Raw genomic sequence first — 53,354 nt, 5'->3', positions numbered from 1 at the left:
AGGAGCCGCTGAACGGCCTGCAGGAGACGATGGACATGGTGTTCGTCGATGCCCCCTGCACCGGCTCTGGCACCTGGCGACGGCATCCGGACGCCAAGTGGCGGCTGACGCCCGATACGTTACAGCGGCGTCTGAACGAACAGCGCAAGGTGCTTGATCAAGCGAGTGAATTCGTCAAACCCGGCGGGCGGATGGTCTATGTGACCTGCTCCTTCTTCGCCGAGGAGAACGAGCAACAGGTCGAGGCCTTCCTGGCCCGCAACAGCGCCTTCAAGCTGAGCAAGATCGACCTCTTTCCGGATTTCACGACGCCGCAGGGCTACCTGCGGCTGTCGCCCCGCAAGGCCGGCACGGACGGCTTCTTCGCAGCGCTATTGGACCGCAAAAAATGAACCACCAGTCCGTTCTCATCGTCGACTTCGGCAGCCAGGTTACGCAGCTGATCGCGCGGCGGGTCCGGGAGAGCGGGGTCTATTGCGAGATCCATCCCTACGACAAGGCGAAGGCGGCGCTGGAGAGCCTGAAGCCTTCGGCGATCATCCTGTCGGGCGGGCCGGCCAGCACCACAGAGGACGAGAGCCCCGCCGCCGACATGGCCCTGTTCGAGGCCGGCGTGCCGCTGCTGGGGATCTGCTATGGCGAGCAAACCCTGTGCGCCCAGCTGGGCGGCAAGGTCGAGGGCGGGCATCACCGCGAGTTCGGCCGGGCCGAGATCGAGATCCGCAAGGCTAGCCCGCTGTTCGAGGGCATCGGGGAGGTGGGCCACCGCGAGACGGTGTGGATGAGCCACGGCGACCGCGTCACCGCCATCCCGGAAGGGTTCGAGGTCATCGCGGTCAGCGACGGGGCGCCGTTCGCGGCGATCGGCGACGAGGCCCGAAAGATCTATGGCGTGCAGTTCCACCCGGAGGTCGTGCATACCCCCAACGGCAAGGTCCTGCTGGCCAACTTCATCCACCGGATCGCCGGCTTGAGCGGCGACTGGACCATGGCGCGGTTCAAGGACGAGGCCATCGCCCGCATCCGCGAACAGGTCGGCAAGGGCCGGGTGATCTGCGGCCTGTCGGGCGGGGTCGACAGCTCGGTGGCGGCGGTGCTGATCCATGAGGCGATCGGCGACCAGCTGACCTGTGTCTACGTCGATACCGGGCTGATGCGGAAGGGCGAGAGCGACCAGGTCGTCTCACTGTTCAGGAACCACTACAACATTCCGCTGATCCACGTTGATGCATCAAAGGAATTCCTCGGTGGGCTGGCCGGCGTCAGCGATCCGGAGACCAAGCGGAAGATCATCGGCAAGCTGTTCATCGACGTCTTCGACAAGGAGAGCGCCAAGATCGAGGGCGCCGAGTTCCTGGCCCAGGGGACCCTATACCCCGACGTGGTCGAGAGCGTTTCGGCGCGGGGCGGGCCCAGCGCGGTGATCAAGAGCCACCACAACGTCGGCGGCCTGCCCGACTACATGAAGCTGAAGCTGGTCGAGCCGCTGCGGGAGCTGTTCAAGGATGAGGTGCGGGTGCTGGGCGTCGAGCTGGGCCTGCATCCGGATTTCGTAGGCCGCCATCCCTTCCCGGGGCCGGGCTTGGCCATCCGCATTCCAGGCGAGATCACGCCGGAGAAGGTGGCGGTGCTGCAGGACGCCGACGCCATCTACCTCGACGAGATCCGCAAGGCCGGGCTGTACGACCAGATCTGGCAGGCGTTCGCCGTGCTGCTGCCGGTCAAGACGGTCGGGGTGATGGGCGATGCCCGCACCTATGAGAACGTTCTGGCCCTGCGGGCGGTGACCTCGACCGACGGGATGACGGCGGACTTCTTTGAGTTCCCCTGGGAAGTTCTGGGCCGCACCGCGACCCGGATCATCAATGAGGTGCGCGGGGTCAACCGGGTCGTCTACGACGTGACGTCGAAACCGCCCGGCACCATCGAGTGGGAATAGCGCGCCTGGGTTAGAGGCGGCGCTCAAACACCGAGATTTCCTGGCGCAGCCGGTAGAGTTGGGCCTGACGGCCGCCGGTTTCGGCGCGGAGTCCCTCGACCGGTTCGATCAGGGCCAGTTCGTTCAGCTTGCGGCGGAATGAACTCTTGTCGATGCGGGGGACACCGAGGGCGATCTGGTAGGTGGCCTGAAGTTCGGTAAGGGTGAAGACCTCGGGCAACAGCCGGGCGGGCAGGGTGGAATAGGCCCCCTTTGACCGCAGCCGGCCGACCGCTGCGGCCAGGATCTCACCGTGGTCGAAGGGCAAATCCCGCGCCTGATCGACCGGAACCAGCGACACCCGGCTCGCCTCGCCCAGGACATTGGTCAGCCGCTGCAGCGGGGTGAGGGCGAGGTAGGCCACGGAGATCGACCAGCCGCGCGGATCGCGCTTTGGGCCCGAAAAGGTGGCCAACTGTTCGATGAAGAAGCCCTCGAGGCCGGTCTTGTCGCGCAGCACGCGGGCGGCGGTCGCGTCGGTGTCGCGGTCCTTATCGGCATGGACATAGCCGCCGATCAGCGCGCCGCGACCGGCGAACGGTTCGTTTTCCCGGGTCAGCAGCCCGACCGCCAGCCGCCCCTCTACGACGGTGAGCAGCACCACGTCGGCGGTGACGATCTGTTTGTGGTCGGGATGGACGGTCTGAGGCATGCGCCAATCTGACATCTTCTAAGTTAGTTGCAAAATACACTTTACAACAAAGTTTGACGATCCTAGGGTTCGGCTATCGGAGCCACCGTGGTGGCGGACAGAGGAGAGACGAACATGGGCTCGGGACGTTGGAGCCGGTCGGCTTGGGACGATTACGCCAGCCGCAACGTGCACGGCCGCTCGCGCGACCAGATTTTCACGGCGCGCCGGATGGACCCTGAGTTCGATCCGGCCTTGATCGGGGTCCGGGAGTCGCGGGACAGCGAAGACAATCCGATGTCCACGCCGATCATCCTGGCCTCGGATGTGACCGGTTCGATGGGGCTGATCGCCCACGAACTGATGAACAGCGGACTGAACACGCTGGCGACCGAAATCTATGAGCGCAGGCCGGTGCCCGATCCTCATGTGATGGTCATGGCCGTGGGCGATGCGGAGACCGACATAGCCCCGCTTCAGGTCACCCAGTTCGAGGCCGACATCCGCCTTGCCGACCAGGTCCGGCGCCTGTGGCTGGAGGGCGGCGGGGGTGGCAATGGCGGGGAGTCCTACTCGGCCGCCCACGCCTTCGCCGGACTCCGCACGGATGTGGACTGCATGGCTCGGCGGGGCCGGCGGGGCTATCTGTTCACCATCGGCGACGAGCCTATCCTTGACGGGATGACCCGCGACCAGATGATCGACGTCTTCGGCGAGGACATCGAGCGCGGCCTGTCCGCCCGGGAATGCCTGGCGCTGGCGCAGCGCAATTTCGATGTCTTCCACGTGGTGGTGATGGAGGGCTACGCTGGGCACGATCTCGGGCGGGTGCTGCGGAGCTGGAAGCCGTTGTTGCCGGGCCGCCTACTGATCCTCGACGATCACCGCAGGCTGGCGGAGGTGGTGGTGTCGGCCATCCAGGTCGCCGAAGGCGCCGATCTGGGCTCGGTCGCCGGCAGCTGGTCGGGGCCTGCCTCGGCCGTGGTGGCCAAGGCCCTGCAGACCATGCGGCGCCCGCCCGGAGCAGGCGGCATGCTGCGCCGGCTGCTGGGTTAGGGAGGGGGCGATGAGCAGGCGCGTCGCCCAGGCCGTCATCGGGGCAGGGTACGGAGACGAGGGCAAGGGGCACCTCGTCGACGTCCTGGCGGCTGGTGCCCAGGATCGCCCGGTCGTGGTGCGCTCCAACGGCGGGGCGCAGGCCGGCCATACCGTGGCGCTGGCCGATGGCCGGCGTCACGTCTTCCACCACATCGGGTCCGGCGCGTTCGCCGGGGCCGCCACCCACCTGTCGCGGTTCTTCGTGCATCACCCGATGCTGCTGGAGGCCGAGCGGGAGGCGGTGGCAGCGCAGGGCGGTTGCGTGGAGATCAGCGCCGACGCCCGCGGCCTTGTGACGACCCCCTGGGATATGCTGATCAACCAAGCCGTGGAGCGGTCGCGCGGCGACGGTCGGCACGGCAGCTGTGGCCTGGGCTTTGGCGAGACCATCGAACGGGCGTTGGATCCGGCCTTCGCGCTGACAGTGGCCGACCTGGCGGGCGCGGGCCTTGAAGACCGGCTCGGGGCGATCCGCGACCATTGGGTTCCGCGCCGGCTGGCGGCGCTGGGCGTTGTGGACCTGTCGGCGGAGGAGGCGCGGGTGTTGGCGGACGATGGGCTGCTGGCGGTGTTCATCGAGGACTGCCGGCGCTTTGTCGAAACGGTGCGGCAGTCGCCGGACGGCGGCCTCGGCGACAGGGGCCCGATTGTCTTCGAAGGGGCGCAGGGATTGCTGCTGGATCAGGCCATCGGGGTCTTTCCGCACGTGACCCGGTCACACACCGGCCTGGTCAACATGACGGCCATCGCTCGCGAAGCCGGCCTGGACGCCATCGAGGCGACCTACATCACCCGCGCCTATGCGACCCGGCACGGGGCTGGGCCGCTGCCTGGGGCTACTGCACGGCTGGAGGCCTTCGACGTCGTCGATCCGACCAATGCCCCCAACCCCTGGCAGGGCCGCATCCGATATGCGCCGCTCGATCTCGACCGCCTGGCAGGGGCGATCGCCGCCGACCGGCGGCTGGCCGACCCGGGACCGGTCGCGGTCCGGGCCAGTCTGGCGGTGACCTGCCTGGATCAGGCGCGCGGCCCCGCGCCGCTGGTTGAGGCCGGCGGGACGACCCGGCATTCGGCCCACGCGCTTGCCGGAACCGTCAGCACGAGGCTAAGTCTGCCGCTGAAGGCGGAGAGTTGGGGTCCCGATCGCGTCGGGGTTCGTCTGCGCGAACCCGCTGTTGCTTGACGGCGTGACCACCGGAGTTCCGCAACGTGCCGCCCAGACCGCAGATCTCGCCGTCTTTGTCGACCGCTCAGCCGTTCATCCGGGCGATGGTCGCGTTGATCGACCGGGCCTAGCAGGACGCGCCTCATGGACTTCGCCAAGCGGGCTTTCGACCAAAGCTTCCAGATCGATCCCATCGTGCGGTCGCTGCTGGACACGGATTTCTACAAGCTGCTGATGGGACAGTTCATTTACGAGCGGTTCCCGAATGTGGAGGTCACCTTCGGTCTGACCAACCGCACGCGCTCGGTCCGCCTGGCGGACATCATTCCGGAAGAAGAACTGCGCGCGCAGCTGGATCATGTTCGCGGCCTGCGCTTTCGGCCGAACGAGCTGATCTGGCTGTCTGGGGCGACCTTTTACGGCCAGAAGCGCATCTTCCAGCCAGCCTTCATCGATTTCCTGCGCGCCCTGCGCCTGCCGGACTACGACCTGCGCAAGGAGGACGGACAGTACGTCCTTACCTTCACCGGTTCCTGGGCGGCGACGACCTGGTGGGAAATCCACGCCCTGTCGATCGTCAGCGAGTTGAAGAGTCGGGCCGGGCACCGTCAGCGTGGCGAGATGGAGCTGGATTTCCTCTACGCCGGGGCCAAGTCCAAGCTGCTGGCGAAGCTGAAGCAGTTGAAGCGGCTCGAGGGTCTGGCGCTCTCAGACTTCGGGACGCGGCGGCGCCACTCGTTTCTCTGGCACGAGTGGGTGGTGCTGGCGATGGCGCAGGTCCTTGGCGACCGCTTCGTAGGCACCAGCAACGCCTATCTGGCGATGAAGCACGGGTTCGACGCCAAGGGCACCAACGCCCATGAGCTGCCGATGGTGCTGGCCGCGCTGGCCAATACCGACGAGGAGCTGAAGGCCAGCCAATACGAGCTGTGCAAACAGTGGCAGGGCGCCTATTCGGGCAACCTGCTCGTCGCCTTGCCGGACACCTTCGGCACCACCCAGTTCCTGCGCGATGCGCCGACCTGGCTGCCCCTGAACTGGCGAGGGTATCGGCCGGACTCCAAGGCGCCGGTGGAGGCGGGCGAAGAGCTCATCGACTGGCTGCAGGGGCACGGCGTCGATCCGACTAGCCGCTTTGTGCTGTTCTCCGACGGCCTGGATGTCCGCGTTCCCGGCTTCGAGCCGCACGGCGAGGACATCGGCGAAATCCACGCCCATTTCGATGGTCGTGTCGGCAGGGCCTATGGCTGGGGCACCAACGCCAGCAACGATTTTCGGGGGTGCGACCCACGCGGCGAAGGCCTGTTCGATCCGGTTTCCCTGGTCTGCAAGGTGACCACCGCGAACGGCAGGCCGGCGGTCAAGCTATCCGACAATTACAACAAGGCCTCCGGTCCGGCGGAGGAGATCGTCCGCTACCGGCGGGTGTTCGGGGTCGAAGGCGTACACGGCGCCCCGGTCCTGGTCTGATCCGAAGGATATCCACGCATGATCGACCTGAACAATCCCGCGGACGGCGATGTCCTGATCGTCATCGATCCGCAGATCGACTTCTGTCCCGGCGGCGCGCTTGCCGTGCCGGGCGGTGACGAGATCATGCCGCTGGTCAACCGCATCGCCGAGCGGTTCGCCCATGTGGTGCTGACCCAGGACTGGCACCCCCGTAATCAGATCTCGTTCGCCTCGACGCACGGCGCCGAGCCCTTCTCGACGATGACCGCGCCCTATGGCGAGCAGGTTCTGTGGCCTGATCACTGCGTGCAGGGTAGCCCTGGGGCCGACTTCCATCCGCTGATCAAGTCCGGCGGCCTCGTCGACCGGGCGGAGGTCATCCTTCGCAAGGGCTACAACCCCGCCGTCGACTCCTACTCGGCCTTCTTTGAAAACGACAAGACGACCGCGACGGGCCTGGCCGGCTATCTGCGGGACCGGCGCCTGACACGATGCGTCTTCGTGGGCCTGGCCCTCGACTTCTGCGTCCGCTACTCGGCCGAGGACGCCGTCAGTGAGGGCTTTGAGGCAATGGTGGTGACCGACGCGGCGCGCGCCATCGACATGAACGGGTCCCTGGATGCAGCGATGCTGGCGCTTCGCACCCAAGGTGTCGCCCTGGCGACAGCCGCGTAGCGGCCTCGGGCCGCTGATCTCCTCACCGCTGTCGGTTTCGACAAGCCGCGGACTGCGGGCGAGAAAAATCGCCGGGTGTCGTCGGCTGGACCCGCCGTCGGTCCAGTCCGGCGGCTGCCCTGACCTAGAAGCCGAACCTCAGGCCATAGCCGATGCCGACCGTGAACTGGTTCTCGTCGCCGCGCAGGCGCACCAGGGGAGAGTCCGCGGCGTTGTCGGCGAGGCGGTCGTAGGAGGCGAAGGCCAGGATGGCGCTGCGCCGGTTGAGCGGCTGGATTAGTTGGGCGCTGACGCCATAGGAGAGCAGCCCGCCGTCCGCCTGGTAGGTCGGCAGGCCGGACCGCACCGACTGGAGCGGATCGATGCCGAAATAGGTCTGCATGTAGTCTTCGCTGGCCACGGTCAGCTTGGGGCCGACGTTGAGCTGGGTGTAGCCGAAGCGGGCCTGGTAGGTGGCCGAGGCGTCCAGCAGCAGGCCTTCGTGGCCGCCGAAGCCACGGCGGGCCTCGGCCTTAACGCGCCACTGTTCGCGGTCGCCCAAGCGCTTCTCGACGAACCCGCCGACTTCGACGGCCGCGTCGACATCGCCCAGGCCGATCAGGGCGTCGCTGTCGCCGGAGATGCGGAAGGGCGATCCGCCATCCTCCTCATCACGGCCGAAGCGGATCTTGGCGACCGGGCCGGCTTTCCAGCCGTCCGAGTTGATCGCGTTCCAGCCGATGCCGTCCGGCAGGGAGGCGAAGAAGACGTCTTTGTAGCCGACGCGCAGGTCCGGGAAGAGCGAGACGGCGGTGTCGTCAGAGCCCTGCCAGACGGGGCTGGCCACGGCCGCGGCGCCTACGGTGACGGTCCACCCCTCCGGCTGATCCTGGGGCTGATCCCGGGGCTGGGGGTCGGCGGCCAGGGCGAAGCCGGGGGCGGCCACGGCAAGGGCCGCGGCGAGGAGGGCGGTACGCATGGTGAACTCCAGAAAAACGACAACCGACAAGGGCCCCCGGACGGCCACGCTGGCCGCCCGAGGACGTTGTGTCGAGACTTAGTCCCGTATCACGAGCTTTCCAGGGAGGGTCGCTCGGAGACGTTGCGGGTTCGCCACAGCGACCAGCCGATGCCGGCCGCCAGGATGGCGAAGGTGACCCCCAGTGACAGCGCCGGCGGGAATTTCTCCCAGCCCAACAGGTCGGCGAGGAAGATCTTCGAGCCGATGAAGATCAGCAGCACCGCCAGGGCCTGCTTGAGATAGGCGAAGCGATGGAGGACGGCCGCCAGGGCGAAATAGAGGGCGCGCAGCCCCAGGATGGCGAAGATGTTGGAGGTGTAGACGATGTAGGGGTCGGTAGTGATCGCGAAGATGGCCGGGACCGAGTCGACGGCGAAGATCAGGTCGGCGATCTCGATCAGCACCAGCGCCAGGAACATCGGTGTCGCCGTCCAGACCAGGGCGCCGCCGGGTCCATTCGGAAGCTTGGCGAAAAAGCGCGTACCGTGCAGCTGGTCGGAGACCGGCATGACCCGCCGCACCAGCTTGAGCACCGGGTTCTTGGAGAGGTCCACCTCCTTGTCCCCAAGCCACAGCATCTTCACCCCGGTGAGCACCAGGAAGGCGGCGAAGAGGTAGAGGACCCAGGAGAACTCGCTGACCAGTGTGGCGCCCAGACCGATCATGATCGCGCGTAGCACGATCACCCCGAGGATGCCCCAGAACAGCACCCGGTGCTGCAGCGCCGGAGGAATGGCGAAGAAGCCGAAGATCAGGGCGATGACGAAGACGTTGTCGATCGCCAGGCTCTTCTCGACGATGAAGCCGGTGAGGTACTCGATGCCCGCCGTCTGGCCCAGCTGCATCCAGACGAAGCCGCCGAAGGTCAGACCCAGGGCGATGTAGACCAGTGACATCACCAGGCTTTCGCCGACGCGGATTTCGCGGGTCTTGCGATGGAGCACGCCGAGGTCGAAGGCCAGCAGCGCAAGCACCAGCACGATGAAGCCGGCCCACATCCAGGCCGGTTTTCCAAGGAAATCCTGGAACAGGATGTCCATCAGCCGGCCCTCCGTCGCCAGCCTTGGGCGCTCAGTTCGATCTCCAGGGCGATCAGTTCCTCGCGCAGTTCCGCCCGGCGTTGGCGAAGCCGTTCCATCTTCTCAGGATCGCGAAGCCCGGCGAGCGCGGCGCCGATATGGTTGAGTTCGGCCCGCAGGCCATTCAGTCTGGCAGGATGTGTCATTCCGTTGCTCCTCATGAAGGAGCGCGACGCAGTCGGGCCGACGGCATCGGGCGCTCCCGATGCGGTCCGACATCACGACATCAGTCGCCAGAGGGGCCCGGTCCGCGGGCTGGATTTGTAGGCTCGCCCCTCAATCGCAAGGGGGCGCAGGATGATGACTGCTGAACGGCATGATTGGAAAACCTAATCATGGCGTCCGGAAGCTACGGCGCGTCCGAAGTCATGGCATGTCGGCGGTCGAGGGCCGCCAGGACGAATTCCGCCAGGCGATTGGCCGCCGTCGGCACCGCGGTTCTGGCCCGCAGCAGGGCGATCTCGGTGTCCGGCAGCGCTGGCAGGCCCTCTCCCTCGCCCAGGATCGCTAAGTCCGCTGGCGCCATGTCCCGGGGCAGCACGGTGATGCCGAGGCCCGCCCGCAGCGCCGCGTGCTGCCCGGCCAGGGAGGGGCTGGTATAGGCGCAGCGCCAGGGCCGCCCGGCGGTGTCGAGGGCGGCGATGGCGCGCTTGCGGTAGACGCAGGGGGAGGGGGCCAGGATCAGCGGGGCCGCCGCCTTCCCGTCGAGCAGGCTGCGGTCCGCCCCGACCCAGACCAGCGGTTCGCGCCACACACGGATGCCCTGGTCGGGACCCAGGGGCTCGCGCTTGACGAGGGCGACGTCGAGCTGGCCCTCCCGCAGTCGCTCCAGGAGGTGGAGGGTCAGGTCGCAGGTGACGGTCAGCGCCACCTTCGGATGCTGGCGCGCGAACTCGCCGAGGATCTCCGGCAGGTGGACGGTGGCGAAATCCTCCGGCGCGCCCAGCCGCACCTCGCCCTCTATATCGTCACCGCGCACCTCGGAAAGGATCTCGTCATTCAGCCGCAATAGACGGCGCGCCTGGGGGAGAAAGGCCTCTCCCGCCGCGGTCAGCACCACATGGCGGGGATCGCGGGACAGCAGGACCGCCCCGACCTGATCCTCCAGCCGCCGCATCTGCAGGCTGATCGCCGACTGGCTGCGGCCTAGCCGCCGGCCGGCCTTGGTGAAGCTGTGCGCCTCGACGACCGCCACGAAGGTGCGGATGAGGTCGAGGTCAAGATTGACGTTTCGCTTGGTACGTTCAGGCATGATTGAGAAATCTTATTGTTGCCATGGCGCATTTCAACCCCAGCCATCGACCTGACGCCTCTATGGGGCGCGGCGTTCACGGAGCTCCGCATGTCCATAGATCTCGCCTCGACCCTGCTTGCGCCACCCATCCTGTTCTTCCTGCTGGGAATGGGAGCCGGGTTCGTGCGCTCGGACCTCAGTATCCCCGAGGCGGTGTCCAAGACCCTGGCGCTCTATCTGATGCTCTGCATCGGCTTCAAAGGTGGGGTGGCGGCCCGGGCGGAGGGATTTCACGCGGAGATGGCCATGGTCGCCCTGCTCGGGGTGGGGCTGAGCGTGCTGCTGCCGCTCTGCGTCTTTCCGGCCGTCCGCAGGCTGTGCGGCCTGGATCAGGCGACGGCGGCCGGCCTCGCGGCGGCCTATGGTTCGGTGTCCCTGGTGACCTTCGCCGCGGCCGGCGCCTACTTCGCGGAGGCGGGCTCCCCGGCCGGCGGCTACATGGCCGCCGTGCTGGCGCTGATGGAGGCGCCGGCCATCCTGGTCGCCCTGCTGCTGGCGCGGGGGACGACAGAGACAGAGGGGCGGGGCCAGGGGCGCCTGCATGAGGTGTTCACCAACGGGGCGCTGGTGGTTCTCGCGGGCAGCTTCCTGATCGGCCTGGCGACCGGCGCCTCCGGTCTGGCGAAGCTGTCGCCGTTCGTCGTGGACCTGTTCCCGGGCGTGCTCTGTCTCTTCCTGCTGGACATGGGGCTGGTGGCGTCTCGCGCGTTGACCAGCGGTCGGCGGATCGGTGGGCCGCTGTTGGCCAGCGGCGTCCTCATCCCGCTGTCCGGAGGCCTCGTCGCGGGACTGCTGTCGGCCCTGTTCGCGGTGCCGGCGCCGGAAGCGGCCATGCTGATGGTGCTGGCGGCCTCAGCCTCCTACATCGCCGTTCCGGCCGCCATGCGGCTGGCGCTGCCGCAGGCGGACGCTGGCGTCTATGTGACCGTTCCGCTCGCCGTGACCTTCCCGTTCAACCTGCTGATCGGGATCCCGCTCTGCCATGCCATGGCGACCCGCTTTCTCACCGGATAGCCCGCCCCAATCGCGGTGATTGCGGAAACTCATGTGGGGACCTCTTGGCGACGGGAGGGGCGGCCACCATGTCCATAAATGAACCGGGCCCCTCTGGTGACGCAGGCCGCTATGCCGCTCACGATGTCGGTTCCCGTGCGCCTGGCTCTGCCTCCCCCCAGCCCCTGGAGCCAGGCGCACACCCCTTCCAGCTCAGCTTGAGAATTGGCCGGCCGACCCCATCTGCCCTGGATGCAAGATCTCGCCGCCTTCCCGATCACCCGCCGCTGGCCTGCCCGGCATTCCGACCGCATCCAGCTCTATTCGCTGAACACGCCGAACGGGGTGAAGGTCTCCATCATGCTGGAGGAGACGGGCCTGCCCTACGAGGCCCACCTGGTCGACTTCGGCGCGGATGACCAGAAGACGCCGGAGTTCCTGTCGCTGAACCCCAACGGCAAGATTCCGGCGACCCTCGATCCGGACGGCCCAGGCGGCAAGCCGCTGGCGCTGTTCGAGTCCGGGGCGATCCTGATCTATCTGGCGGAGAAGACGGGCCAGTTCCTGCCCGCCGATCCGGCGGCGCGTTACGAGACCATCCAGTGGCTGATGTTCCAGATGGGCGGCGTCGGGCCGATGTTCGGCCAGCTTGGCTTCTTCCACAAGTTCGCGGGCAAGGACTACGAGGACAAGCGCCCGCGCGATCGCTACGTCGCCGAGGCCAAGCGACTGCTGGGGGTGCTGGAGACGCGGCTGACCGGGCGCGACTGGCTGATGGGCGAGGACTACACGATCGCCGATATCGCCACCCTGGGCTGGGTGCGTAACCTGATCGGCTTCTACGAGGCGCGGGAGATCGTCGACTTCGACAGCCTGAAGGCGGTTCCGGCCTGGCTGGAGCGGGGACTCGCGCGACCCGCGGTTCAGCGTGGCCTGCTAATCCCCAGCAAGGGTTAGTCGGAGGCCGCTTGAACGTCCATTGCGCGGAACTTGTCGCGCACCTGGGCCAGGCCAGCCAGAACTTCGCCGAGGCCGGCGACGCCCAGGGCGTCGGGGCGGCGTAGCAGGCGCAGGGCCTGGACATGGACGCGGGCCGCTTCGCGCTCGAAGCGGCCGGCGGCGATCATCCGATCCGTCAGGTCGGCCAGGCTGTAGGCGGCGGTTTCCAGTTCCGAGAGGCCGACGATGCCGGGCAGGCCGATCAGGCCGTTGGCCGCCTTGTAGAGGCCATGGAGGGCCTCGGCGTCGAAGTCGGCGGGCAGGGCGGCGAAGGTCGCCTCAATGCGGCCGATGAAGGCGTCGACCTCGTCCATGCAATCGGCGCTGATGCTTTCCAGCCCGGCATTGGCGTCTCTGACCGCCTCGGCCACGGTCTTGCCGCCCGGCTCGCGGAGCATCTTCGCCAGCTTCATCTTCGGCCGGTAGTAGTGGACTTCACTCATATCGCTACCTTGCGCGGCGCCATCAGGGCGTCGATCTGGTCTTGGGACATGTTGGGTTCGACGGCTTCGCCGACGGTCTCTGGCAGATCGTCGCGTCGCCGCCCGCCCGTGGCCGGCGGCCCTTCGAATTTGAAGCGCCGCTCCGGCCCCACATAGGTGTCGCAGGAAACGAAGGGGCGCTGCGAGCGGGCGACCCAGATGATCCGCTCCAGGATCACCGCGGGCGTAAGCGGCTTGGCGACCAGGAAGTGCGCGCCGCAGTCCCGGGCGCGGGCGACCTTGGACTGCTCGGTGTGCGGCGAAACCATGATGATCGGCGCGAACTTGTTGGGGTCCGGTGCTTCTCTGCGGATCCACTGCACCAGCTCATAGCCGCATTCGTCGGCCAGGAATGGCGAGATCACCATCAGGTCCATCTCGGTGCGGCCGATCGTGGTGCGGGCGTCGACTGCGCTGTCGCAGCGGTGCATCGCCTTGGCCCCGAAGCCCATCAGGATCTGGGACAGGATGTCCATATTCACCCCGGGCGTCTCGACCAGCAAGATCGTGGCGCTCTTGAGGTTGAACCGGGCCCGGGATTCGATGTCGAGGGCCACTAGAACAGGTCCATGTCCCCGGCCGCGACCGGCTCTACCGGCGCTCCGGTCAGCCGGCCGACCAGGCCGGACAGGGAGACGTCCCGCAGCACCGGTTCGGCAGGCACCCGCCATTCGGCCGGAGCCTGGTCGGCGGCGCGCGAGACGATCACGGCCAGTTGGGCCATGTGCTGGAAGACGTGGTCCAGAGCCTGCGCCTGATGCAGCAATTCAGGGTTCTGGCGGGCGCCCAGCAGGACGTCTGACAGCGTTTCCTGCAGCTGCTCGACTTCGCGAGCCAGGTCGTCGAACTCCCGGCCGACCTGGGTGAGCAGGTCGGGCAGGGGGATGGTGGCGTGGGGCTGGCTCATGGTCAGAACAGTTCCAGATCATTGCCTGTTTCACGGGCCGCCGGGCGCCGTCCGGCGCCGAAGTCGTCGAACAGTTCGATGTCCTCCTGCGCCGCCCGGCGCTCGCGGGGACGGCTCTCGGCGGCGAAGGCAGTGGCGTCGCCGACCAGCTTCTGCTGACGCACCCGGCCGCTGACCGGCCAGAACTGGATGCGGCGGGCGTGATCCCCACGCAGACTGCCACCGCCATAGGCGATGCCTTCGTCCTGCAGGAAGCGCTCGGCGAACTCGGCGTTCTGAAGCCCGATGTCGGTCAGGCCCTTGAGCAGTCGGCCGCCGCCGAACAGCTTGGCCTCAAGCCGCTCACGCCGCGCGCCCCGCTGGAGCAGGCCGTTGACCAGCAGTTCCATCGCATAGGCGCCGTAGCGCAGGCCCTCCTGGCCGGCGCCTTCGCCGGGCAGGAGGAAGTGGTTCATGCCCCCGACGCCGGCCACCGGATCGCGCATGCAGGCGGCGACGCAGGACCCGAGAATGGTGGAGACGACCGCGCGCGGATCCTCGCTGACGAAATACTCGCCCTGAACGATATGATGTTTCTCGTCCGCGAGCATGTTCATCCGAGGGGACCGAAGACTTCGCTGATCTTCTGCTTCAGCGTCTGGGTGGTGAACGGCTTGACGAGGTAGTTGTTGACCCCGAACTGGCGCGCGCGGGCCACCAGGTCGATGTCGGCCCGGCCGGTCAGCATGATGAAAGCAGTGTTCTTCAGCGGCGCGTAGGAGCGCACGGCCCGCAGCAGGCCAAGGCCGTCCAGCTTCGGCATGTTGTAGTCGCTGATCACCAGATTGGCCGGACTGGAGACAAGGCTGCGCAAGCCGGCCTCGCCATCGGGCGCCTCGCGGATTTCGGTGATGCCGATCTGATTCAAGGCGGCGCGGACCAGGGCCCGCATGGTCATCTGATCATCGACGATGAGGGTGGAAATGGAAGCGGGAGCAGGCATCTAATTGACCCTCGACAGGGATTCACAGGCGTCCAGGATAAGCCCCCCGATTGCATCCAACGGGGCCTCGCGTTCGACGGCGCCGAGGCCGTAGGCGGCGCGGGGCATGCCGTAGACGACGCAGCTGGCCTCGTCCTGGCCGAAGGTTCGGGCGCCGGCCTGGCGCATGGCCAGCAGCCCGTCGGCGCCGTCCTTGCCCATGCCGGTCAGGATGGCGCCGACGGCCGGGCGGCCGGTCGCGGCGACGGAATGGAACAGGACGTCCACTGAGGGGCGGTGGCCGCTGACAGGATCTTCGGCGACCAGCTGACAGGTCAGGTGGCGATGGCCGGCGACCTTCAGGTGCCGTTCGCCGCCGGGGGCCAGGTAGACCATCCCTTCGGACAGCGGGGCGCCGTCATGGGCCTCCTGCACCTTCGGGGCGCAGATGCGGTCCAGGCGGGCGGCGAAGCTGGTGGTGAAGTTGGCCGGCATATGTTGGGTGATCACCGTCGGCGGGCAGTTGGCCGGGAAGGCGCTCAGCACGGTGATCAGGGCCTCGACCCCGCCGGTTGAGGCGCCCAGCGCCACCAGCATGCCCTCGCCGCCGCGGAAGTCGCGGCGGGTGGCGGTCGGCTGGCGGTCGCCCGTGGTGCGGACGCGGGCGCGGGCGGCGGCCTTGACCTTCTCCGCCAGCCGGTCGAAGCCGTCGCCGGCATGGGCGCCAACCGGCTTGCCGACACAGTCGACGGCGCCGATCTCCAGCGCCTCCAGGGTGATCTCGGCGCCGCGCTGGGTGAGGGTGGAGACCATCACCACCGGCATGGGGCGCAGCCTCATCAGCCGCTCCAGGAAGTCGATGCCGTTCATGTTCGGCATCTCGACGTCCAGGGTAATGACATCCGGGTCGAGGGCCTTGATGGCCGCGCGCGCCTCCAACGGATCGCCGGCCGAGCCGACCACCTCGATCTCCGGATCCCGGCGCAGGCTGGCGGAGATCAGCCCCCGCATGGTGGCGGAATCATCGACGACGAGGACGCGCACCCGGCTCATGCCACACCGTTCGCAAGGCGGTAGGCGGTCAGGCCGGCGGTGACGAACTGGCGATCGTTGACCCGTTCCGAATGGCCCACGTAGAGGCGGCCATCGCTGTTGAGGAGCGGCGCGTAGCGCGCCCACAGCCGCTCCTGGGTCTCTTCCTCGAAGTAGATCGCCACGTTGCGGCAGAAGATGGCGTCGAACCGACCCTTCATCGGCCATTGGGCCATCAGGTTCAGCTCGCGGAAGGCGACCAGCTGGCGCACTTGGTCAGACACGGCGACCTCGTCCTGGCCATGGCGGACCAGGAAGCGGTCGCGCATCGCCGGGGGCACGGACTCGGCGTTCTTGGCGGGATAGACGCCGTTGCGGCCCTTCTGGACGATGATCGGGTCGATGTCGGTGGCCAGGATGCGGACGTCATGCTTGGCCGCGTCCGGAAAGGCCGCAAGCACGGCCATGGCGATGGAGTAGGGCTCTTCGCCAGACGAACAGCCGGCCGACCAGATGCGCAGGCGCCCGCCCGCCTTGACCCGGTCGATCCAACCGCCGCGCAACTGCTGACCCAGGTCGATGAAGTGGTGCATCTCGCGGAAGAAGTGGGTGACGTTGGTGGTCAGCGCCGACAGCATGGTCTGGCGCTCCTGGGCGCCCTCGTCGCTGCTGACCAGGTCACAGTAGTCGCGGAAGTTCTCGAGCCCCAGCGCGCGCAGGCGCTTGGCCAGCCGGGAATAGACCAGGCTGGTCTTCCCGGGCGACAGGTGGATGCCGGAGTCCTCGTGCAGGATGGCCGCGATGCGGCGGAAGTCCTGGTCGCTCAGGTGCGCCGGCGCGTCGAGGCGGGCGCGACCGGCCGGGCTGGCGGGAACCTGGATGGCGGCTGCGCCCGTCATGCGGCTTCAGCTTCCAGTTCGGGCAGGATGCGGTCCAGGGCAACCAGGCTGATCATCCGACCGTCGATGGCCAGGATGCCGCGCACGAAGCTGCGGACGGTGTCGCAGGCGACGTCGGGCGTGGGCTGGATGGAGTCGTTGGTCACCGTCAGGATGTCCGACACCGCATCGACCAGCAGGCCCACGAGCCTGGCGCCGATATGCGTCACGATGATCACATGGCGGGCGGAGGGCTCGACGGGGTCACGGCCCAGGCGGCAGTTGAAGTCGATGATCGGCAGCACCGCCCCGCGCAGATTGATCACTCCGCAGACGTAGGGCGGGCTCTGGGGCAGGGTGGTGGAGGGGGTCCAGCCGCGGATCTCGCGGACGGCCATGATGTCCACGCAGTATTCCTGGTCCCCGGCCCGGAAGGAGACCAGTTCGCGTCGCGGTTCGCTGGCGTTGGTGACGGCTTCGATCATGGTTCAGCTCGCGAGGGCCAGAGTGGAAACGGGGTTGGCGGCCTTGCCGCGCATGGCGATTACGGCATCGACGTCGAGGATCAGGGCGACCCGGCCGTCGCCCAGGATGGTCGCGGCGGCGATGCCGGCGACCTGCTGGTAGTTGGCTTCCAGGCTCTTGATGACCACCTGGCGCTGGCCCTGGATGGCGTCGACCAGCAGGGCGGCGCGGCCGCCTCCCTCGTTCTCGACCAGCAGGCAGACGCCCTCGCAGGGGTCGGGCGCCTCGGTGCGCCAGCCGAGGACGGCGCCGATGTCGATCAGCGGCACATAGGCGTCGCGCACCGCGATGACGCGGCTGGTGGGGCCCAGGGTGCGGACGTCGGCGGCCTTGGGTTGCAGGGTCTCGATGATGGCGGTCAGCGGGGTGACCAGGGTCTGTTCGCCGACGCTGACCACCATGCCATCGAGCACCGCCAGGGTCAGCGGCAGGCTCATGGTGAAGGTCGAGCCCTTGCCGGGCGTCGAGCTGATCGAGATGCGGCCGCCCAGCGCCTGGATCGACCGGCGGACCACGTCCATCCCGACCCCGCGGCCGGAGATGTTGGACACGGTCGCCGCCGTGGAGAAGCCAGGCAGGAAGATCAGGTTGTCGACTTCGTCGTCGGTCAGCGCCGCTTCCGGGTCGATCAGGCCCTTGTCAATGGCGATCTGGCGCACGCGGGAGCGGTTGATGCCGGCGCCGTCGTCCGACACCTCAATGACGATGCGGCCCGACCGGTGCAGGGCGGCCAGCTTGACCACGCCCTCTTCCGGCTTGCCGGCCTCCAGGCGCTTGGCCGTGGATTCCAGTCCGTGGTCGATGGCGTTGCGGATCATATGGGTGATCGGGTCGCTGAGCCGCTCGATGACGGTCTTGTCGACTTCGGTGCCCTCGCCTTCAGTGACCAAGCGGACCTGCTTGCCGGTGCTGGCGGCGATCTCGCGGACCAGGCGCGGGATGCGCTGGAACACGGACTTCACCGGCTGGGCCCGGATGGCCATGACACTGTCCTGGATCTCGCGCGTCAGCTGTTCCAGCTCGTCGAGGCCGACCGAGACGTTGGAGGAGCGGGCGATGCCGGACTCGGCCACCCGCTGGGTCAGCATGGCCTGGTTGATCACCAGCTCGCCGACCAGGTTGATCAGCCGGTCGACCCGCTCCAGGTCGACGCGGATGGTGGCCTGGGCGGTGGAGGCGCCGCTGGCGTCGGCCGTGGCCTGGGCGGCCGGCGAGGCGGCGAGCGGCGAGGCGGCGACGGGGGGCGGGGAGACATTCACCGGAATGGCCGGCACCACCTCGTCGATTACCGCCTGGATCTCGTCCTCCGGGGTGGGCGGAACGGGGGCACGGGCCTCGGCCAGGAGGGCCTCAAGGTCGAGCGGCGCCTCGATCGCCACGGCAGGGGGCGTGTCGAGCGGCTCGATGCTGAGGACGCAATCGCCCTCGACGAATTCGAAGGCCTCGGCGACCTGGTCGCGGGCGACGTCGGCGGCCAGTTCGACCGTCCAGCTGAGGTAGGCGCCTTCGGCGTCGAGCGCGGTGAGGTTCGGAACGCCGGCGGCGTCGAGGCTGGTCAGGCAGGGGCCGAGACGCTCCAGCTCACGCAGGAGCGGGGTGACGTCGTTGGCCTTGGCGTACATGTCCGCCGCAGGGGTCAGCTGGATGCGCCAGCCTCTGCCGGCGGGGGGCGCCGGGGGCTCGTCCAGGATGACGCGCATCGGCGTGAAGCCCAGCTCATCGGCGATGGGCTCGTCGATCGCCGACGCGGCCTCTGCGACGAACGCGGGCAGCGGCGTGAAATCCAGTCCGGGGATGTCGCTCTCCGGCTCCGCGTCGGCCCCGGTGGGGGTATGGCCAAGAGCGGCCAGTTCCTGAGCGATGACTTCAGCCCGCGCCAGGTCGGCCGCGCCGTCACCCTGGGCGGCGGTAACTAGGTCGGCCAGCATGTCGGAGGCTCGCAGCATCACCTTGATGACGTGGTCGTCGGCATCCAGGCGGCCGGCGCGGGTATCGTCCAGGGTGGTCTCAAACACATGGGCGAACTGGACCAGATCCTCCATGCCGAAGGCGCCGGCCCCGCCCTTCACCGAATGCACGGCGCGGAACACCGCGTTGATGGTGTCTTCGTCGGCCTCGCCGGCCTCCAACGCCATCAGCCCGGCCTCCAGGTCGGCCAGCAGCTCCTGGCATTCCTGGAAGAAGGTGATCTTGATCTGTTCGAGCGGATCCACGGGGGCCTCGAGGCTTTGGGTTAGGCGGCGACGCGGCGGATGGCTTCAACCAGCTTGGCGGGGCTGAACGGCTTTACGATCCAGCCCGTGGCCCCGGCCTGGCGGGCGCGGTCCTTCTTGCTGGGGTCGCTCTCGGTGGTCAGCACCAGGATCGGCACACCGCGGTGGCGGTTGTCGCGCCGCACGCCCTCGATGAAGCCGAAGCCGTCCATGCGGGGCATGTTGATGTCGGTGATGATCACCTGCGGGCTGCTCTGGTCGAGCACTTCCAGGCCATGGACGCCGTCGACGGCCTGAACGACGTCGAAGCCGGCGTCCTTCAGGGCGAGCATCAGCATGTCGCGCATGGTTCGGGAGTCATCGACCGTCAGGACGGTGAGGCTCATGAGTTGAACTCCGGCAGCTGGGCCGCGCCGGTAAGGCGCAGCATCTCGATGAGTGAGGGGGAAGGTTGGTTAAGGCTGAGTGTGTGGCCGTCGGCGGCCCAGGTCCGCTGGGCGGAAATCAGCACCTGCAGCCCCAGGCCCCCGATGCGCTGGACCGCGTCGCCCTCGACGATCAGGTCCTCGCCGCGCAGGGCCAGAAGATCGGTGCGCAGGGCGCCGACCGAGGCGGGATCGATGACGGGGGGGAGGGTGTAGCTACGGGCGCTCATGGTCAGAACTCCTCCCAGCTGTCGTCCACCGGGGCGGCGCGAACCTGTTGGGTGGTCTTGAGGGCAGGGGCGGAATAGCGGTTGCGGAAGCTGTTGGCTGCGGTCGGCGCCGGCGTGGCGACGATCGGGGCGGCGACGGGAGCCGCCCTCGCCACCGGAGCAGCGCCGCTGGTGCGGAAGCGGGCGACCAGGCGGACCAGCTCCAGCGCTTCCTGGGACAGGGCGTGGCTGGCGGCGGTGGACTGCTCGACCATGGCCGCGTTCTGCTGGGTGGCCTGGTCCATCTGGTTGACCGCGATGTTGACCTGGGAGAGGCCGGTGGCCTGTTCCTGGGTCGAGGCGGTGATCTCGGAGACCAGACCGGTGATCTCGGCCACCCGCTCGACGATGCGGCGCAGGGCCTCGCCGGTCTGGCCGACCAGCTGCACACCCTGGCCGACCTGCTGGCTGGACGCGGTGATCAGGGCTTTGATCTCCTTGGCCGCCTCGGCGGAGCGCTGGGCCAGGGCCCGCACTTCCTGGGCGACGACCGCGAAGCCCTTGCCGGCGTCGCCGGCGCGGGCCGCCTCCACCCCTGCGTTGAGGGCCAGAAGGTTGGTCTGGAAGGCGATTTCGTCGATCACGCCGATGATCTGGCTGATCTGGTCGGCGGAGCGCTCGATCTCGCCCATGGCGGCGACGGCATTGGAGACGACCACGCCGCTCTGCTCGGCGTCGGCCTTGGCGCCGGTGACCACGCTGTTGGCCTGTTGCGCGCCCTCGGCGGTCTTCTTCACCGTGGCGGTGATCTCTTCCAGGGCGGCGGCGGTCTCTTCAAGAGTCGCGGCCTGCTGTTCGGTGCGGCGGGACAGGTCGTCGGCGGCCTGGCTGATCTCGCCGACGCCGGACTGCATGGCCGTGGCGTTGGCGGTGATCACGCTCATCGCCTCTTCCAGCCGGCCCATGGCCAGGTTGAAGTCGTCCTTCAGGCGGCGGTATTCGCCGGGGAAGTCGGCGTGGATGCGGTGGCTGAGGTCGCCTTCGGAGAGGGCGGAGAGGGCGACGCCGGTCTCCTCGACAACGGCCGCCAGTTCGGCGGCGGCGCGGGCGCGGTCGGCCTCGGTGCGTTCGCGGGACAGTCGCGCGTCGCCTTCCATGCGGTCCTTGTCCGCGGAGGCGGTCTTCAGGGCCACGGCATTGTCTTTGAACACCTGAACCGCGCGGCTCATGGCGCCGATCTCGTCGCCCCGACGAGCGGAGGCGATATCGACCGACAGATCACCCACCGCCAACCGTTCCATGACCGAGGTCAGGCCGCGAACCGGCCGGCTGATGGTCCGCGCCAGCAACAGGCCGGCGAAGGCTGCCAGGGCGGCGGCCAACAGGACCCCGACAATGGCCAGGGCGACGGTCAGGCCGATCAGATCGGCGAACTCCTTGCGCTCGGCGGCGATGCGGCCGTCGGTGGCCTTGGTCAGGACGTCCAGATTGTTCTCGGCCTTCTCCATCAGGCCGTCGGCCTCGCCATCCCGGCCGACCAGGGCGATAGCGTCGGCGACCCCGCCAGACTGAATCATGCCGTCGACGCGCTGGACGACGCCGGTGTGCCAGCCGTCGGCGGCCTGGGCGGTGTCGGCGATACGCTGCAGCTGAGCGGCGTCGCCGCCGGCATTGCTCTCGATGACCGTCAGCTGCTTCTTGAAGTTCGCCCGGTGGGCGTTCAGCCGTTCAAGGTAGTAGGCGTCCTGGCTCAGGATGTAGCCACGCAGGCTGTTTTCCTGGCGGGCGAGGTAGAACTCGGCCCGGCGCAGAGCGATGTCCTCGTTCCAGGCGCCCTCAAGGCTCTTGTTGAGGACGCTGATGTTGTTGACCTGGTAGACGGTGAAGGCGCCGGTCGCGGCGACGATCGCCACCACACCGGTGAACGCCGCACCGACTTTTCGGGCGATGGTCCAGTCCGCGAGGCTCATGGGTCCCCCTCCTTAGAAGCTGTAGGTGAGGGCGGCGACGAGGCGGCCTTCGTACCGCTCGCCGAGCGAATGCGCATCGGTGTCGTACCAGCGCAGGTCGCCGCCGAAGGCCTTGGTGAACTTGTGGCGGTAGCCGATATTCCAGGCGTCGTAGTCCGCGCCGCCCTCGATGCGGCGCACCGCATAGGCTGCGGTGATCTGCCCGGCTTCGCCTGCTTTCAGGCCGCCCTGGGCCTCGACCCACCAGGCCTCGTCGCCGTAGCCGTAGGTGTCAGGCGAGTAGTTAACGCGGAGGCGGGCGCTGAAAATCTTCCCGAACTTGCGGGAGGCGTCGCCTTGCAGTTCGAAGTAGCCACTGTCGACGCCGTTGGTTTCGCCGAGCATTTCCCGGTACATCAACTGGCTGTCGAACTCGAACCCGCCGGCCTCGGCTTCGAAGCCGGTAGCCAGGATCAACTCGGCGTCGGCGCCGCGGCTGGACGCGGCCTGGGAGATGAAGGCGTCCGCATAGAGGCCGCTGTCGGCGGTGTAGCGCACCGAACCCAACAGCGCCGGTTCCTCGTCGCTCTTGCCCAGCCCCTTGCCCAGGTATTGGCTGGCCAGGCCGACCTTGCCGGAAAATTCGCCCGCGACCGAGGGAGATGCGGTGACGCAGCCGGCTGCCAGCACGACTGCGAGATAGCGGTAATTCATGTTTCTAATCGGCCCCAGGTTGAGCCTTGACCTAGACGCCGGTTTGGCTTGCCGCTTAGTTAACTGACGGTGGCGTCAGACGCCGCTTGGGCCGATTTTGGCCCCCTGCGACAATTGGCACAGCCCAGCGTGAGTTGTGTCAAATCTAGAACCGAACCGCGAAGGAGGCCGAAACAGTGTTGCCGTCCTCCCCGGGCGCGTCGATCTCGCGATACCAGCGCAGGGAGATTGTGGCGGGCTTGCCGACCACCGAGGTGTCATAGCCGACGATGGGACCGACCGCGTTGCCCTGCCACTTCATCGGCCCCAGGCGCGGGCCTCGGCCGGCCTTGTCGCCGACCGTGCGCGCCGTGTAGCCGACCGCCCCGACCCGGAAATCTCCGACCCGCCGCACCACCGCGCCTTCGGCCTCGAACAGGCCGGGGGTCTGGAAGTCGATGGCGTTGGCGCGGGTTTCCTCCACGAAGCGGGTGCTGGCCGACAGATCCCATTCAGATCGCTTGTCTGGCGCCTTGATGCGGATCGAAGGGGGCTCGTCGGCGGCCGCCCAGCCGTCCTGGGCGCCAGGGTCGCGCAGACGCGGTTCCAGCCGCCCGTCGATCGGTCGCTGGCGCAGGCTGTCGAGCGAAGGATCGCTTAGTTGCTGCGCCGCCGCCGGCATGGCTGCGGTGGCCGAGACGACAAGCAGGGCGGGAACGAACAGCCTCATGTCCGAAGAACGACGCGAGCCGCTGACCGGTTGCAGCGCCGTAACGAGGATGGAAGGGAATCTTCGAGGCCGCTATCTGCGTGCCTGTTTTGCAAGGCGAGAGGCAGCCCAATGACCCTGACCATGTACGGCATCAAAAACTGCGATACGGTCGCCAAAGCCCGCAAATGGCTGGAGGCGCAGGGGATCGGCTACGACTTCCATGACTACAAGGCGCAGGGGGTGACGGCGGCGAAGCTGAAGGCCTGGGCCGGTCAGGTCGGCTGGAAGGTGCTGCTCAACAAGGCCGGGACCACCTTTCGGGCGCTGCCCGACTCCGACAAGCGGGATATCGATGAGGCCAAGGCGATCGCCCTGATGGCGGCCAGCCCCTCAATGATCAAGCGCCCGGTGGTCGAGGGGGCCGGGCCCCTTCTGGTCGGGTTCAAGCCGGAGCAATACGCCGCTGCTCTGGGCAAGTGACGACGCCGCGCCGGCTGTGCTAGCCATGGCTGGCCGAAGGGGAGGGCGCGCGATGCGGGTTCGGGATCTGGTTCTGGTCGGGGCGCTGTCCCTGTTGGCCGTCGCCTGCGAGAAGGCCGCGCCGCCGCAGCCGGCCAGCCTGGAGGAGGGCAACCGCTGCTTCGGAGAGGGTGACTGGAACTGCGCCGGGGCGAACTACAACGGCTATCTGAAGACCTATCCGAACGACCCGACAGTGAACGCCCGGCTGGCCATCGCCCGCACCCGCGCCGGCCACCACAAGGAATCCATCCACTTCTATCAGAAGGCCGAGGAACTGGGTGTGGTGACCTACGACCTCTACGCCAACTATGCGGTCAGCCTGGACGCGATCGGCGACCTTGACGGGGCGATCCGGGCCAACCTCAAGGCGCTGGAGATCGTGCCGAGGCTGGTCGACGTGCGTGGCAGCCTGGCCAACCAGCTGGTCCGCAAGGGCCAGACCAAGGACGCCATCGAACTGCTCGAGGAATTCGACGCCTACCTCAAGCGCGAGGGCGAGGCCCCCTACTTCACCGCCCAGATCGCCTCCATCAAGGAGAAGGCGGGGGAGAAGCGGCCGGAGACCTATTCGCGGCCGGTGAACAAGGGCGGGCCCGCCGATCGCGTCGGATAGCGGGAAAAAAGTTTCGAGCCCCTGCATCCGGGGACGTCTTCGGTGGCGACTACCTCTCGAAACCGCGCGATGATCGCCGCGGGCTGGAGGGCAAGACCTTGGAAGACCTGTTCCGATCCTACTGGTGGTTGCTGTTTCCCATCGGCTACTTCATCTACGCGGCGTTCGATCAGTACATGCGCTATCGGCGCCACCGCGACACCCTGGACCTGATCAAGACCTACGCAGATCAAGGCCGCGATCCGCCGCCGGAATTGATGGCCAGGCTTAAGAGCCGGTCGCTCGATCCCGACGACTCCGGCGAGGAGGACGAGGATTACGGCGAGGACCGCCGCGCCGCCCGCCGGCGCTACCGGTCCTATCGCCGCCGCGAGGGGCGCTGGTACCAGGTGGTGCTGTTCGGGGTGATGGCGGCCGGGTTCGGCTTTGCCGCCGCCACCGACATCTACGGGGCCGGCGAGGCCTTCGTGATCGTCACCTTCGTCATGGGCGCCCTGTGCCTGGCGTCCCTGGTCACCGCGTTGACGAGCCGGCGTGACTGATGGACGCCGCTCTGGTGAGGGCGGCCCGAGAGGGATCTCAGGCCGCCTTCGCGAGACTGGTCGCGCTGCACGGACCAGCCCTGCGCGGCTTTCTGCGCCGGGCGCACGGTTGGGCGGAGGCCGACGACATCGCCCAGGAGGCGCTGGTTACCGCCTGGTCCAGCCTGGACCGGTTGCGGGACGACGCCAGGTTCCGGTCCTGGCTGTTCGGCATCGCCTGGCGAAAGGCCCAGACCGCGGGCCGATCGGCAGTGCGGTCGGCCCGGCGGGACGGGGAATGGGTGGCGGAAGCGGCGCCGGCCGAAGGGATCGGGGCCGAGGACCGGCTGTCTCTGGAGGCGGCCTTGGCTGGGCTGGCGCCGGACCAGCGGGCGGCGGTGACCCTGTGCCTGGGGGAGGGCTGGACCCATGAGGAGGCGGCCAGCACCCTGGGCCTGCCGCTCGGCACGGTGAAGTCGCATGTGGCGCGCGGACGCGATAGACTGCTGGCCAGCCTGGGAGAGAGCGCATGAGCCCCGACGACCGGATCGCCGCCTTCCTCACCGCCGCCCGCCCGGCGGTCGAGCCGGCCTTCGACGCGGCCGTGATGCAGCGGGTGGCCCGCCAAGCATTCGTGCGCTCGCTGATGACCCTGGGCGGCTTCGCCCTGGTCGGCGCCCTGGCCCTGTGGGCGGCCGCCCCGGTGCTGGCCACCGCGCTGGAGCCGGCGGCGCAGAGCCTGGGGACGGGGGTTGCGGTCCTGGCGGTGACATTCAGCCTGCTGGCCCTCGGCGAAAGAATTTTCCGCCCTGCCTGAGGGTTACGGAGATTTCATGCGTCCGGCCGCATCCGTTCGGGGGCCCCGGCGCCTCTCATGGTCATAGGGCGCACGCAATCGCGCGGCGCCGACCGGCCCAAAGAAGAGAGACTGACATCATGGAAATCCTCATCCCTCTGGCGTTCTTCGCGATGATCGCGGCGATCGTCCTCGTTCCCGGCTGGCTGAAGAGCCGTGAGCGCAGCGAGATGCAATCGACCCTCCGCGCGGCCATCGACCGCGGCCAGGACGTTCCGCAGGAAATCATCGACGCGATGACCAAGAACGTTAAGACCGCCCCGACCGCGTTGAGCGATATCCGCGCCGGCATCATCTGGATCGCTATCGGCCTCGGGATTGGGGTGATGGGCTATCTGATCAGCTATGAGGCCGACGGCGCTCTCCATCCGATGCTGGGCATTGGCGCCATCCCGGTGATCATCGGCCTGGCCTACGTCGTCCTCAGCTTCTTCAACCCCAACAAGGGCAACCGGTCTTAAGCCGGTCGCAGGGGGAGTTTTCACCATGGCCCAGTCAAGGGCTGTAACAGGACTGCACGATGTCGAGCTCGCCGCCCTCGCGGCGGCGGGCGACCGGGCGGCCTTCGGGGAACTGGTGCGTCGGCACGGCTCGGCCGTCCGCGGCCTGCTCCGCCGGATGGGCGCCCAGCCCTCGACGGCCGACGACATCGCCCAGGACGCCTTCCTGACCGCCTTCGAGCGGATCGCGGAATTCCGGGGCGAAGGCACCTTCGCCGCCTGGGTGAAGCGGATCGCCGCCCGGCTCTATGTGCGCAAGTGGCGCAAGGACAGCCGGATGACCGACGAGGTCGAGCAGGACGACGAGGGCCACGGCGGCGAGGTTTCGACCGTCAGCCGTATCGATCTGGACGAGGCCATGAAGAGCCTGTCCGAACAGGAGCGTTTGTGTGTGTCGCTTTGCTACGGCGCCGGCCTATCTCACGCCGAGGCGGCGGAAACCATCGGAGCCCCCTTGGGGACGGTGAAGTCTCATGTCAAACGTGGTTTGGATAAGCTCCGGCTCCGACTTGCGCCTGCTGAAGGCGCGGGGCGCGATGCGGAAAGGCAAGGTCATGTCTGATCTCGAGTTCGAAACGCGACTGGACCGGCTGTTTGCCGAGCCGCCGCACTTCAAGGACGCCGAGCTCTTCGCCCGTCAGGTGGAGGCCCGGCTTGAGCGGGGCTGGTCGCTGCGTCGCGTCATGATCGGCGGGGCCGGCCTGGTCGCCGGTCTGGTCGGGGTCGGGCAGATGATGGGCGCTGGACTGTTTCTGCAGGCGGCCGGCAGCGAGGTGACCGCGCAGACTCAGGCCATGAGCAAGGCCTTCGGCGAGGTGATGAACGTCGGCGGCGCCCTGGGCGCTCTGCCGGTCAGTCCGGAAGTGCTGTGGATGACGGCGGCCCTGGGTGTTATGGCCGTCGGCTTCGCGATTACCCGGGCCACCCAGGAGTTCTAGTTGTCCTCGCATCGTAACGACGCGGTCCGGCGCCTGGCGGCGCCGGACATCGCCGCCCGCAAGGGCGGCGAGCCCATTGTCTGCCTGACCGCCTACACCGCGCCGGTGGCCGAGGTGCTGGATGCGCACTGCGACCTGCTGCTGGTCGGCGACAGTGTCGGGATGGTGGTCCATGGCCTGCCCAACACCGTGGGCGTGACCATGGAGATGATGATCCTGCACGGCCAGGCGGTGATGCGGGGGGCGCGGCGGGCGATGGTGGTCGTCGACATGCCGTTCGGCAGCTACGAGGGCAGCCGCGAGGAGGCCTACGCCAACGCCGCGCGGATCATGAAGGAGACCGGCGCCCAGGCGGTGAAGGTCGAGAGCGGCCCGACGGTGCCGGAGACCATCCACTACATGGTCCAGCGGGGCATCCCGGTGATGGGCCATGTGGGGCTGCGTCCCCAGGCGGTTCTGGTCGACGGCGGCTTCAAGGCCAAGGGCCGTGACGAGGACGGCCGGGCGAAGATCCTGCAAGAGGCGAGGGCGACCGCCGACGCCGGCGCCTTCGCCGTGGTGGTCGAAGGAGTGGCTGAGGGGCTGGCGCGGGACATCACCGCAGCCATCGCGCCGCCGACCATCGGGATTGGCGCGAGCGCCGGGTGCGACGGCCAGATCCTGGTCACTGACGACATGCTGGGGCTGTTCGACTGGACGCCGAAGTTCGTGCGCCGGTACGCCGACCTGCGCGGCGAGATCGGCGAGGCGGCGGCGAAATACGCCGCAGACGTGAAGGCGCGGACGTTCCCGGGCGAGGCGGAGACGTACTTCTCGAAAAAGGGGTGAGGCGCGAACTGTGGACTGTCGGGGACAGGTACTCCGTTCGGCAGTCATCGCGCCTTGAAGCCCTGGGGCGCGGAGAACCAGTCCCCAGGCCGGCGCCGGGGACTGGTTCTCCGCATCTCCATCGCTAGCAGGTTCGCGCCGCTGTTTCCCGGAGTACCTGTCCCCGACACGCCACCGTCGCACGCGATCGCTTTCCGGGGATGGGAAGGGCTTTATCCCGTCCCCAACGCACACTAGACAGATCGCCTTCCCCACCCCGGCCAACAGACCCATGCACGACATCCGAGCCATCCGCGACAATCCCGCCGCCTTCGACGCCGGCTGGAGCGCGCGTGGGATGTCCGCCCAGACGCCGGAGATCCTGGCGCTGGACGAGCGGGCGCGGGCGGCGACCACGGCGTTGCAGGCGGCGCAGAGCCGGCGGAATGAGGCGTCCAAGCTGATCGGCCAGGCCAAGGCCAAGAAGGACGAGGCCGGAGCGGCCCAGCTGATGGCCGAGGTCGAGAGCCTGAAGGCCGAGATGGCGGCGCAAGGAGAGATAGAGGCCCAGGTCGGAGGTGAGTTGCGCGACCTGCTGGCCCGGCTGCCCAACATTCCCGACGCCATCGTGCCGGCCGGAGAGGACGAGACGGGCAATGTCGAGCAGCGGCGACATGGGGAGCCGGTGCGGCTTAACCAGGCGCGGGACCACGTCGACCTGGGCGCGGCGCTGGGCGGCATGGACTTCGAGGCGGCGGCGCGGATGAGCGGGTCGCGGTTCGTGGTGCTGAAATCGGGCATCGCCCGGCTGGAACGGGCGCTGGGCCAGTTCATGCTTGACGTCCAGACGACTGAGAACGGCTACACCGAGGTCAGCCCGCCGGTGATGGTGCGCGACCATGCCCTGTTCGGCACCGGTCAGCTGCCCAAGTTCGAGGAAGACCTGTTCCGCACCAACGACGGGCTCTACCTGATCCCGACGGCCGAGGTGTCACTGACAAACCTGGTCCGCGAGCAGATCGTCGCCGAGGAGGAACTGCCGCTCCGCCTCACCGCCCTGACCCAGTGTTTCCGCTCGGAGGCCGGCGCCAGTGGGCGGGATACGCGGGGGATGATCCGGCAGCATCAGTTCCAGAAGGTCGAACTGGTTTCGATCACCACGCCGGAAGAGTCTGAGAACGAGCACCAGCGGATGGTCGAGTGCGCCGAGGGCATTTTGAAAAAGCTCGGCCTTTCGTTCCGGACTATGCTGCTGTGCACCGGCGACATGGGGTTCACGGCGAGGAAGACCTATGACCTGGAGGTCTGGCTGCCGTCGCAGAACACCTATCGTGAGATTTCCAGCTGCTCCAACTGCGGGGACTTCCAGGCCCGGCGGATGGACGCCCGAACCAAGAAGGCCGGGGAGAAGGGCACGCGGTTCGTCCACACCCTGAACGGATCGGGCCTGGCGGTGGGCCGTACCCTGGTGGCCGTGATGGAGAACTACCAGGACGAGGCCGGCCGGATCGCCATCCCCGAGGTGCTGCAGCCCTATATGGGCGGCCTCAAGCATATCGAGGCGGCATGAGAATTCTCCTCACCAATGATGACGGCATCCATGCCGAGGGGCTCGTCGCACTAGAGAACATCGCCCGCGCCCTGACGGACGACGTCTGGGTTGTGGCGCCGGAGTATGAGCAGTCGGGGGCCAGCCGGGCGCTGACCCTGGCCGATCCGCTGCGGGTGCGCAAAGTGGGCGAGCGGAAGTGGGCGGTGACCGGTACACCGACAGATTGCGTGATGTTGGGCATCCGCAACCTGGTCGAGGGGGCGCCGCCGGACCTGGTGCTGTCGGGGGTCAACCGGGGCCAGAACATCGCCGAGGACGTGACCATGTCAGGCACGGTGGCCGGGGCCATCGAGGGGATGGCGCTGGGCATCCCCTCGATCGCGCTGTCGCAATCGATGCTGGCCTTCCATGGCGAGGTGAAGGCCTATTGGGAGACCGCCGAGGCCTACGGCCCGGGGATCGTGAAACGTCTGCTGGAAATCGGCTGGCCCAAGGACGTGATCATGAACGTCAACTTCCCCTCGCGGCCGCCGGAAGAGGTGACCGCGGTGGAGGTGACCCGCCAGGGCTTCCGCGACATGCACATCCGCCAGGCCGAGCGGCGCACCGACCTGCGCGGCCGGGACTACTATTGGATGGGTTTCTCCGGCCAGCTCTCCAACCCGCCGGAGGGCACCGACCTGCGCGCGACCTACGAAGGCCGCATTTCGGTTACCCCGCTGCACATCGACCTGACCCACAACGAGACCGTCCACGCCCTCAAGGGGCTACTGGGCGGGGCGCCGCCGAAAGCCTGATGTCCAAGACGCCGTCCGAACACGAGGGAGAGGATCGCGCCAGGCTGATCCTGGCGCTGCGCGAGCAGGGCGTCACCGACCTGAAGGTGCTGGGCGCGATCGAGAAGACGCCGCGCGAGCTGTTCACCCCCGACCTGTTCAAGGACCGGTCATGGGAGGACTCAGCCCTGCCGATCGCCTGCGGGCAGACGATCAGCCAGCCCTACATCGTCGGATTGATGAGCCAGGCCCTGACCCTGGACCGCCGCTCGCGCGTCCTGGAGATCGGCACCGGCAGCGGCTACCAGGCCGCGATCCTCAGCCGGCTGTCGCGGCTGGTCTACACCGTCGAGCGCTACCGCACCCTGATGAAGGATGCGGAGGACCGGTTCAGGAAACTGGAACTCACCAACATAATCACCAAGTTCGGCGACGGCGGGGAAGGCTGGGCCGAGCAGGCGCCTTTTGACCGCATTATGGTCACGGCGGCGGCGCCGGAAGAACCGACAAGACTGCTTGCGCAACTGAAACCGGACGGGGTTCTGGTGGCGCCGGTGGGCAAGGGGCCGGTTCAGCAACTGATCCGCTATGCGGGAGACGGGGCGGGCGGCTTTCTGAAGGAAACCCTGTGCGACGTGCGCTTCGTCCCCCTGCTGGACGGCGTCGCCCGGGAGCTCTGAAATCTCCGGCGTCTTCGTGTGCTTAACGCGAGCTTAACGCGCATCACCGCAGGTGTGTGCGGCTAAACCGATTGGAAACGGCGATGCCCCAAGTCCTTACCCGCGCCCTCCTCATTGCCGCCTCGACCGCGGTGCTTGCCGCCTGCGCCACCGCGCCGACGCCCCGCTATCCGGTGGTCGAGGGAGCCCCGCGCGGGGAGGGTCTGCAGCCCGTCGAGATGCCGCGTCCGGCCTATCCGACCCGCCGCGAGGGCGACGCCCAGCCGGGCCCTGACCTGTATGACAACTCAGAGGCTGATCCCGCCCCCGAGGCCGCCCCGTCGGAAGGGGTAGAGGTCGCTTCCCTGGCGCCCGTCGGGGCGCCTGGCCGGATCGAGGTGGCCCAGATCCAGCCGCCGCGCCAGGAGGAAAGCGCTCCGCCTGAGCCTGAATACCTGCCCCCGCCGCCCCCGCGCACCGAGACCCGCACGGTGACCAGCGTCAGCGGCAAGGTAGTCGACGTCGGCGGCAAGCCCAAGACCCACACCGTGAAGTCCGGCCAGGGCCTGGACGCGGTGGCCCGCGAACTCGGCACCACCCGCAAGCAGCTGGCCGCCGATAACAATCTGAAAGAGCCCTACCTTCTGAAGCCCGGCCAGGTGCTGAAGGGCCCGGCCAGCAAGGGCAAGGCCTATGTGGTCAGCAGCGGCGACACCCTCTACGCCATTGCCCGCCGGTTCGGCGTCTCGGCCAAGGCCCTTGCCGAAGAGAACGACATCGACGTCGATGACCCGATCCGCCTGGGCCAGAAGCTGCGCCTGCCGCAGGGCTACAAGGACAGCGGTCCGGTCAAGAAGACGGTGACCGTGACGGTGCAGGATCCGGCTCCGGTCCGGCCCGCCCCGCGCCCGACACCCCCGGTCTACACCCCCCCGCCGGAAAGCCGCCCGGCGCCGCCGCCGGTGGTCACCACGCCTTCGCCCGAGACTCGCCCCGCGCCGCCCGTGAGCCGCCCGCCGGAGACCAGGCCCACGACCCCGCCGGTCACGAAGCCGCAGCCGCAGCCGCAGCCGCGTCCGCCGGAGACCAGGCCGGCCACGCCGCCAGCGACCCGGCCCGTCACCCCGCCGCTGGCCAAGCCGCCGACCAACACCCCGGTCACGCCGCCGCCGGCCACCCGTCCGCCGCCGCTGCAGGACGACCGTCCGCCGACCTACACCGATGGCGACTACACCCGGATGGCGGCCGGCCGGTTCGATTGGCCGGTTCGGGGCTCCGTACTGTCCGGCTACGGCCCCAAGGGCGTCAGCAGCCGCAATGACGGCGTCGATATTGGCGCCGCGGCCGGCACGCCGGTGCGCGCCGCGGCCGACGGTGTGGTGGTCTATTCGGGCGGCGATGTGCCCACCTTCGGCGTCACGGTGCTGATCCAGCACGCCGACGGCTGGGTCACCGTCTATGGGCACCTGCAACGAGCCGACGTGAAGATGCAGCAGCGGGTCACCAAGGGCCAGCAGATCGGCCTGGTCGGCCAGTCCGGCGACGCCCCGCGCCCGCAGCTCCACTTCGAGGTTCGCCACTCGCCTTCGCCGCGCTTCAAGGCGAAGGCCATCGATCCGCAACTGGTCCTGCCGCGGTAGAGCTCTGCATCCTCCCCCGCCAGCGGGGGAGGGCACGGGTTACGGAAGCGCCTTTTCCAACTCACCCGCCAGATCGCGGATGAACTGCCACGCTACCCGCCCGGATCGCGAGCCGCGCATCTGGGCCCATTGCAGGGCGCGGCGGTCCAGGTCCTTCGCCGCCAGCCCGAACCGGTCGGCATAGGCTCGCACCGCGTCCAGATAGGCCGGCTGGTCCATCGGAGGGAAGCCAACCCACAGGCCGAAGCGGTCGGAGACGCTGACCTCCTCCTCGGCGTCCTCGGCGGCGGCGATCATGCCTCGGCCTTCGGCATGGTCGCGGGGCATCAGGTGGCGACGGTTGGACGTGGCCACGAACAGCACGTTCTCCGGCGGGCCGGCGACCCCGCCCTCCAGGGCCGACTTCAGCGCCTTGGCCGCCGCCGCCCCGTCCTCGAACGACAGGTCGTCGCACAGCACAACGAACCGCTCAGCCCGGCCGCGCAGCAGGTCGAACAGGGCGGGTAGGGCGGTGACCTCGTCACGATCGACCTCGACCAGCTTCAGATCCGGATGGTCCGGAACGGCGGCCATGAAGGCAGCCTTGGCCAGGCTGCTCTTGCCCGTGCCCCGAACGCCCCACAGCAGGGCGTGGTTCGTGGGCAGGCCGCGCGCGAACCGGTCCAGGTTCTCGACGAATCGCGCCTTCTGCCGATCCACCCCGACTAGCAGGTCCAGCGGCAGCGGATAGTCCGGCGCCGGCAGGAAGGCGGCGCGGGCCGGGTCGTGGCGGAACAGCTTCGCCGCGCCGAAGTCCGGCTCGGCCGGGGCCGCCGGGGCCAGGCGTTCCAAGGCGTCGGCGATGCGGGAGAGGAGGGGAGTGAGGTCGCTCATCGGTCGCCGTTCTAGCGGCTTGTGACGACGAAAAGCCACAGGCTCCGGCCCATTCCGCCCCGCTCATTGCAAACCGCAGGGTCAAGCCCTAGTTTCCGCCGACCTGAAACAGGCGCGCCCGTGTGGCCGCGCCCACGAGCTATTGCCGGAGCCAGAGCGTGGACCCCAATCTTCTGAATATCCTTCCGATCCTGCTGCTGATCCCGCTCTTCTATTTCATGATCCTGCGGCCGCAGCAGAAGCGCGCCAAGGAGCATGCCAACATGGTCGCCAACATCAAGCGTGGCGACATGGTCGAGCTGAACAGCGGCCTGATCGGGAAGGTCGTGCGGGTCGAGGACCGTGAGGTCGGCGTCGAGATCGCTCAAGGCGTCACCGTCAAGGTCGTGAAGGCCATGATCGGAGTGGTCCGCGCCAAGGGCGAGCCCGCCCCCGCCAACGACGCCAAGAGCTGATCGCCCTTTTCGACTGATCGCCTCGGAGCGACCCAGACATGATGACTGTGTCCCGCTGGAAGATCATCGCCGTTGTTGCGGCGGTGCTTCTCAGCCTTTTGTTTGCCATGCCCAACGTGCTGTCGCAGAGCGCGCGCGACAGCCTGCCGGGGTTCCTGCCCAAGAAGGGCCTGAACCTGGGCCTGGACCTGCAGGGCGGCTCACAGCTGCTGCTGGAGGTGGAGACCTCGGCGCTGCGCAAGGAGCGGGTCACCAACCTCGTCGAGGACGTCCGGCGGCTGACCAACGAGGCCGGTATCCAGACCGCCAACATCGCGGTGGCCGGCGACGGGGTGTTGGTCACCCTGCCGGACGACAGCCGCGCCGGCGAGGTGCAGGGCATCATCAGCCGCCAGCTGATCTCGCCGACCAAGTCGGGCGCGGCTGACAAGATCGTCAGCCGCAATGGCGCCCAGGTGCGGGTCAACTTCACCGATGAAGCCATCCGCGAGGTCTCGACCAACGCCGTCGAGCAGTCGATCGGCATCATCGCCCGCCGGGTCGACGAGCTGGGCACCCGCGAGCCGCTGATCAACCGCCAGGGCGAGAACCGCATCGTCGTCCAGGCGGCCGGTGAGAGCGATCCGGAGAAGCTCAAGTCGCTGATCGGTCAGACGGCCAAGCTGACCTTCCAGATGGTCGACGAAAGCGTTTCCCTGCAGCAGGCCGAGGCCGAGGGCGTGCCCGCCGGCTCTGAAATCCTGGTCAGCACGGACCGCTACGCCCCGGCCTATGTGGTCAAGAAGCGGGCCGATGTGACCGGCGAGATGCTGACCGACGCGCGCCAGGACACCGACCCGCAGACCGGCCAGATCGTGGTCTCATTCCGGATGAACGGCGAGGGCGCCCGGCGCTTCGCCGCGGTGACCAGCGCCAACATCGGCAAGCCGTTCGCCATCATCCTGGACGGCAAGGTGATCTCGGCTCCGAACATCAACAGCGCCATCACTGGCGGCTCGGGCATCATCACCGGCAACTTCACCGTTCAGACCGCCAACGAGCTGGCAATCCTGCTGCGCGCCGGCGCCCTGCCGGCGCCGCTGAAGGTGGAGCAGCAGTCGACGGTCAGCGCCAGCCTCGGCGCCGAGGCGGTCGACGCGGGCCTGATCTCGACGATGATCGCCTTCGTCTCGGTGCTGGTGTTCATGGTGCTGGCCTATGGCCTGCTGTTCGGCGGCATTTCGGTCATCGCCCTGGTCGTCAACGGCATGATGATCGTGGCGGCTATGTCGATGACCCAGGCCACCCTGACCCTGCCGGGGATCGCCGGCCTGATCCTGACCCTGGCCGTGGCGGTCGACGCCAACGTGCTGATCTACGAGCGGATGCGGGATGAGATCAGGGCCGGGCGAACGCCGCTTGCGGCGGCGGACGCGGGCTTCTCCCGCGCCATGCTGACCATTTTCGACGCCAACATCACCCACCTGGGCGCTTCGCTCATCATGTTCAGCCTTGGGGCTGGGCCGGTTAAGGGTTTTGCCTGGACCCTGGCCATCGGGGTGTTCACCTCGGTGTTCAGCGCCGTTCTGGTAACCCAGGTGTTGCTCGCCTTCTGGTTCCGCGTCGCGCGGCCCAAGAAACTTCCGATTACGTGAGTGGCCCGATGATCCAGCAAGAAACCAAAGGCTTCTGGCCCCTCATCAAGCTGATCCCCATCAAGACGAATTTCCGTCTGATGCGGTTCGCGACCCCGCTGGCGATCATCTCGCTGGTTCTGTGCATCGGCTCGATCGGTGTCACCATCTTCCCGTTCAAGCCGCCCTGCGCGGGCCTCGCCTGCGGCGTCGACTTCACCGGCGGTACGGTGATGGAAGTCAGCACCGCGCCCAAGGCCATCGACACCGGCCGACTCGACGCGATCGTCTCCGCCCAGGGCGTCACCGACGTGACCGTCCAGGGGATTGGGGACGCGGTCATTGGCCAGACCGCCGCCACCATCCGCTTCAAGACCCCGGAAGGGGTCAATGGCGCCGAGAAGAACACCGAAATCCAGAACGTGCTGCGCCAGCAGTTGGGCCAGGTCGCCTTCACCCGCACGGAGGTGGTTGGTCCCAGCGTCTCCGGCGAGCTGTTCCAGAAGGGCCTGCTGGCCCTGGCGCTCGGCATCGGCATGATGATGACCTACATCTGGTTCCGGTTCGGTCGCTCGTTTGGGATCGGCGCGGCGCTGGCCCTGCTGCACGACGTGGTGCTGACCTTCGGCCTGTTCGCCCTGACCGACATGGAATTCACCCTGACGGCGGTGGCGGCGATCCTGACCATCATCGGCTACTCGGTGAACGACACCATCGTGGTGCTCGACCGGATCCGCGAGAACCTGCGCAAGTACAAGAAGATGCCGATGCAGGAGCTGCTCGACCTGTCGATCAACGAGACCTTCTCGCGGACCGTGATGACCGGCGTGACCGGCCTGATGGCGCTGACCGGCTTGGCGGTGTTCGGCGGCGAGGCGCTGTTCGGCTTCTCGGTGGCGATGATCTTCGGCATCGTGGTCGGCACCTTCTCCTCCTTCTTCATCGCCGCTCCCATGCTGATGTGGCTGGGCGTGGCGCGCGGTGACGAAGAGGCCGAGGTTCAGGTGCTCGGGCCGGCCTCGCGGGCCTGATGCGCCAGCCGCCCTCCATAGATGCCTGGGGCGGCGGCGGCTTCCGGGTGTCCGGCCTGTGGCGGCCGGGCTCTCTGCTGATCGTCGATGACCTGCCCCAGGACTGGCCGGTGGCCAGCCTGGCGGCCCTGACCCTCGACCATTTCGCCCCGGTGTTCGCCGCCGGTCCGGCCGTGGAGTTCGTGCTGCTGGGCACCGGCCTGACCCAGGCCCTGCCGTCCCGCGAGCTGCGAGAGGGCCTGCGCGCCAGGGGTTTGGGCCTCGAATTCATGTCCAGCGAGGCGGCTGCCCGCAGCTACAACGTGCTGGCCTCCGACGGCCGCCGGCTGGCCGCCGCCCTGATCGCCGTCTGACCCCGCGACATCTTTGCACCCTGCGCGAACCGGCCTATAGCTGAGCCCCTGGGTAGGACTTTTCGAGGGGCAAAAACATGACGGCGCTGCTGTCCAATTTCCGAAACACCATCATTGTCAGCTCGCTTCTGGCGCTGGTGATGATCTACGCCTTCTTTGCGATCAATCAGGGCACGGCCGCTGATTTCGCCGTTGCCGTGCTGCGGTTCCTGCACGTGTTCTTCGGCATCCTGTGGATCGGCCTGCTGTACTATTTCAACTTCGTCCAGATCCGGAAGATGCCGGACATCCCGGCCGAGCTGAAGCCGGCGGTGTCGAAGTACATCGCCCCCGAAGCGCTGTTCTGGTTCCGCTGGGCCGCCCTGGCGACCTGGGTGGTCGGGGTCTTCCTGGCCTTCCACCGCGGCTACCTGGTCCAGGCCTTCACCCTCGATGCCGGCAACGGCTTCGCCAACAAGGGCATCATGCTGCTGGGCATCGGCATGTGGCTGGCCACCATCATGTTCATCAACGTCTGGGGCTTCATCTGGCCGGCCCAGAAGATCGCACTCGGCATCAAGGAAGGCTTCGACGCCGACCAGAAGGCCGCCGCAGCCAAGAAGGCCATGCTCTTCTCGCGGACCAACACCCTGCTGTCGATCCCGATGCTGGTCACCATGACCATGTATCAGACCATCGTCGGCTAACACCGCGACATCGGTTATGAGGAGGGCCCGCCGGCGACGGCGGGTCCTTTTCTGTTGAGCGCATGACCCAAGACCTCGACGCCAAGCTTTCCGAACAGGATCCCGACCGCTGGCTCTCCAGCCGGTTCGCGGCTGAGCCGTCGGCGCGCGCCGATCTGGTGGCGCTCTACAGCCTCGACAACGAACTGGCCGGGGTAGCCAGGAAGGTCCGCGATCCGCTGGTCGGGGAGATGCGGCTGGCCTGGTGGCGCGAGGCGCTGGAGGGGCTGATCGCCACCGGCGATACGCGCGGCCATTCGGTGCTCGAGGCGCTGAAGGCCGCCGCCTTGCCGATGGACGCTGTCGCCGGCCTGCCCGACCGCTACATCGGCGCCCTGGAGCCGGCGCCGGACGACGAGGGCCTGCTGGCCCGCATCGACGAGACCGACGGCGTGGTCATGGCTCTGGCCGCTCTGCGCCTCGATGCGGCGGCGCGGGTGGAACAGGTGGCCGACGCCGCGCGCGCCCTGACCCTGGCCCGCACTGGCCAGGCCGACCGGGCGGCGGTGCGTGAGGTCCTGCGGCGAGGACAGGGGGCGCTGGCCGCCCTGCCGCCCGCCGCCTTCCCGGCCGTGGCCCATGTGGCACTGGCAAGGGCCTACGCGGGCGGCGGCAAGCCGGGGCCGCTGGGCAAGCGGCTGCGGATCACCTGGGCGGTACTGACCGGCCGGCTCTGACTATTTCTCGGCCGTGTACTTGCCGAGCCAGCCCAGCACCTCGTCGTGCCATTGGACCGAGTTCTGCGCCCGCAGCACCCAGTGGTTCTCCTCCGGGAAGTACAGGAAGCGGCTGTCCACCCCGCGCCGCTGCAGGGCGGTGAAGGTGGCGATGGCCTGGTCGGTGGGGACGCGGTAGTCGCGGCCGCCCTGGATGACCAGCATCGGGGTCTTCCAGGTCTTCACATGGTTGGCCGGGTTGAAACGCTCATAGGCTTCCGGCTGGTCATAGGACGTGCCGCCGTTCTCCCATTCGGTGAACCACAGCTCCTCGGTCGAATAGCCCATGAACCGGGTGTCGAAGATGCCGTCGTGGTTGACCAGGCACTTCCAAGGCTCGGACCAGTTCCCCGCGATCCAGTTGACCATGTAGCCGCCGTAGGAGCCGCCGAGCGCGCAGGCGCGGTCGCCATCCAGGAAGCTGTAGGTCTTCAAGGCGTGGGCCCAGCCTTTCTGCAGGTCCTCCAGCGGCCGGTCGCCCCAGTGCTGGCTGATCGCGTCGGTGAAGCCCTGGCCGTAGCCGGTGGAGCCGTGGAAATCGATCATCACCACCGCATAGCCAGCCCCGGCGTAGGTCTGGGCGTTCCAGCGGTAGTGGAACAGGTTGCCGAACGAGCCCTGCGGCCCGCCGTGGATCAGGAAGGCGACGGGGTACTTTTTCGCAGGATCGAAGTTGGCCGGCTTGACCAGGTAGCCGTGGACCTTCTCGCCGTTCCAGCCGGCGAAGCTGAACTGCTCGTACTCGCCCCAGTCCACGTCCTTCAGCGCCTCGGCGTTGTGGTCGGTCAGGGGCCTGGGCATGGCCTTGGCCTTGAAGTCCTGGACGAACAGCTGGGCCGGCGAGGCCAGTTCATCCTGGCTGTAGACCACCCCGGTCGGCGTCAGGCTGAAGGCGCCGACATGGCCGGCGCCGGTCTTGGCGGTGACCTTACCGGTCTTCGCATCGACGGCGAACAGACGGGTCTGGCCGACGTCCTGGGCCGTGGCGTAGAGGGTCTTGCCGTCCGCCGACCAGGCCAGGGTGTCGGGCGAGCGATCCCAGTCGGTGGCGATCTCGCGGGTCTTGCCGGTGGCCACGTCGCGCAGGACGATCTGCCAGCGGTCGGCCTCGAAGCCGGGCCGCTTCATCGCGCGGTAGGCCATCGTCTTGCCGTCGGGCGAAAACACCGCGCCGGTGTCCCAGGCCTTGTTGGCCTCGGTCAGGTTGACGGCGCCCTGGCCGTCCAGGCCGACCTGCCAGAGGTCGAAATTGGTCGACCAGGCCTCGGTCTTTCCGGCGATCCGCACGGAATAGACGACGGCCTTGGAGTCGGGGGTGAAGGTGAACTCCGAGTCGTCCCCGAACGGCATGGAGGGGGTGTCACCGTCCACGCCCTGGGTCAGGTGGGTCGGCGCACCGGCCACGCCGGAGGCGTCCAGCGGCAAGGCGAAGAGTTGGTTTCGGTCACCGTTGGCCCAGGCGTCCCAGTGACGCACGAACAGCCGGTCGTGGACCTCGCCGGTGGATTTGGGCGTCTCGTCCGGCGCCTGCTTGATGGTGCAGACCAAGGTGGGGCAGGGCGAGCGGTCGGCGACCGACACCACCAGGGTCTTGCCATCTGGCGAGACAGCGAAAGCGCCGACGTCCTTGGCCAGCCTGGTGACCTGGCTCGCCTTGCCCGTAGCGACGTCCAGGCGGAACACCTGGCTCGATCCGCCCACGCGGCCGGAGAGGAAGTAGACCGCCTTGCTGTCGGCCGACCAGCGCGGACTGTTGGCCCCGCCGTCCGAAGCGGCCAGCCGCGTCGGCTTTCGGTCCTTGGCCTTCAGGTCGATCATCCACAGGGCCATCGTGGCATTGTTGGCTTCGTAATCCACGGTGCGCAGCGAATAGACCACCCAGCGGCCGTCCGGCGAGACGCGCGGATCGCTGACCCGGTCGAGGGTGACCATGTCCTTGGCGGTGAAAGGCGCGGCCTGGGCAAAGCCGGAGGACAGCACGGCGGCCAGGGCGGCGCCGGCCAGCAGGCGGAGGGCGGACTTCATCTGTGGACGTTCCCGGAGCGATATCGTTGCGGCGGAAACTAGTCCGTGAGGTCCGTAGGCGCCAAGGCCTACTCCGCCGCCATCGCCCGCGCGCCCAGCCAGGCGTCGAGGTCGTCCAGGGCTCGCTGGCTCATCAGCGCCTTCTTGGCCCGGCCGCGTTCCTTCATCGGCACCTTGTTTCCGGCGGCGTCCTTCTTGGGCGCATCCATGGGCGGCAGCAGGCCGTAGTTGATGTTCATCGGCTGGAACTTGGCCCCGCCTTCAAGAAACCCGCCGGTGATATGCGCCGCCAGGGCGCCCATGGCGGTGGTCGGAGGCGGAATTTCAATCGGCGCGCCGAGCCGCTCGGCTGCGGCCAGCCGACCGGTCAGCAGGCCCAGGGCCGCGCTTTCCACATAGCCCTCAACGCCGGTCACCTGGCCGGCGAAGCGAAGGCGGGTGTCAGCCTTCAGCCTAAGCTTGTCGTCCAGCAGCCGCGGGCTGTTTAGGAAGGTGTTGCGGTGAAGGCCGCCGAGGCGGGCGAACTGAGCGTCCTGCAGCCCCGGGATCATGCGGAAGACCTCGGCCTGGGCGCCGTGCTTCAGCTTGGTCTGGAAGCCCACCATGTTCCATAGCGTGCCCAGCGCATTGTCTTGGCGCAGCTGGACGATGGCGTGGGCCTTCACCGTCGGATCGCGCGGGTTGGTCAGGCCGACCGGCTTCATCGGCCCGTGCCGCAGGGTCTCGCGGCCCCGCTCGGCCATCACCTCGATGGGCAGGCAGCCGTCGAAATAGGGGACGTTCTCCCAGTCCTTGAACTCCGCCTTCGGCCCCTCCAGCAGGGCGTCGATGAAGGCCTCGTACTGCTCCTTCGTCATCGGGCAGTTGATGTAGGCGGCCGCGTCGCCGCCGGGGCCTTCCTTGTCATAGCGGGACTGGCGCCAGGCGATGTCCATGTCGATGGACTCGAGGTGCACGATCGGGGCAATCGCGTCGAAGAACGACAGGCTGTCCTCGCCCGTCAGCTTCAGGATGGCGTCGGCCAGAGACGGGGAGGTGAGGGGGCCCGTGGCGATGATCACGCTGTCCCAGTCGGCTGGCGGCAGGCCGGCCACTTCCTCGCGGACGATGGTGACCAGGGGGTGGGCTTCCAGCTTTGCGGTGACCGCCGCGGAGAAGCCGTCGCGGTCGACCGCCAGCGCCCCACCGGCCGGCACCTGGTGGGCGTCGCCGCAGGCCATGATGATGGAGTCGCAACGGCGCATCTCGGCGTGCAGCAGGCCGACGGCATTGTACTGCCAGTCATCGGAGCGGAAGCTGTTGGAACAAACCAGCTCGGCCAGGTCCTGAGTCTGGTGGGCGTCGGTGCCGCGGACCGGGCGCATCTCGTGCAGGATCACTGGCACGCCGGCGCGGGCGATCTGCCAGGCGGCTTCGGAACCGGCCAGGCCGCCGCCGATGACATGAATGGGATTGGTCATGGCCGGACAGATAGGGCCGATCCCTCAACCCGCAAAATGATTATCGATGGCGTGAGTGGGCCGGCTGTGGTGTCCTTGCGGCAGGACTTTGCCTGGGGAGGCTATACCGATGGCTAAACTTGATATCGCCCAGACCGCCTTCTCGGGCTTTGGTCTGATCCGCCGCGAACCCATTGCGCCCCTGGTCTGGGGTCTCGTCCAGACCCTGCTGGCGATGCTGCCGCTGGTCTTCATCGGACCGGTGCTGCTTGAGATGTTCAGCTCGCTTGCCGCATCGGGCGGAACCGGCGAGCCGGACATGAGCCAGCTCCTGGCGTATCAAGCGCAACTCAACCTGTTTGCCCCGGTGAGCTGGGTGTTGGGACTGCTGTCCTATGGGGTGATCACCGGCGCCACCTTCCGCGCCATACTGAGTCCGGAGGACAAGGCCTGGTTCTTCATGCGCGTGGGCATGGCCGAGGTCATGCTGGTGGTGGTCAGCATCGTCTGGGTGATCCTGCTCGTTGTGGCCATGGTCCCGCTGGGCCTGATCGTCGCGATCTTCGCCTTCATCGGATCGATGGTCTCCGAAGGGGTGGCGATCCTGCTGGGGGTGCTGCTGGGTTTCGTTGCCGTCGGTGTGTTGATCTGGGGCGCCATGCGCACCTCGCTGGCCTTCGCCATGAGCTTCGAGCGTAAGGGGTTCCTGCTGTTCGAGAGCTGGAAACCCACCAAGGGCAATTCGTTCCGGCTGTTCCTGATGTGGCTGCTCAACTTCATCGTGGTGGTTATCCTAAGCTCGCTGGTGATGGGCGTCGTGTTCGGCATCCTCGCCGGCGTGGCTCTGGGCGGTGGTGGAATGGAGGCCTTGATGGCCGAGGACTTCGCGGCCTTCTTCACCCCGGAGCGACTGAGCCTGCTGATCCCGCTAGGGATCGTCGCCATGCTGCTGTCCGCGGCGCTCCAGGGCTATCTGAACGTCCTGCTGATCGCGCCCTGGGCCGAGGCTTATCGCCAGCTGGTCCCGAAAACCGCCGAGGTCTTCTAAGCCTGTCGCGTCGGGGTGGGGTGGTGGCGTAAGCTGCCTCGGCCGGAGGATGAATCGAATCAGCCCCGGCCGGGGATAGATCGGTTCGTATGTCCTTCTCGCCCGTTCAGGCGTCCCTCGAGGGCTTTCGCTTCATTCGTGACCGGCCCCGGCCGGTCACCGTCTGGATGCTCGCCCTGCTGGCGCTGAACCTGGCGGCTACGGTCTTCAACCTCACCCCATGGGCCGGCCGTCTGCGCGACCTTCAGCAGGCGACCGGGATCCAGTGGTCGTGGGAGACGGTCCGCGATCTTGCCATCCACCTGCTGCCGGCCGCCACCATTGCCCTGTTCCTGACCTTTGCCAGCCTGTGCATCGTCGTGCCGTCGATCTTCCGGGTGATGTTGGGCAAGACCGACGGCCCCGTGTTCCGCCTCGGCGAAGACGAATGGCGGATGTTCTGGCTGTTCCTGGCCGTGCTGGTGCTGGTCACACTGGCCGCGGTGCCGACCGGCATCATCTTCGGCTACAGCCGGGTGTTCGCCGCGAACTTCGGCCTGGCCCAGGTGGTCTCGGCCATCACCTCGGTTGCGTCGTTCCTGCTGTTCTGCTGGATCGTCATGCGCTCGTCCTTTGCCGCCCTGATCGAGGTCGACACCCACCGGCTGGACATTCAAGCTTCCTGGCGGCTCACCCGGGGCGCCTTCTGGCGGCTCATGCTGACCGCCCTACTGTGCTTCATCTGGGCGGGTTTGGTGATCCTGGCGGCGCGCGGCCTGTCCTATGTCGTCGGCACGGTGCTCGCCTTCGTGCTCGGCTTCAGCCAGCAGGAGTTCCACGAGTTCCTCTGGCCGAACAACGGCGACCTTCTGGACCTCTTCGGGGCCGGACCGATGATCTGGAAAGTGCTGGCGGCGGCCGAGCTGACCGTCGCCTACTGCGTGGCCTGCGGCGCGCTGGTCTACGCCTACCGCGCCCTGCGCCATCCGGACGAAGAGCCGGTCTTCTCGGATGACGTCTCCAGCTAGTCGTTGGCCTCGGCGCTCGGCCGGGCGCTGACCCGCTCATGCCAAGCCCGCAGGGCGGTGGCGTCCTCTGGCAGCGCCAGGCCGGTGAAGGCCGCGAAGTCCACCGTCGTCTGGGCAACGATGTCGGCCATGGTGTAGTCGCCGCCGGCGATGAACGGTCCGCCCTCGGCCAGCTCCCGATCCAGCCAGCCGCAGGCGCGGGCGTAAAGCTCGCGGTTCGATTCGCCGAAGTCGGTGAACTGGGTCAGCAGGGCGGCGGTCAGCGGATGGGCGTGGCGCCAGAACATCCCCACCGGGGTCATCAGCTGGAACTCTATGCGGCGGATCCACATGTCGATCCGCGCCGCTTCCACCGCATTCCGCCCGAACATCGGCGGATCCGGATGCAGGCTTTCCAAGTAGCGGCAGATGGAAACGCTCTCGGAAATCGCCGTCCCGTCGTCGAGGACCAGGGTCGGTAGCTGGCCCAGCGAGTTGCGGGCCCGGTGCTCCGGGCTCTTGTGCTCGCGGTCGCGCATCTTCACCCGCGTCTCCGGCAGGTCGATGCCCTTCTCGGCCACGAAAATGCGCACCCTGCGCGGGTTCGGCGCCGGGTTGCGTTCGCCGTACAGGATCATTCAGATCAGCTGCAGGGGTTGGTGGCGCAGGTAGTCAGGCCGGCGCGCTGGGCGTCTTCCAGGTTCTGCTTGTCGATCTCGGCCTGCTTTTCCCAGTCGCCCTGGGTGCGGCACACCTTGGAGGGGAAGCGGGTGCCGATGACCGGGGTCTTCTTGCAGACCATGCGGCTCGGGTCCTTCTTGGCTTCCTGCTTCTTGGTGGTTTCCGCCGGCTTGGCGGCCGGTTCGGCGGCCGCCGCCATCGAGGCGGTGGCAAGCGCCGCAGAGGCGAGGGCGGCGAGGATGAGCTTCATGACTTACTCTTCTACGAAGTGGATCGAGGAGTTCCGGCCCCGCCCAGGCGGAACCAGCCAGTGATCAAGGCTAACACGGGGTATGCCGGAGCGCTACAGGCTCCGATTGCGCCTATGCGCCCGGACCCTGGCTGATAAGGTGTCAGGATCACCACTGCACTGGGGAGGGCAGGACCATGTCGCAATTGTCGGTAACCGAGGCGGCGATGAGCGGCTATCGGCTGGCCGTGAAGCGCCCGTTATTGATGCTGGCCTGGGCCGGCATCTCGTTCCTGGCCAGCATCGTCCTTGCGATCGTTGCATTGCTGATCATGGTTCCGCTGGTTGGTGGCATAGCTGGCCTCGGGGAGCTTCAATCGCTCGATAGCGCCGATGGACAGCTGAGCCCGGCTGTCTGGTCGGTGATCCTGCCGGTCTATGGAGTGGTGCTTGTCGTGGCGCTGCTGTGGTCGGCGATCCAGCAGACGGCGGTCAACAGGCTCGTCCTGCGTCCCGAGGACAAGGGATTCGCCTACTTCAAGATCGGCGGCGACGAGTTTCGCCAGATCGCCGTGATGGTCGTCTACTTCCTGCTGTTCATCGGCTGGAGCGCGGTCTGGGCCGGTATCTCCTTCGGGGTCGGTCTGGTCGCCGACGGGGCGGTGGGCGGATTGCTGGGCTTCGTGACCCAGTTGGCGCTCGCCGGGTTGTTCATCTTCCTCGCGGTGCGGCTGTCGCTGGCCAGCGCCCTCACCTTCGACCAGCGTCGGATCAACATCTTTGGGTCCTGGGGGGCCACCAAGGGGCGTTTCTGGCCCATGCTGGGAGCCTACCTCCTGGCCTGGTTGCTCGCGTTGGCGGTGGTCGTGGGGCTCTACATGCTGCTCGGCCTGGTCATGCTGGCGGCGGTCGGGGGCGGCTTTGCCTCAATGGGGAGCGGGAGCGATCCTGAGGCCCTGGCCCGGCTGATGACGCCTACGGTGATCATCCTCTACCTGCTGATTCTGCCGATCTCGCAGATCGCGGGCGTTGTCCTGAGCCTCGGCATCCTCGCGCCGCCGCCGGACATCCAGCGCCAGTTGAGCCCCGCCCTAAGCACCTTCGACTGACGGCGGGCTCTCCAGGCGCTTTTGTCGGGTGACGCGCCTTACACGACCGCGGCAGTCTGCTAATTCAGGGTCAGAGGTCGCCGATCGCCGCGCCAGGAGAGCTTCGATGTCCCAGTTTTCGCCCACCGATGTCGGGCTTGCCGGCTTCAGGTTCGCCCGCGAAAATCTCCGCTCGGTGATCGTCTGGGCGGTGCTCATGCTGGCGACAAACCTGCTGAGCCTGGTGGTTACAGCGGCGATGGCGGGTCCGGCGATGGCGGAGCTCCAGGCGCTGCTCGAGTCGCCTCAGCCGGATATCTCGGCCCTGATGGACGTCTTGCAGAGGCTGACGCCGGCCTCCCTGGTGACCATGCTGATCTCGGCGGTGATCACCGGCGTCCTGTACGCCTCGGCGTCCCGGATGGTGCTGACGCCGGGCGCCGACGGTCCCCTGGGCAAGGTCGCGTTCGGCGCGGACGAGGTGCGCCAGATCCTGCTGGTCATCATTCTGAACCTGATCTTCCTTGGCGTCGTGATGGCGGCGGGCTTCCTGGTCGGCATCCTCGCGGTGATCGGCGGCGTGGCGGGCGGGGTGTTGGGCTCCCTGCTTGCGTTCCTCGCGGCTATTCCGGTGATCATCTTCCTGTCCATCCGCCTGTCCCTGGCCGCGCCCCTGGCTTTCGAGACCCGGCGCATCGCCCTTCGGGACGCCTGGGACATGACCCGCGGCCATTTCTGGAACCTGTTCCTCGCCTATCTCATCGCTGGGGTGATGGGGATCATCGTCTGGGTGCTGGGCCTGGCCGTGGCCGTGGGCGTGGTCAGCGTGGTGTTCGGGTTCAACGGCCTCGCCCAGGCTTCCGCCCCCGAGATGAGCTCGGTCGCCGCCCTGTTCACTGGTCCGCTGCTTGTCTACCAGGGGCTGATGGCCGGCTTCCTGGCCCTGGCCTACATCAACATCCTGACGCCCGGACCGGTCGTCTATTCCCAGCTGAAGGCCCGGCCCGGCGTCTTCGACTGATCAGGCCCGCTTCTTGCGCCGCTCGGCGGCGCGGTCGCGGTGGCGCTGGAGCAGCTGGTCGAGATAGCGGCCGGTCCAGCTTTCCTTGACGCCGGCCACCTGCTCGGGCGTGCCGACAGCCACGATCTCGCCGCCGCCGTCTCCGCCCTCGGGGCCGAAGTCGACCAGCCAGTCGGCGGTCTTCACCACGTCCAGGTTATGCTCGATGACCACCACGGTGTTGCCCTGGTCGACCAGCTCGTGGAGCACCTCCAAAAGCTTGCGCACGTCCTCAAAATGCAGACCGGTGGTCGGCTCGTCGAGGATGTAGAGAGTCCGCCCGGTCGCCCGCTTGCTGAGCTCCTTCGACAGCTTCACCCGCTGCGCTTCGCCGCCCGACAGGGTGGTGGCTGACTGGCCGACCTGAACATAGGTCAGGCCGACACGCTTCAGCGTCTCCATCTTGTCGCGCACCGGCGGCACGGCCTTGAAGAACTCGGCCGCCTCCTCGACGGTCATGTCCAGCACGTCGCTGATCGACTTGCCCTTGAACAGGATTTCCAGGGTCTCGCGGTTGTAGCGCTTGCCCTTGCAGACGCCGCAGGTGACGTAGACGTCGGGCAGGAAGTGCATCTCGATCTTGATCAGTCCGTCGCCCTGGCACGCCTCGCAGCGGCCGCCCTTGACGTTGAAGCTGAAGCGGCCGGGGCCGTAGCCGCGGGCCTTGGCCTCCGGCAGGGCGGCATACCAGTCGCGGATCGGCTGGAAGGCGCCGGTATAGGTGGCCGGGTTCGAGCGCGGGGTGCGGCCGATCGGGCTCTGGTCGATGTCGATGACCTTGTCGAAGTTCTCTAGCCCTTCGATCTTCTCATGCGGGGCGGGGGCGTCCGAGGCGTTGTTTAGCCGCCGGGCGGCCGCCTTGTAGAGGGTCTCGATGGTGAAGGTCGACTTGCCGCCGCCCGACACCCCGGTGATGCAGGTGAAGGTGCCGACGGGGATTTCCGCCGTCACGCCCTTCAGGTTGTTGCCGGTCGCCCCGACGACACGCAGCACCCTCTTCTTGCTGATCGGCCGCCTTTTCTCCGGCACCTCGATCTCGCGCGTGCCGACCAGATACTGCCCCGTCATGCTGTTGGGGCTGTTCATCACGTCCTGTGGCGTGCCCTCGGCGCAGATCTCTCCGCCGTGGATGCCGGCGGCGGGACCCATGTCGATGACATAGTCCGCGGTCAGGATCGCCTCCTCGTCATGCTCGACGACGAGCACGCTGTTGCCGAGGTCCCGCAGCCCCTGCAGCGACTGCAGAAGCCGGGTGTTGTCCCGCTGGTGCAGACCGATGGACGGCTCATCGAGCACGTACAGCACGCCGGTAAGGCCCGATCCGATCTGGCTGGCCAGCCGGATGCGCTGGCTCTCCCCGCCCGACAGGGTGCCGGAGGCGCGCGACATGTTGAGGTAGTCCAGCCCCACATCGACCAGGAACCGCAGGCGGTCGTTGATCTCCTTCAGGATCCGCCGGGCGATCTCCATCTGCTTGTCCGACAGCTGGCCTTCGAGGCCCGCGAACCAGTCCCGCGCCGGTCGGATCGCCAGGCCGGAGATCTCGGAGATATTCTTGCCCGCGATCTTCACCGCCAGCGCCTCGGGCCGCAGCCGCGCGCCGCCGCAGGCCTCGCAGGGGGTATCCGACTGATAGCGCCCCAGTTCCTCGCGCACCCAGCTGCTGTCGGTCTCCCGCCAGCGCCGCTCGAGGTTGGGCAGCACGCCTTCGAACGGTTTCACCACCTCGTACTTGCGGGCGTTGTCGTCGTAGACAAACTTTATCTTCTCGGTCCCGGTACCATACAGCACCACCTCATGGGCCTTCTCCGGCAGCGAATGCCAGGGCTTGTCCATCGAGAAGCCGTAGTGCAGCGCCAGGGCCTGCAGGGTCTGGGTGTAGAGGGGTGAGGGCCCCTTGGCCCAGGGCGAGACCGCCCCCTTGTGCAGGCTCTTGTCCTTGTCCGGGATCACCATGTCGGCGTCGAAGGCCAGCTTGGCCCCCAGCCCGTCACAGACCGGGCAGGCGCCCGCCGGGTTGTTGAATGAGAACAGTCGGGGCTCGATCTCCGCGATGGTGAAGCCGCTGACCGGGCAGGCGAACTTCTCCGAGAACAGCAGCCGCTGCGGCTCCTTCTCGCCCTCCTTCACATCCGCCCATTCGGCCACCGCCAGCCCGTCGGCCAGCCGCAGCGCCTGCTCCAGGCTGTCTGCGTAACGGCCCTCCAGGCCCGGCTTGGTGACCAGCCGGTCGACCACCACGTCGATGTCGTGCTTGTACTTCTTGTCGAGCTCCGGGACATCCTCGATGGGGTACAGGGTCCCGTCGATCTTCAGCCGCTGGTAGCCCTGCTTGCGCCACTCGGCGATTTCCTTGCGGTACTCGCCCTTCCGGTCGCGCACTACGGGGGCCAGCAGATAGATGCGCTCGCCCTCGGGCAGGGCGGTCAGCTTGTCGACCATCTGGCTGACGGTCTGGCTCTCGATGGGCAGGCCGGTGGCCGGCGAATAGGGAACCCCGACCCGAGCCCACAGCAGGCGCATGTAGTCGTGGATCTCGGTCACCGTGCCAACTGTGGAACGCGGATTGCGGCTGGTTGTCTTCTGCTCGATGGAGATGGCCGGCGACAGACCCTCAATCTGGTCGACGTCCGGCTTGCTCATCAGCTCCAGGAACTGGCGGGCATAGGCCGAGAGGCTCTCCACATACCGGCGCTGGCCCTCGGCATAGATGGTGTCGAACGCCAGCGAGCTCTTGCCGGACCCCGACAGCCCGGTGATCACCACCAGCTCGCCGCGCGGAATATCGACGCTGACGTTTTTCAGATTGTGCTCCCGCGCGCCGCGCACGCGGATGAAGTTCAGCTGCTCTGCCATGATGTCCCGAGAACGCAGTAGCCGGCCCGATGGGTCACGGCGCAACGGCAATATGTAGTGTTCAGGGAGTCGGATAACACAAGAACAAGATGCGAACAAACGTCACGCGGGCGACTTGTTGCCAACCTGTGGCAGCAGGGGTCACTCCGCGTCGAGGAACTTGCCGGCCGGATAGATCAGCCGGCAGCCGTATTCGGCCTCCGTCCCGGCCGCGGCGGTATCCTGCCAGCAGGCATCGAGACCGTCGGTGTTCTCCTTGGGCCGGGTGGTGAACCGCCAGGTCGCGGTCCCGCGCACCTCCACGAAGGTGGCCTTCTCCGGCAGGGTCCCCAGCTTGTCGTAGAACCGCTTCGCCGGCGCCCCGTGGCAGCGAATGATCAGATAGCCGTTCTGCGCCCCCAGCGTGCCCTTGGCGGTCCCATCGGCCAGGCAATCGCTGAAGAAGACGGCGTTGGCCGGCGCTGGCTTGTCCCGTGTTGGATCGAGTTTCGGCTCCTCCTTGAGGGCGAACAGCAACAGTGAGATGGCGAGCAGTTCGATCACGGTGGCCTCCAGCCTTTAGGACAGCCTCCCGCGCCGAGCATCGGCTCGCAAGCCTCAAGCCGCCCGCACCACCGAAAAGGTCGCATTGGCCCGGGCGCAGGGCTTGCCGTCGGCGGTGACGAAGCACTGGGCGAAACAGATCGATCGGCCGACCTTCACGAAGCCTGTCGTGAACTCCAGCCACTGGCCGACCTTGGCCACCCCGACGTAGTCGGTGGTCATGCTGGCCGTAAGCAGGCCGCTCAGCGAGCCCGGCTCCGCCTGCTCGACGCAGGACAGGCCCATGGCGTTGTCGGCCATTGCTGCGATCAACCCGCCATGGACCAGACCCCGGCTGTTCACGTGCGCCTGGCCGGCCCGCAGGCCGATGATCACCGCCTCGCCAGGGACTCGCCGGCTATAGATCGGCTCCCAGGGATCGGTGAGCCCGCTCTTGCGGAAATGCGGTTCGAAGCCTTCTGGCGTCATCGGTTCAACTTTCATTTAGACCGGTCTATATAATTTCTGAGAACATCGAGGGCCGCAACCCATGTCCGCCAAGCCGAAGCATCGCGAGGCCATAATCGCCGCCGCCGTGCGCCTGTTCCGCCGTCAGGGCTTCGCCGCCACTGGTCTGGCTCAGATCGTCGAAGCCAGCGGCGCCCCGAAGGGCTCGCTCTACCACTACTTCCCGGCCGGCAAGGCGGCGATCGGGACTGCGGCTATCACCGCCGCCGGCGAGAGGGTCGCGGCAACGATCGCCGCCCTGCCGCATGGGGAGCGGCCCGGAGATTTTCTGCGCGAGTATGGTCGGCTGATGGGCGGCTGGCTGCGGGCCTCTGGGTTTCGCGACGGCTCGCCCATTGCCTCGACCGTGTTGGAACAGGCGGCCCAGGACGACGCGATCGCGGCTGCCGCCCGGACGGTCTACGCCTCGTGGCGAGAGGCCATGGCGTCCCGCCTCAGCGCCGCCGGCCTGCCGGACGACGCCGCCGATCGCATCGCGCTGCTGGTGATCACCAACATGGAGGGCTCGCTGATCCTGGCCCGCGCCGAGCGGTCCGAAGCGCCGGTGCTGGCGGCGGCTGAAGCCCTTGCCGCGCTTGCCGACGCGAGCCGCTGACGTCTGAGGCCCCGACTAGACCCGGTCGATCCGCGCCGCGAAGCAGCCCCGCCGGGCGTAGTGGGCGTGCAGGTAGGCGGTGCGGTTGTCTGCCAACAGGCGTTCGATCAGCGGCTTGGCCTCCACCCCCTCGACCACCTCTGCGTCGATCATCATGTGGTCGCCGTCGAAGGCGCGCAGCGACAGCAGCCGCCGCGCCAGGGCCGGCGGCAGTTCGCCCTCGAATACAGCCGGGGCCTCGGCGGCCTCGCGAATGAAGATGGCATGGCGCGAGCGGTAGGGGGTGTCGGCGTCCTGGTGCTCGAAATTGAGCAGCAGAACCGTCTCCCCGACCTCGGCGTCGTCCAGGGTGACGCGGCAGGGCGCGGCCGGGTTGGCCTCGACGGTCTGGCGGACCACACCCTGGCCGGTAAGGGCCGAGTTGGAGAGGCCAAACAGCGGTCGGAAGAGTTCTGGCGACAGGCCGGTGACGCGGAAGGACATGACGGGCTCCTCTGTGGGGTTCTGAGAGCATTTCTGCCGCCGCCACTCCGGCCTGAAACTCCGCGGCTTGCTCGGCAATCGTTTGCGCCGCCCGGCCGCGGACCCTATATCGCCGCCACAGTCGGCATAGGGCCGCAGGCAGTGGAGAGCGCCTTGATCATCGCGACGGACCCCCGTTTCGCCCAGAACGCCTCCCTCGCCGTGAGTTCCCATGTCCGCCCTGATCACCCTGGATTCCGTCTCCGCCGCCTCTCCTGATGGGCGCACCCTCTTCGAAAACCTGACCCTGGCCGTCGGGCCTGAGCGCACCGGCCTGATCGGCCGCAACGGTGTCGGCAAGACCACTTTGCTGCGGCTGATGGCCGGTGAGGCGGCGCCGCGCGCCGGCGAGGTCGCCATCCGGGGCAGGGTCGCCATGCTGCGCCAGACCCCCTTTCTTGGTCCGGACGACCGTTTGGCCGATCTTCTCGGCGTCGCGGCTGCGGTCGACCGCCTGGCCCGTATCGAAGCGGGAGAGGGCAGCGAGGCCGACTTCGCCGACGCCGACTGGACGCTGCCCGCCCGGCTGGATGCGGCGTTGGCCGAGGTGGGATTGGACGGCCTGGATCTGAACCGGCCGGCCGTTTCGCTGAGCGGCGGCCAGGCGACCCGCGCCGCTTTGGCCGCTCTGTTGGTGGCCGAGCCGGACGTGATCCTGCTCGACGAGCCGACTAACAACCTCGACGCCGAGTCTCGCGCGCTGGTCGGCGAGATCCTGCGCCGCTGGCGCGGCGGGGCGGTGGTGGTCAGCCACGACCGCGCCCTGCTGGAGGGCATGGACCGTGTCGTTGAACTCTCCGGCCTCGGGGCGGCCGTCTATGGCGGAGGCTACAGCCTCTACGCCGACCGCAAGGCCCAGGAAGCCGCCGCCGCCGAGCGCGATCTTGCCGCCGCTCAGCGCGATGCCGCCCGCGTTGACCGCGAGGCGCAGGCCGCTCGCGAAAAACAGGATCGCCGCGACGCTGCCGGCCGCAAGTTCGCCGCGAAGAAGAGCGAGCCGAAGATCCTGCTCGGCGCCATGGCCGAGCGGGCCCAGAACAGCGGCGGGCGAGGCGAGCGGCTGGCTGAACGCCGCCGAGACGCCGCCGCCGAGACCCTGGCCGATGCGCAGGGCCGGGTCGAACGCACCCGCGCCCTGGCCTTCGACCTGCCGCCCAGCGGCCTGCCGACGGGCCGACTGGTGCTGGAACTCGATGACCTCGCCTTCGCCTGGCCCGGCCAGCCGCGGCTATTCGAAAACCTCTACCTGCGCATCGCCGGCCCCCAGCGGAT

At 67.8% G+C, this 53,354-nt stretch carries 61 protein-coding genes (2 of these 61 cut by a window edge); 33 read left to right on the top strand and 28 right to left on the bottom strand.

From position 1 onward, the window contains the following. Positions 1–392, top strand: partial view of an RsmB/NOP family class I SAM-dependent RNA methyltransferase gene (locus GVN21_RS06845; protein WP_166573972.1) — the 3' portion only. It extends 952 nt beyond the left edge of the window; 392 of the gene's 1,344 nt are visible here — the last part of the coding sequence; the start codon falls outside the window, past its left edge; it ends in the stop codon at positions 390–392. Beyond that, positions 389–1,939: a glutamine-hydrolyzing GMP synthase gene (gene guaA / locus GVN21_RS06840; protein ID WP_166573971.1), complete on the top strand. Its 1,551-nt coding sequence runs from the start codon at positions 389–391 to the stop codon at positions 1,937–1,939. Before GVN21_RS06845 ends, guaA begins: the two co-directional genes overlap by 4 nt. Before the next feature lie 10 nt (positions 1,940–1,949). Here guaA and GVN21_RS06835 read toward each other — a convergent pair whose 3' ends face one another. Next, the gene (locus tag GVN21_RS06835; protein WP_166573970.1) at positions 1,950–2,630 is read right to left on the bottom strand and encodes an NUDIX hydrolase; all 681 of its coding nucleotides are present in this window, start codon (positions 2,628–2,630) and stop codon (positions 1,950–1,952) included. Positions 2,631–2,744: 114 nt separating this feature from the next. On the opposite strand from GVN21_RS06835, the gene GVN21_RS06830 reads away from it, so the two are divergent. The 4 genes from GVN21_RS06830 (at position 2,745) to pncA (ending at position 7,002) form a co-directional block, all read left to right on the top strand. Next, positions 2,745–3,665, top strand: coding sequence for a hypothetical protein (locus GVN21_RS06830; RefSeq protein ID WP_166573969.1), 921 nt, complete (start codon positions 2,745–2,747; stop codon positions 3,663–3,665). A gap of 10 nt (positions 3,666–3,675) precedes the next feature. Further along, entirely contained in the window at positions 3,676–4,893 is a 1,218-nt protein-coding gene (locus GVN21_RS06825) for an adenylosuccinate synthetase (RefSeq protein WP_166573968.1), read from the top strand. Positions 4,894–5,019: 126 nt separating this feature from the next. After that, entirely contained in the window at positions 5,020–6,345 is a 1,326-nt protein-coding gene (locus GVN21_RS06820; RefSeq protein ID WP_166573967.1) for a nicotinate phosphoribosyltransferase, read from the top strand. An 18-nt stretch (positions 6,346–6,363) separates the two neighbouring features. Then, on the top strand, positions 6,364–7,002 hold the full coding sequence (gene pncA / locus GVN21_RS06815; protein ID WP_166573966.1) for a bifunctional nicotinamidase/pyrazinamidase: 639 nt from the start codon (positions 6,364–6,366) through the stop codon (positions 7,000–7,002). 124 nt (positions 7,003–7,126) lie between these two features. On the opposite strand, the gene GVN21_RS06810 is transcribed toward pncA, so the two are convergent. From GVN21_RS06810 to GVN21_RS06795, 4 genes are all read right to left on the bottom strand, one after another. Beyond that, a complete protein-coding gene (locus GVN21_RS06810; RefSeq protein WP_166573965.1) occupies positions 7,127–7,960 on the bottom strand; it encodes a MipA/OmpV family protein in 834 nt (277 codons plus the stop codon). Between the two features lie 89 nt (positions 7,961–8,049). Beyond that, complete coding sequence (locus GVN21_RS06805) at positions 8,050–9,042, bottom strand: TerC family protein (RefSeq protein ID WP_166573964.1); 993 nt, start codon at positions 9,040–9,042, stop codon at positions 8,050–8,052. Beyond that, positions 9,042–9,227, bottom strand: a complete 186-nt coding sequence (locus GVN21_RS06800; protein ID WP_166573963.1) for a hypothetical protein — start codon at positions 9,225–9,227, stop codon at positions 9,042–9,044. The genes GVN21_RS06805 and GVN21_RS06800 overlap by 1 nt, the downstream gene beginning before the upstream one ends. 203 nt (positions 9,228–9,430) lie before the next feature. Beyond that, a complete protein-coding gene (locus tag GVN21_RS06795; protein ID WP_166573962.1) occupies positions 9,431–10,333 on the bottom strand; it encodes a LysR substrate-binding domain-containing protein in 903 nt (300 codons plus the stop codon). 90 nt (positions 10,334–10,423) lie between these two features. On the opposite strand from GVN21_RS06795, the gene GVN21_RS06790 reads away from it, so the two are divergent. Next, positions 10,424–11,389, top strand: coding sequence for a sodium-dependent bicarbonate transport family permease (locus GVN21_RS06790; protein WP_166573961.1), 966 nt, complete (start codon positions 10,424–10,426; stop codon positions 11,387–11,389). A 231-nt stretch (positions 11,390–11,620) separates the two neighbouring features. Beyond that, on the top strand, positions 11,621–12,325 hold the full coding sequence (locus tag GVN21_RS06785; RefSeq protein WP_166573960.1) for a glutathione S-transferase N-terminal domain-containing protein: 705 nt from the start codon (positions 11,621–11,623) through the stop codon (positions 12,323–12,325). Here GVN21_RS06785 and GVN21_RS06780 read toward each other — a convergent pair. The 14 genes from GVN21_RS06780 to GVN21_RS06715 all read right to left on the bottom strand — a co-directional run bounded on the left by GVN21_RS06780 (position 12,322) and on the right by GVN21_RS06715 (position 23,371). Further along, positions 12,322–12,810 (bottom strand): hypothetical protein, encoded by a 489-nt coding sequence (locus GVN21_RS06780; protein WP_166573959.1) that lies wholly within the window; start codon positions 12,808–12,810, stop codon positions 12,322–12,324. The genes GVN21_RS06785 and GVN21_RS06780 overlap by 4 nt on opposite strands. Beyond that, positions 12,807–13,406, bottom strand: coding sequence for a response regulator (locus tag GVN21_RS06775; RefSeq protein ID WP_346764225.1), 600 nt, complete (start codon positions 13,404–13,406; stop codon positions 12,807–12,809). The genes GVN21_RS06780 and GVN21_RS06775 overlap by 4 nt, the downstream gene beginning before the upstream one ends. Beyond that, on the bottom strand, positions 13,406–13,756 hold the full coding sequence (locus tag GVN21_RS06770) for a hypothetical protein (protein WP_166573957.1): 351 nt from the start codon (positions 13,754–13,756) through the stop codon (positions 13,406–13,408). The genes GVN21_RS06775 and GVN21_RS06770 overlap by 1 nt, the downstream gene beginning before the upstream one ends. A 2-nt stretch (positions 13,757–13,758) precedes the next feature. Beyond that, positions 13,759–14,352, bottom strand: coding sequence for a chemotaxis protein CheD (locus tag GVN21_RS06765; protein WP_166573956.1), 594 nt, complete (start codon positions 14,350–14,352; stop codon positions 13,759–13,761). Further along, a complete protein-coding gene (locus GVN21_RS06760) occupies positions 14,349–14,738 on the bottom strand; it encodes a response regulator (protein ID WP_166573955.1) in 390 nt (129 codons plus the stop codon). The genes GVN21_RS06765 and GVN21_RS06760 overlap by 4 nt, the downstream gene beginning before the upstream one ends. Next, positions 14,739–15,770, bottom strand: a complete 1,032-nt coding sequence (locus GVN21_RS06755) for a chemotaxis response regulator protein-glutamate methylesterase (RefSeq protein ID WP_166573954.1) — start codon at positions 15,768–15,770, stop codon at positions 14,739–14,741. Further along, positions 15,767–16,648, bottom strand: a complete 882-nt coding sequence (locus GVN21_RS06750; RefSeq protein WP_166573953.1) for a protein-glutamate O-methyltransferase CheR — start codon at positions 16,646–16,648, stop codon at positions 15,767–15,769. The genes GVN21_RS06755 and GVN21_RS06750 overlap by 4 nt, the downstream gene beginning before the upstream one ends. Further along, complete coding sequence (locus GVN21_RS06745) at positions 16,645–17,112, bottom strand: chemotaxis protein CheW (protein WP_166573952.1); 468 nt, start codon at positions 17,110–17,112, stop codon at positions 16,645–16,647. Before GVN21_RS06745 ends, GVN21_RS06750 begins: the two co-directional genes overlap by 4 nt. 3 nt (positions 17,113–17,115) lie before the next feature. Further along, the gene (locus GVN21_RS06740) at positions 17,116–19,365 is read right to left on the bottom strand and encodes a chemotaxis protein CheA (protein WP_166573951.1); all 2,250 of its coding nucleotides are present in this window, start codon (positions 19,363–19,365) and stop codon (positions 17,116–17,118) included. 20 nt (positions 19,366–19,385) lie between these two features. Next, positions 19,386–19,751, bottom strand: a complete 366-nt coding sequence (locus tag GVN21_RS06735; protein WP_166573950.1) for a response regulator — start codon at positions 19,749–19,751, stop codon at positions 19,386–19,388. Then, a complete protein-coding gene (locus tag GVN21_RS06730; RefSeq protein WP_166573949.1) occupies positions 19,748–20,020 on the bottom strand; it encodes an STAS domain-containing protein in 273 nt (90 codons plus the stop codon). The genes GVN21_RS06735 and GVN21_RS06730 overlap by 4 nt, the downstream gene beginning before the upstream one ends. A 2-nt stretch (positions 20,021–20,022) precedes the next feature. Further along, the gene (locus tag GVN21_RS06725) at positions 20,023–21,969 is read right to left on the bottom strand and encodes a methyl-accepting chemotaxis protein (protein WP_166573948.1); all 1,947 of its coding nucleotides are present in this window, start codon (positions 21,967–21,969) and stop codon (positions 20,023–20,025) included. 12 nt (positions 21,970–21,981) lie between these two features. Next, positions 21,982–22,662 carry a TorF family putative porin gene (locus GVN21_RS06720; protein WP_166573947.1) on the bottom strand — a complete coding sequence of 227 codons (681 nt, stop codon included), beginning with the start codon at positions 22,660–22,662 and terminating at the stop codon, positions 21,982–21,984. A gap of 145 nt (positions 22,663–22,807) precedes the next feature. Beyond that, positions 22,808–23,371 (bottom strand): transporter, encoded by a 564-nt coding sequence (locus GVN21_RS06715; protein WP_166573946.1) that lies wholly within the window; start codon positions 23,369–23,371, stop codon positions 22,808–22,810. 111 nt (positions 23,372–23,482) lie between these two features. Between GVN21_RS06715 and GVN21_RS06710 the strand changes: the two genes are divergently transcribed. The 13 genes from GVN21_RS06710 to GVN21_RS06650 all read left to right on the top strand — a co-directional run bounded on the left by GVN21_RS06710 (position 23,483) and on the right by GVN21_RS06650 (position 32,737). Beyond that, positions 23,483–23,833, top strand: a complete 351-nt coding sequence (locus tag GVN21_RS06710) for an ArsC family reductase (protein ID WP_166573945.1) — start codon at positions 23,483–23,485, stop codon at positions 23,831–23,833. 52 nt (positions 23,834–23,885) lie between these two features. Further along, a complete protein-coding gene (locus GVN21_RS06705) occupies positions 23,886–24,488 on the top strand; it encodes a hypothetical protein (RefSeq protein ID WP_166573944.1) in 603 nt (200 codons plus the stop codon). Positions 24,489–24,586: 98 nt separating this feature from the next. Next, positions 24,587–25,030: a hypothetical protein gene (locus tag GVN21_RS06700; protein ID WP_166573943.1), complete on the top strand. Its 444-nt coding sequence runs from the start codon at positions 24,587–24,589 to the stop codon at positions 25,028–25,030. Then, positions 25,030–25,542, top strand: coding sequence for an RNA polymerase sigma factor (locus GVN21_RS06695; RefSeq protein ID WP_166573942.1), 513 nt, complete (start codon positions 25,030–25,032; stop codon positions 25,540–25,542). The genes GVN21_RS06700 and GVN21_RS06695 overlap by 1 nt, the downstream gene beginning before the upstream one ends. Then, complete coding sequence (locus GVN21_RS06690) at positions 25,539–25,826, top strand: hypothetical protein (protein WP_166573941.1); 288 nt, start codon at positions 25,539–25,541, stop codon at positions 25,824–25,826. Before GVN21_RS06695 ends, GVN21_RS06690 begins: the two co-directional genes overlap by 4 nt. 119 nt (positions 25,827–25,945) lie before the next feature. Continuing rightward, a complete protein-coding gene (locus GVN21_RS06685; RefSeq protein ID WP_166573940.1) occupies positions 25,946–26,326 on the top strand; it encodes a DUF6249 domain-containing protein in 381 nt (126 codons plus the stop codon). A 25-nt stretch (positions 26,327–26,351) separates the two neighbouring features. Next, positions 26,352–26,927: an RNA polymerase sigma factor gene (locus GVN21_RS06680; RefSeq protein WP_166573939.1), complete on the top strand. Its 576-nt coding sequence runs from the start codon at positions 26,352–26,354 to the stop codon at positions 26,925–26,927. Continuing rightward, the gene (locus GVN21_RS06675; RefSeq protein ID WP_166573938.1) at positions 26,920–27,303 is read left to right on the top strand and encodes a hypothetical protein; all 384 of its coding nucleotides are present in this window, start codon (positions 26,920–26,922) and stop codon (positions 27,301–27,303) included. Before GVN21_RS06680 ends, GVN21_RS06675 begins: the two co-directional genes overlap by 8 nt. Continuing rightward, on the top strand, positions 27,304–28,131 hold the full coding sequence (panB, locus tag GVN21_RS06670) for a 3-methyl-2-oxobutanoate hydroxymethyltransferase (RefSeq protein ID WP_166573937.1): 828 nt from the start codon (positions 27,304–27,306) through the stop codon (positions 28,129–28,131). A 271-nt stretch (positions 28,132–28,402) separates the two neighbouring features. Then, the gene (gene serS, locus GVN21_RS06665; RefSeq protein WP_166573936.1) at positions 28,403–29,680 is read left to right on the top strand and encodes a serine--tRNA ligase; all 1,278 of its coding nucleotides are present in this window, start codon (positions 28,403–28,405) and stop codon (positions 29,678–29,680) included. Next, positions 29,677–30,459 carry a 5'/3'-nucleotidase SurE gene (surE, locus tag GVN21_RS06660; RefSeq protein ID WP_166573935.1) on the top strand — a complete coding sequence of 261 codons (783 nt, stop codon included), beginning with the start codon at positions 29,677–29,679 and terminating at the stop codon, positions 30,457–30,459. The genes serS and surE overlap by 4 nt, the downstream gene beginning before the upstream one ends. Then, the gene (locus GVN21_RS06655; protein WP_166573934.1) at positions 30,459–31,118 is read left to right on the top strand and encodes a protein-L-isoaspartate(D-aspartate) O-methyltransferase; all 660 of its coding nucleotides are present in this window, start codon (positions 30,459–30,461) and stop codon (positions 31,116–31,118) included. The genes surE and GVN21_RS06655 overlap by 1 nt, the downstream gene beginning before the upstream one ends. A gap of 83 nt (positions 31,119–31,201) precedes the next feature. Then, positions 31,202–32,737, top strand: coding sequence for a M23 family metallopeptidase (locus tag GVN21_RS06650; RefSeq protein ID WP_166573933.1), 1,536 nt, complete (start codon positions 31,202–31,204; stop codon positions 32,735–32,737). Between the two features lie 39 nt (positions 32,738–32,776). Here GVN21_RS06650 and GVN21_RS06645 read toward each other — a convergent pair whose 3' ends face one another. Beyond that, entirely contained in the window at positions 32,777–33,610 is an 834-nt protein-coding gene (locus GVN21_RS06645; RefSeq protein ID WP_166573932.1) for an ATP-binding protein, read from the bottom strand. A 158-nt stretch (positions 33,611–33,768) separates the two neighbouring features. Here GVN21_RS06645 and yajC point away from each other — a divergent pair, with 158 nt between their 5' ends. From yajC to GVN21_RS06615, 6 genes are all read left to right on the top strand, one after another. After that, complete coding sequence (yajC, locus tag GVN21_RS06640) at positions 33,769–34,065, top strand: preprotein translocase subunit YajC (RefSeq protein WP_346764224.1); 297 nt, start codon at positions 33,769–33,771, stop codon at positions 34,063–34,065. A gap of 38 nt (positions 34,066–34,103) precedes the next feature. Next, on the top strand, positions 34,104–35,699 hold the full coding sequence (gene secD / locus GVN21_RS06635; protein WP_166573931.1) for a protein translocase subunit SecD: 1,596 nt from the start codon (positions 34,104–34,106) through the stop codon (positions 35,697–35,699). Positions 35,700–35,707: 8 nt separating this feature from the next. Further along, on the top strand, positions 35,708–36,709 hold the full coding sequence (gene secF / locus GVN21_RS06630) for a protein translocase subunit SecF (RefSeq protein WP_166573930.1): 1,002 nt from the start codon (positions 35,708–35,710) through the stop codon (positions 36,707–36,709). Continuing rightward, the gene (locus GVN21_RS06625; RefSeq protein ID WP_166573929.1) at positions 36,709–37,062 is read left to right on the top strand and encodes an MTH938/NDUFAF3 family protein; all 354 of its coding nucleotides are present in this window, start codon (positions 36,709–36,711) and stop codon (positions 37,060–37,062) included. The genes secF and GVN21_RS06625 overlap by 1 nt, the downstream gene beginning before the upstream one ends. Positions 37,063–37,139: 77 nt before the next feature. Further along, positions 37,140–37,748 carry a urate hydroxylase PuuD gene (locus GVN21_RS06620; RefSeq protein WP_166573928.1) on the top strand — a complete coding sequence of 203 codons (609 nt, stop codon included), beginning with the start codon at positions 37,140–37,142 and terminating at the stop codon, positions 37,746–37,748. A gap of 62 nt (positions 37,749–37,810) precedes the next feature. Further along, a complete protein-coding gene (locus GVN21_RS06615) occupies positions 37,811–38,464 on the top strand; it encodes a squalene/phytoene synthase family protein (protein WP_166573927.1) in 654 nt (217 codons plus the stop codon). On the opposite strand, the gene GVN21_RS06610 is transcribed toward GVN21_RS06615, so the two are convergent. Next, complete coding sequence (locus GVN21_RS06610; RefSeq protein ID WP_166573926.1) at positions 38,465–40,528, bottom strand: S9 family peptidase; 2,064 nt, start codon at positions 40,526–40,528, stop codon at positions 38,465–38,467. A 68-nt stretch (positions 40,529–40,596) separates the two neighbouring features. Next, positions 40,597–41,988: a methylenetetrahydrofolate--tRNA-(uracil(54)-C(5))-methyltransferase (FADH(2)-oxidizing) TrmFO gene (gene trmFO / locus GVN21_RS06605; RefSeq protein ID WP_166573925.1), complete on the bottom strand. Its 1,392-nt coding sequence runs from the start codon at positions 41,986–41,988 to the stop codon at positions 40,597–40,599. A gap of 109 nt (positions 41,989–42,097) precedes the next feature. Here trmFO and GVN21_RS06600 point away from each other — a divergent pair, with 109 nt between their 5' ends. Together GVN21_RS06600 and GVN21_RS06595 are read left to right on the top strand one after the other, a co-directional pair. Further along, positions 42,098–43,015, top strand: a complete 918-nt coding sequence (locus GVN21_RS06600) for a hypothetical protein (protein WP_166573924.1) — start codon at positions 42,098–42,100, stop codon at positions 43,013–43,015. Between the two features lie 89 nt (positions 43,016–43,104). Beyond that, the gene (locus GVN21_RS06595) at positions 43,105–44,022 is read left to right on the top strand and encodes a hypothetical protein (protein ID WP_166573923.1); all 918 of its coding nucleotides are present in this window, start codon (positions 43,105–43,107) and stop codon (positions 44,020–44,022) included. Here GVN21_RS06595 and GVN21_RS06590 read toward each other — a convergent pair. Next, complete coding sequence (locus tag GVN21_RS06590; RefSeq protein ID WP_166573922.1) at positions 44,019–44,639, bottom strand: glutathione S-transferase family protein; 621 nt, start codon at positions 44,637–44,639, stop codon at positions 44,019–44,021. The genes GVN21_RS06595 and GVN21_RS06590 overlap by 4 nt on opposite strands. Before the next feature lie 5 nt (positions 44,640–44,644). Next, a complete protein-coding gene (locus GVN21_RS06585) occupies positions 44,645–44,932 on the bottom strand; it encodes a hypothetical protein (RefSeq protein WP_166573921.1) in 288 nt (95 codons plus the stop codon). Between the two features lie 176 nt (positions 44,933–45,108). Here GVN21_RS06585 and GVN21_RS06580 point away from each other — a divergent pair, with 176 nt between their 5' ends. Further along, positions 45,109–46,020, top strand: coding sequence for a hypothetical protein (locus GVN21_RS06580; protein WP_166573920.1), 912 nt, complete (start codon positions 45,109–45,111; stop codon positions 46,018–46,020). Positions 46,021–46,126: 106 nt separating this feature from the next. Continuing rightward, positions 46,127–47,020: a hypothetical protein gene (locus GVN21_RS06575; protein WP_166573919.1), complete on the top strand. Its 894-nt coding sequence runs from the start codon at positions 46,127–46,129 to the stop codon at positions 47,018–47,020. Here GVN21_RS06575 and uvrA read toward each other — a convergent pair whose 3' ends face one another. From uvrA to GVN21_RS06560, 3 genes are all read right to left on the bottom strand, one after another. Next, a complete protein-coding gene (gene uvrA, locus GVN21_RS06570) occupies positions 47,021–49,915 on the bottom strand; it encodes an excinuclease ABC subunit UvrA (protein ID WP_166573918.1) in 2,895 nt (964 codons plus the stop codon). Positions 49,916–50,056: 141 nt separating this feature from the next. Then, a complete protein-coding gene (locus tag GVN21_RS06565; RefSeq protein WP_166573917.1) occupies positions 50,057–50,458 on the bottom strand; it encodes a hypothetical protein in 402 nt (133 codons plus the stop codon). 54 nt (positions 50,459–50,512) lie between these two features. Next, a complete protein-coding gene (locus tag GVN21_RS06560; protein ID WP_240902785.1) occupies positions 50,513–50,941 on the bottom strand; it encodes a PaaI family thioesterase in 429 nt (142 codons plus the stop codon). 46 nt (positions 50,942–50,987) lie between these two features. On the opposite strand from GVN21_RS06560, the gene GVN21_RS06555 reads away from it, so the two are divergent. After that, positions 50,988–51,560: a TetR/AcrR family transcriptional regulator gene (locus GVN21_RS06555; protein WP_166573916.1), complete on the top strand. Its 573-nt coding sequence runs from the start codon at positions 50,988–50,990 to the stop codon at positions 51,558–51,560. 15 nt (positions 51,561–51,575) lie between these two features. On the opposite strand, the gene GVN21_RS06550 is transcribed toward GVN21_RS06555, so the two are convergent. Then, complete coding sequence (locus GVN21_RS06550) at positions 51,576–52,043, bottom strand: DUF1203 domain-containing protein (RefSeq protein ID WP_166573915.1); 468 nt, start codon at positions 52,041–52,043, stop codon at positions 51,576–51,578. A gap of 211 nt (positions 52,044–52,254) precedes the next feature. On the opposite strand from GVN21_RS06550, the gene GVN21_RS06545 reads away from it, so the two are divergent. Continuing rightward, a protein-coding gene (locus GVN21_RS06545; RefSeq protein WP_166573914.1) for an ABC-F family ATP-binding cassette domain-containing protein crosses the window boundary here: on the top strand, positions 52,255–53,354 show its 5' portion. It continues 484 nt past the right edge of the window; the window shows 1,100 of its 1,584 coding nt (coding positions 1–1,100); it begins with the start codon at positions 52,255–52,257; its stop codon lies off the right edge, out of view.

Origin of the sequence: Caulobacter sp. SLTY (assembly GCF_009905535.1) — a bacterium.
In the GTDB taxonomy this organism is placed as follows: domain Bacteria; phylum Pseudomonadota; class Alphaproteobacteria; order Caulobacterales; family Caulobacteraceae; genus Caulobacter.
The sequence above is the reverse complement of the archived record's forward strand: the minus strand, read 5'-3'. Positions and strand labels throughout refer to the sequence as shown.

What these genes read in the sequence shown, in the direction of transcription:
- guaA (WP_166573971.1), top strand. Translation starts at nt 389, where the DNA reads ATGAACCACCAGTCCGTTCTCATCGTCGACTTCGGCAGCCAGGTTACG.
- GVN21_RS06835 (WP_166573970.1), bottom strand. Translation starts at nt 2,630, where the DNA reads ATGCCTCAGACCGTCCATCCCGACCACAAACAGATCGTCACCGCCGAC.
- GVN21_RS06830 (WP_166573969.1), top strand. Translation starts at nt 2,745, where the DNA reads ATGGGCTCGGGACGTTGGAGCCGGTCGGCTTGGGACGATTACGCCAGC.
- GVN21_RS06825 (WP_166573968.1), top strand. Translation starts at nt 3,676, where the DNA reads ATGAGCAGGCGCGTCGCCCAGGCCGTCATCGGGGCAGGGTACGGAGAC.
- GVN21_RS06820 (WP_166573967.1), top strand. Translation starts at nt 5,020, where the DNA reads ATGGACTTCGCCAAGCGGGCTTTCGACCAAAGCTTCCAGATCGATCCC.
- pncA (WP_166573966.1), top strand. Translation starts at nt 6,364, where the DNA reads ATGATCGACCTGAACAATCCCGCGGACGGCGATGTCCTGATCGTCATC.
- GVN21_RS06810 (WP_166573965.1), bottom strand. Translation starts at nt 7,960, where the DNA reads ATGCGTACCGCCCTCCTCGCCGCGGCCCTTGCCGTGGCCGCCCCCGGC.
- GVN21_RS06805 (WP_166573964.1), bottom strand. Translation starts at nt 9,042, where the DNA reads ATGGACATCCTGTTCCAGGATTTCCTTGGAAAACCGGCCTGGATGTGG.
- GVN21_RS06800 (WP_166573963.1), bottom strand. Translation starts at nt 9,227, where the DNA reads ATGACACATCCTGCCAGACTGAATGGCCTGCGGGCCGAACTCAACCAT.
- GVN21_RS06795 (WP_166573962.1), bottom strand. Translation starts at nt 10,333, where the DNA reads ATGCCTGAACGTACCAAGCGAAACGTCAATCTTGACCTCGACCTCATC.
- GVN21_RS06790 (WP_166573961.1), top strand. Translation starts at nt 10,424, where the DNA reads ATGTCCATAGATCTCGCCTCGACCCTGCTTGCGCCACCCATCCTGTTC.
- GVN21_RS06785 (WP_166573960.1), top strand. Translation starts at nt 11,621, where the DNA reads ATGCAAGATCTCGCCGCCTTCCCGATCACCCGCCGCTGGCCTGCCCGG.
- GVN21_RS06780 (WP_166573959.1), bottom strand. Translation starts at nt 12,810, where the DNA reads ATGAGTGAAGTCCACTACTACCGGCCGAAGATGAAGCTGGCGAAGATG.
- GVN21_RS06770 (WP_166573957.1), bottom strand. Translation starts at nt 13,756, where the DNA reads ATGAGCCAGCCCCACGCCACCATCCCCCTGCCCGACCTGCTCACCCAG.
- GVN21_RS06765 (WP_166573956.1), bottom strand. Translation starts at nt 14,352, where the DNA reads ATGAACATGCTCGCGGACGAGAAACATCATATCGTTCAGGGCGAGTAT.
- GVN21_RS06760 (WP_166573955.1), bottom strand. Translation starts at nt 14,738, where the DNA reads ATGCCTGCTCCCGCTTCCATTTCCACCCTCATCGTCGATGATCAGATG.
- GVN21_RS06755 (WP_166573954.1), bottom strand. Translation starts at nt 15,770, where the DNA reads ATGAGCCGGGTGCGCGTCCTCGTCGTCGATGATTCCGCCACCATGCGG.
- GVN21_RS06750 (WP_166573953.1), bottom strand. Translation starts at nt 16,648, where the DNA reads ATGACGGGCGCAGCCGCCATCCAGGTTCCCGCCAGCCCGGCCGGTCGC.
- GVN21_RS06745 (WP_166573952.1), bottom strand. Translation starts at nt 17,112, where the DNA reads ATGATCGAAGCCGTCACCAACGCCAGCGAACCGCGACGCGAACTGGTC.
- GVN21_RS06735 (WP_166573950.1), bottom strand. Translation starts at nt 19,751, where the DNA reads ATGAGCCTCACCGTCCTGACGGTCGATGACTCCCGAACCATGCGCGAC.
- GVN21_RS06730 (WP_166573949.1), bottom strand. Translation starts at nt 20,020, where the DNA reads ATGAGCGCCCGTAGCTACACCCTCCCCCCCGTCATCGATCCCGCCTCG.
- GVN21_RS06725 (WP_166573948.1), bottom strand. Translation starts at nt 21,969, where the DNA reads ATGAGCCTCGCGGACTGGACCATCGCCCGAAAAGTCGGTGCGGCGTTC.
- GVN21_RS06720 (WP_166573947.1), bottom strand. Translation starts at nt 22,662, where the DNA reads ATGAATTACCGCTATCTCGCAGTCGTGCTGGCAGCCGGCTGCGTCACC.
- GVN21_RS06715 (WP_166573946.1), bottom strand. Translation starts at nt 23,371, where the DNA reads ATGAGGCTGTTCGTTCCCGCCCTGCTTGTCGTCTCGGCCACCGCAGCC.
- GVN21_RS06710 (WP_166573945.1), top strand. Translation starts at nt 23,483, where the DNA reads ATGACCCTGACCATGTACGGCATCAAAAACTGCGATACGGTCGCCAAA.
- GVN21_RS06705 (WP_166573944.1), top strand. Translation starts at nt 23,886, where the DNA reads ATGCGGGTTCGGGATCTGGTTCTGGTCGGGGCGCTGTCCCTGTTGGCC.
- GVN21_RS06695 (WP_166573942.1), top strand. Translation starts at nt 25,030, where the DNA reads ATGGACGCCGCTCTGGTGAGGGCGGCCCGAGAGGGATCTCAGGCCGCC.
- GVN21_RS06690 (WP_166573941.1), top strand. Translation starts at nt 25,539, where the DNA reads ATGAGCCCCGACGACCGGATCGCCGCCTTCCTCACCGCCGCCCGCCCG.
- GVN21_RS06685 (WP_166573940.1), top strand. Translation starts at nt 25,946, where the DNA reads ATGGAAATCCTCATCCCTCTGGCGTTCTTCGCGATGATCGCGGCGATC.
- GVN21_RS06680 (WP_166573939.1), top strand. Translation starts at nt 26,352, where the DNA reads ATGGCCCAGTCAAGGGCTGTAACAGGACTGCACGATGTCGAGCTCGCC.
- GVN21_RS06675 (WP_166573938.1), top strand. Translation starts at nt 26,920, where the DNA reads ATGTCTGATCTCGAGTTCGAAACGCGACTGGACCGGCTGTTTGCCGAG.
- serS (WP_166573936.1), top strand. Translation starts at nt 28,403, where the DNA reads ATGCACGACATCCGAGCCATCCGCGACAATCCCGCCGCCTTCGACGCC.
- surE (WP_166573935.1), top strand. Translation starts at nt 29,677, where the DNA reads ATGAGAATTCTCCTCACCAATGATGACGGCATCCATGCCGAGGGGCTC.
- GVN21_RS06655 (WP_166573934.1), top strand. Translation starts at nt 30,459, where the DNA reads ATGTCCAAGACGCCGTCCGAACACGAGGGAGAGGATCGCGCCAGGCTG.
- GVN21_RS06650 (WP_166573933.1), top strand. Translation starts at nt 31,202, where the DNA reads ATGCCCCAAGTCCTTACCCGCGCCCTCCTCATTGCCGCCTCGACCGCG.
- GVN21_RS06645 (WP_166573932.1), bottom strand. Translation starts at nt 33,610, where the DNA reads ATGAGCGACCTCACTCCCCTCCTCTCCCGCATCGCCGACGCCTTGGAA.
- secD (WP_166573931.1), top strand. Translation starts at nt 34,104, where the DNA reads ATGATGACTGTGTCCCGCTGGAAGATCATCGCCGTTGTTGCGGCGGTG.
- secF (WP_166573930.1), top strand. Translation starts at nt 35,708, where the DNA reads ATGATCCAGCAAGAAACCAAAGGCTTCTGGCCCCTCATCAAGCTGATC.
- GVN21_RS06625 (WP_166573929.1), top strand. Translation starts at nt 36,709, where the DNA reads ATGCGCCAGCCGCCCTCCATAGATGCCTGGGGCGGCGGCGGCTTCCGG.
- GVN21_RS06620 (WP_166573928.1), top strand. Translation starts at nt 37,140, where the DNA reads ATGACGGCGCTGCTGTCCAATTTCCGAAACACCATCATTGTCAGCTCG.
- GVN21_RS06615 (WP_166573927.1), top strand. Translation starts at nt 37,811, where the DNA reads ATGACCCAAGACCTCGACGCCAAGCTTTCCGAACAGGATCCCGACCGC.
- GVN21_RS06610 (WP_166573926.1), bottom strand. Translation starts at nt 40,528, where the DNA reads ATGAAGTCCGCCCTCCGCCTGCTGGCCGGCGCCGCCCTGGCCGCCGTG.
- trmFO (WP_166573925.1), bottom strand. Translation starts at nt 41,988, where the DNA reads ATGACCAATCCCATTCATGTCATCGGCGGCGGCCTGGCCGGTTCCGAA.
- GVN21_RS06600 (WP_166573924.1), top strand. Translation starts at nt 42,098, where the DNA reads ATGGCTAAACTTGATATCGCCCAGACCGCCTTCTCGGGCTTTGGTCTG.
- GVN21_RS06595 (WP_166573923.1), top strand. Translation starts at nt 43,105, where the DNA reads ATGTCCTTCTCGCCCGTTCAGGCGTCCCTCGAGGGCTTTCGCTTCATT.
- GVN21_RS06590 (WP_166573922.1), bottom strand. Translation starts at nt 44,639, where the DNA reads ATGATCCTGTACGGCGAACGCAACCCGGCGCCGAACCCGCGCAGGGTG.
- GVN21_RS06585 (WP_166573921.1), bottom strand. Translation starts at nt 44,932, where the DNA reads ATGAAGCTCATCCTCGCCGCCCTCGCCTCTGCGGCGCTTGCCACCGCC.
- GVN21_RS06580 (WP_166573920.1), top strand. Translation starts at nt 45,109, where the DNA reads ATGTCGCAATTGTCGGTAACCGAGGCGGCGATGAGCGGCTATCGGCTG.
- GVN21_RS06575 (WP_166573919.1), top strand. Translation starts at nt 46,127, where the DNA reads ATGTCCCAGTTTTCGCCCACCGATGTCGGGCTTGCCGGCTTCAGGTTC.
- uvrA (WP_166573918.1), bottom strand. Translation starts at nt 49,915, where the DNA reads ATGGCAGAGCAGCTGAACTTCATCCGCGTGCGCGGCGCGCGGGAGCAC.
- GVN21_RS06560 (WP_240902785.1), bottom strand. Translation starts at nt 50,941, where the DNA reads ATGAAAGTTGAACCGATGACGCCAGAAGGCTTCGAACCGCATTTCCGC.
- GVN21_RS06555 (WP_166573916.1), top strand. Translation starts at nt 50,988, where the DNA reads ATGTCCGCCAAGCCGAAGCATCGCGAGGCCATAATCGCCGCCGCCGTG.
- GVN21_RS06550 (WP_166573915.1), bottom strand. Translation starts at nt 52,043, where the DNA reads ATGTCCTTCCGCGTCACCGGCCTGTCGCCAGAACTCTTCCGACCGCTG.